Annotated in this window: 54 protein-coding genes (2 of these 54 running past the window's edge); 39 read left to right on the forward strand and 15 right to left on the reverse strand. The window is 46.4% G+C overall.

Features of this window, described 5'->3' with window-relative positions:
* Positions 1-831, forward strand: partial view of a thiamine-phosphate kinase gene (gene thiL, locus Q8K48_05575; protein MDP1851869.1) — the 3' portion only. The gene continues 90 nt to the left of window position 1, outside the view; 831 of the gene's 921 nt are visible here — the last part of the coding sequence; the start codon falls outside the window, past its left edge; it ends in the stop codon at positions 829-831.
* Positions 832-840: 9 nt separating this feature from the next.
* On the opposite strand, the gene rpmB is transcribed toward thiL, so the two are convergent.
* Complete coding sequence (rpmB, locus tag Q8K48_05580; protein MDP1851870.1) at positions 841-1,026, reverse strand: 50S ribosomal protein L28; 186 nt, start codon at positions 1,024-1,026, stop codon at positions 841-843.
* A 253-nt stretch (positions 1,027-1,279) separates the two neighbouring features.
* On the opposite strand from rpmB, the gene Q8K48_05585 reads away from it, so the two are divergent.
* The 24 genes from Q8K48_05585 to Q8K48_05700 all read left to right on the forward strand — a co-directional run bounded on the left by Q8K48_05585 (position 1,280) and on the right by Q8K48_05700 (position 26,932).
* A complete protein-coding gene (locus Q8K48_05585; GenBank protein ID MDP1851871.1) occupies positions 1,280-2,683 on the forward strand; it encodes a cytochrome ubiquinol oxidase subunit I in 1,404 nt (467 codons plus the stop codon).
* 15 nt (positions 2,684-2,698) lie between these two features.
* Positions 2,699-3,757: a cytochrome d ubiquinol oxidase subunit II gene (gene cydB, locus Q8K48_05590; protein ID MDP1851872.1), complete on the forward strand. Its 1,059-nt coding sequence runs from the start codon at positions 2,699-2,701 to the stop codon at positions 3,755-3,757.
* Positions 3,754-5,373: an ABC transporter transmembrane domain-containing protein gene (locus Q8K48_05595; protein MDP1851873.1), complete on the forward strand. Its 1,620-nt coding sequence runs from the start codon at positions 3,754-3,756 to the stop codon at positions 5,371-5,373. Before cydB ends, Q8K48_05595 begins: the two co-directional genes overlap by 4 nt.
* Positions 5,370-6,950, forward strand: a complete 1,581-nt coding sequence (gene cydC / locus Q8K48_05600) for a thiol reductant ABC exporter subunit CydC (protein ID MDP1851874.1) — start codon at positions 5,370-5,372, stop codon at positions 6,948-6,950. The genes Q8K48_05595 and cydC overlap by 4 nt, the downstream gene beginning before the upstream one ends.
* A gap of 18 nt (positions 6,951-6,968) precedes the next feature.
* Positions 6,969-9,140 (forward strand): ATP-dependent DNA helicase RecG, encoded by a 2,172-nt coding sequence (gene recG / locus Q8K48_05605; protein MDP1851875.1) that lies wholly within the window; start codon positions 6,969-6,971, stop codon positions 9,138-9,140.
* A 3-nt stretch (positions 9,141-9,143) separates the two neighbouring features.
* Positions 9,144-9,713, forward strand: a complete 570-nt coding sequence (rsmD, locus tag Q8K48_05610) for a 16S rRNA (guanine(966)-N(2))-methyltransferase RsmD (GenBank protein ID MDP1851876.1) — start codon at positions 9,144-9,146, stop codon at positions 9,711-9,713.
* Between the two features lie 39 nt (positions 9,714-9,752).
* The gene (gene coaD, locus Q8K48_05615) at positions 9,753-10,232 is read left to right on the forward strand and encodes a pantetheine-phosphate adenylyltransferase (GenBank protein MDP1851877.1); all 480 of its coding nucleotides are present in this window, start codon (positions 9,753-9,755) and stop codon (positions 10,230-10,232) included.
* A 3-nt stretch (positions 10,233-10,235) separates the two neighbouring features.
* Positions 10,236-10,718 carry a hypothetical protein gene (locus Q8K48_05620; protein MDP1851878.1) on the forward strand — a complete coding sequence of 161 codons (483 nt, stop codon included), beginning with the start codon at positions 10,236-10,238 and terminating at the stop codon, positions 10,716-10,718.
* 68 nt (positions 10,719-10,786) lie between these two features.
* Positions 10,787-11,299 (forward strand): YceD family protein, encoded by a 513-nt coding sequence (locus Q8K48_05625; GenBank protein MDP1851879.1) that lies wholly within the window; start codon positions 10,787-10,789, stop codon positions 11,297-11,299.
* Between the two features lie 61 nt (positions 11,300-11,360).
* Positions 11,361-11,534, forward strand: a complete 174-nt coding sequence (rpmF, locus tag Q8K48_05630; protein ID MDP1851880.1) for a 50S ribosomal protein L32 — start codon at positions 11,361-11,363, stop codon at positions 11,532-11,534.
* 10 nt (positions 11,535-11,544) lie between these two features.
* Positions 11,545-12,216, forward strand: a complete 672-nt coding sequence (gene rnc / locus Q8K48_05635) for a ribonuclease III (GenBank protein ID MDP1851881.1) — start codon at positions 11,545-11,547, stop codon at positions 12,214-12,216.
* 46 nt (positions 12,217-12,262) lie between these two features.
* On the forward strand, positions 12,263-15,799 hold the full coding sequence (smc, locus tag Q8K48_05640; protein ID MDP1851882.1) for a chromosome segregation protein SMC: 3,537 nt from the start codon (positions 12,263-12,265) through the stop codon (positions 15,797-15,799).
* Between the two features lie 11 nt (positions 15,800-15,810).
* Positions 15,811-16,650 carry a signal recognition particle-docking protein FtsY gene (gene ftsY / locus Q8K48_05645; GenBank protein ID MDP1851883.1) on the forward strand — a complete coding sequence of 280 codons (840 nt, stop codon included), beginning with the start codon at positions 15,811-15,813 and terminating at the stop codon, positions 16,648-16,650.
* A gap of 135 nt (positions 16,651-16,785) precedes the next feature.
* Complete coding sequence (locus tag Q8K48_05650; protein ID MDP1851884.1) at positions 16,786-18,087, forward strand: ammonium transporter; 1,302 nt, start codon at positions 16,786-16,788, stop codon at positions 18,085-18,087.
* Positions 18,087-18,425 carry a P-II family nitrogen regulator gene (locus Q8K48_05655; protein MDP1851885.1) on the forward strand — a complete coding sequence of 113 codons (339 nt, stop codon included), beginning with the start codon at positions 18,087-18,089 and terminating at the stop codon, positions 18,423-18,425. The genes Q8K48_05650 and Q8K48_05655 overlap by 1 nt, the downstream gene beginning before the upstream one ends.
* Positions 18,426-18,435: 10 nt before the next feature.
* A complete protein-coding gene (locus Q8K48_05660; GenBank protein MDP1851886.1) occupies positions 18,436-20,712 on the forward strand; it encodes a [protein-PII] uridylyltransferase in 2,277 nt (758 codons plus the stop codon).
* Between the two features lie 12 nt (positions 20,713-20,724).
* Positions 20,725-22,152, forward strand: coding sequence for a signal recognition particle protein (gene ffh / locus Q8K48_05665; protein ID MDP1851887.1), 1,428 nt, complete (start codon positions 20,725-20,727; stop codon positions 22,150-22,152).
* Positions 22,153-22,284: 132 nt separating this feature from the next.
* Positions 22,285-22,917, forward strand: a complete 633-nt coding sequence (rpsP, locus tag Q8K48_05670) for a 30S ribosomal protein S16 (GenBank protein ID MDP1851888.1) — start codon at positions 22,285-22,287, stop codon at positions 22,915-22,917.
* 2 nt (positions 22,918-22,919) lie between these two features.
* Positions 22,920-23,159: an RNA-binding protein gene (locus Q8K48_05675; protein MDP1851889.1), complete on the forward strand. Its 240-nt coding sequence runs from the start codon at positions 22,920-22,922 to the stop codon at positions 23,157-23,159.
* Between the two features lie 18 nt (positions 23,160-23,177).
* The gene (gene rimM, locus Q8K48_05680) at positions 23,178-23,681 is read left to right on the forward strand and encodes a ribosome maturation factor RimM (GenBank protein MDP1851890.1); all 504 of its coding nucleotides are present in this window, start codon (positions 23,178-23,180) and stop codon (positions 23,679-23,681) included.
* The gene (gene trmD, locus Q8K48_05685) at positions 23,678-24,361 is read left to right on the forward strand and encodes a tRNA (guanosine(37)-N1)-methyltransferase TrmD (protein MDP1851891.1); all 684 of its coding nucleotides are present in this window, start codon (positions 23,678-23,680) and stop codon (positions 24,359-24,361) included. The genes rimM and trmD overlap by 4 nt, the downstream gene beginning before the upstream one ends.
* A 37-nt stretch (positions 24,362-24,398) precedes the next feature.
* Complete coding sequence (locus Q8K48_05690) at positions 24,399-25,367, forward strand: acyl-ACP desaturase (protein ID MDP1851892.1); 969 nt, start codon at positions 24,399-24,401, stop codon at positions 25,365-25,367.
* Between the two features lie 39 nt (positions 25,368-25,406).
* A complete protein-coding gene (locus Q8K48_05695) occupies positions 25,407-26,198 on the forward strand; it encodes an SDR family NAD(P)-dependent oxidoreductase (protein ID MDP1851893.1) in 792 nt (263 codons plus the stop codon).
* Complete coding sequence (locus tag Q8K48_05700) at positions 26,195-26,932, forward strand: type 1 glutamine amidotransferase (protein MDP1851894.1); 738 nt, start codon at positions 26,195-26,197, stop codon at positions 26,930-26,932. Before Q8K48_05695 ends, Q8K48_05700 begins: the two co-directional genes overlap by 4 nt.
* On the opposite strand, the gene Q8K48_05705 is transcribed toward Q8K48_05700, so the two are convergent.
* The 3 genes from Q8K48_05705 to Q8K48_05715 form a co-directional block, all read right to left on the reverse strand.
* Positions 26,929-28,287: an aldehyde dehydrogenase family protein gene (locus Q8K48_05705; protein MDP1851895.1), complete on the reverse strand. Its 1,359-nt coding sequence runs from the start codon at positions 28,285-28,287 to the stop codon at positions 26,929-26,931. The two genes, Q8K48_05700 and Q8K48_05705, sit on opposite strands and share 4 nt — an antisense overlap.
* A gap of 7 nt (positions 28,288-28,294) precedes the next feature.
* Positions 28,295-29,653, reverse strand: a complete 1,359-nt coding sequence (locus tag Q8K48_05710) for a glutamine synthetase family protein (GenBank protein MDP1851896.1) — start codon at positions 29,651-29,653, stop codon at positions 28,295-28,297.
* A 91-nt stretch (positions 29,654-29,744) separates the two neighbouring features.
* Positions 29,745-31,292 (reverse strand): amino acid permease, encoded by a 1,548-nt coding sequence (locus Q8K48_05715; protein ID MDP1851897.1) that lies wholly within the window; start codon positions 31,290-31,292, stop codon positions 29,745-29,747.
* A gap of 58 nt (positions 31,293-31,350) precedes the next feature.
* Between Q8K48_05715 and Q8K48_05720 the strand changes: the two genes are divergently transcribed.
* The 6 genes from Q8K48_05720 (at position 31,351) to Q8K48_05745 (ending at position 37,113) form a co-directional block, all read left to right on the forward strand.
* Complete coding sequence (locus tag Q8K48_05720; protein ID MDP1851898.1) at positions 31,351-32,112, forward strand: class II glutamine amidotransferase; 762 nt, start codon at positions 31,351-31,353, stop codon at positions 32,110-32,112.
* A 21-nt stretch (positions 32,113-32,133) separates the two neighbouring features.
* Positions 32,134-33,555: a tRNA (N6-isopentenyl adenosine(37)-C2)-methylthiotransferase MiaB gene (miaB, locus tag Q8K48_05725; GenBank protein ID MDP1851899.1), complete on the forward strand. Its 1,422-nt coding sequence runs from the start codon at positions 32,134-32,136 to the stop codon at positions 33,553-33,555.
* The gene (gene miaA, locus Q8K48_05730) at positions 33,552-34,460 is read left to right on the forward strand and encodes a tRNA (adenosine(37)-N6)-dimethylallyltransferase MiaA (protein MDP1851900.1); all 909 of its coding nucleotides are present in this window, start codon (positions 33,552-33,554) and stop codon (positions 34,458-34,460) included. The genes miaB and miaA overlap by 4 nt, the downstream gene beginning before the upstream one ends.
* A 2-nt stretch (positions 34,461-34,462) precedes the next feature.
* Positions 34,463-35,260 carry a diaminopimelate epimerase gene (gene dapF / locus Q8K48_05735; protein MDP1851901.1) on the forward strand — a complete coding sequence of 266 codons (798 nt, stop codon included), beginning with the start codon at positions 34,463-34,465 and terminating at the stop codon, positions 35,258-35,260.
* Positions 35,253-36,719, forward strand: a complete 1,467-nt coding sequence (hflX, locus tag Q8K48_05740) for a GTPase HflX (GenBank protein ID MDP1851902.1) — start codon at positions 35,253-35,255, stop codon at positions 36,717-36,719. Before dapF ends, hflX begins: the two co-directional genes overlap by 8 nt.
* A 97-nt stretch (positions 36,720-36,816) precedes the next feature.
* On the forward strand, positions 36,817-37,113 hold the full coding sequence (locus Q8K48_05745) for a DUF4193 domain-containing protein (GenBank protein ID MDP1851903.1): 297 nt from the start codon (positions 36,817-36,819) through the stop codon (positions 37,111-37,113).
* Here the strand turns inward: Q8K48_05745 and Q8K48_05750 are convergent.
* Positions 37,110-37,550, reverse strand: a complete 441-nt coding sequence (locus tag Q8K48_05750) for a DUF3093 domain-containing protein (GenBank protein ID MDP1851904.1) — start codon at positions 37,548-37,550, stop codon at positions 37,110-37,112. The two genes, Q8K48_05745 and Q8K48_05750, sit on opposite strands and share 4 nt — an antisense overlap.
* 30 nt (positions 37,551-37,580) lie before the next feature.
* Here Q8K48_05750 and Q8K48_05755 point away from each other — a divergent pair, with 30 nt between their 5' ends.
* Genes Q8K48_05755 through Q8K48_05765 form a run of 3 tightly spaced genes read left to right on the forward strand, consistent with a single transcriptional unit; the run spans position 37,581 to position 39,238 of the window.
* Positions 37,581-38,165 (forward strand): PaaI family thioesterase, encoded by a 585-nt coding sequence (locus Q8K48_05755; protein ID MDP1851905.1) that lies wholly within the window; start codon positions 37,581-37,583, stop codon positions 38,163-38,165.
* A 3-nt stretch (positions 38,166-38,168) separates the two neighbouring features.
* Positions 38,169-38,612, forward strand: a complete 444-nt coding sequence (dut, locus tag Q8K48_05760) for a dUTP diphosphatase (protein MDP1851906.1) — start codon at positions 38,169-38,171, stop codon at positions 38,610-38,612.
* Positions 38,609-39,238, forward strand: a complete 630-nt coding sequence (locus Q8K48_05765; GenBank protein MDP1851907.1) for a DUF3159 domain-containing protein — start codon at positions 38,609-38,611, stop codon at positions 39,236-39,238. The genes dut and Q8K48_05765 overlap by 4 nt, the downstream gene beginning before the upstream one ends.
* 4 nt (positions 39,239-39,242) lie before the next feature.
* Here Q8K48_05765 and nrfD read toward each other — a convergent pair whose 3' ends face one another.
* The 3 genes from nrfD to Q8K48_05780 form a co-directional block, all read right to left on the reverse strand.
* The gene (nrfD, locus tag Q8K48_05770; GenBank protein ID MDP1851908.1) at positions 39,243-41,096 is read right to left on the reverse strand and encodes an NrfD/PsrC family molybdoenzyme membrane anchor subunit; all 1,854 of its coding nucleotides are present in this window, start codon (positions 41,094-41,096) and stop codon (positions 39,243-39,245) included.
* On the reverse strand, positions 41,093-41,956 hold the full coding sequence (locus tag Q8K48_05775; protein MDP1851909.1) for a 4Fe-4S dicluster domain-containing protein: 864 nt from the start codon (positions 41,954-41,956) through the stop codon (positions 41,093-41,095). Before Q8K48_05775 ends, nrfD begins: the two co-directional genes overlap by 4 nt.
* Positions 41,957-42,034: 78 nt before the next feature.
* The gene (locus tag Q8K48_05780) at positions 42,035-43,003 is read right to left on the reverse strand and encodes a hypothetical protein (GenBank protein ID MDP1851910.1); all 969 of its coding nucleotides are present in this window, start codon (positions 43,001-43,003) and stop codon (positions 42,035-42,037) included.
* A 193-nt stretch (positions 43,004-43,196) separates the two neighbouring features.
* Between Q8K48_05780 and Q8K48_05785 the strand changes: the two genes are divergently transcribed.
* Positions 43,197-43,862 (forward strand): response regulator transcription factor, encoded by a 666-nt coding sequence (locus tag Q8K48_05785; protein ID MDP1851911.1) that lies wholly within the window; start codon positions 43,197-43,199, stop codon positions 43,860-43,862.
* Positions 43,863-43,969: 107 nt separating this feature from the next.
* The gene (locus tag Q8K48_05790; protein ID MDP1851912.1) at positions 43,970-44,950 is read left to right on the forward strand and encodes a sensor histidine kinase; all 981 of its coding nucleotides are present in this window, start codon (positions 43,970-43,972) and stop codon (positions 44,948-44,950) included.
* Here the strand turns inward: Q8K48_05790 and Q8K48_05795 are convergent.
* Complete coding sequence (locus tag Q8K48_05795) at positions 44,947-45,603, reverse strand: NAD-binding protein (protein MDP1851913.1); 657 nt, start codon at positions 45,601-45,603, stop codon at positions 44,947-44,949. The genes Q8K48_05790 and Q8K48_05795 overlap by 4 nt on opposite strands.
* Complete coding sequence (locus Q8K48_05800) at positions 45,600-46,271, reverse strand: TrkA family potassium uptake protein (GenBank protein MDP1851914.1); 672 nt, start codon at positions 46,269-46,271, stop codon at positions 45,600-45,602. Before Q8K48_05800 ends, Q8K48_05795 begins: the two co-directional genes overlap by 4 nt.
* Before the next feature lie 26 nt (positions 46,272-46,297).
* On the opposite strand from Q8K48_05800, the gene Q8K48_05805 reads away from it, so the two are divergent.
* From Q8K48_05805 to dxs, 3 genes are read left to right on the forward strand one after another with little or no spacing between them, the layout of a single operon-like run.
* Positions 46,298-47,503 carry a TRAM domain-containing protein gene (locus Q8K48_05805; GenBank protein MDP1851915.1) on the forward strand — a complete coding sequence of 402 codons (1,206 nt, stop codon included), beginning with the start codon at positions 46,298-46,300 and terminating at the stop codon, positions 47,501-47,503.
* Between the two features lie 45 nt (positions 47,504-47,548).
* Positions 47,549-50,191 (forward strand): aconitate hydratase AcnA, encoded by a 2,643-nt coding sequence (gene acnA, locus Q8K48_05810; protein ID MDP1851916.1) that lies wholly within the window; start codon positions 47,549-47,551, stop codon positions 50,189-50,191.
* Positions 50,192-50,214: 23 nt separating this feature from the next.
* Positions 50,215-52,134, forward strand: coding sequence for a 1-deoxy-D-xylulose-5-phosphate synthase (dxs, locus tag Q8K48_05815; protein ID MDP1851917.1), 1,920 nt, complete (start codon positions 50,215-50,217; stop codon positions 52,132-52,134).
* On the opposite strand, the gene Q8K48_05820 is transcribed toward dxs, so the two are convergent.
* From Q8K48_05820 to Q8K48_05840, 5 genes are all read right to left on the reverse strand, one after another.
* Positions 52,076-54,184, reverse strand: coding sequence for a 3-hydroxyacyl-CoA dehydrogenase NAD-binding domain-containing protein (locus Q8K48_05820; protein MDP1851918.1), 2,109 nt, complete (start codon positions 54,182-54,184; stop codon positions 52,076-52,078). The two genes, dxs and Q8K48_05820, sit on opposite strands and share 59 nt — an antisense overlap.
* Positions 54,185-55,375, reverse strand: a complete 1,191-nt coding sequence (locus Q8K48_05825; protein ID MDP1851919.1) for a thiolase family protein — start codon at positions 55,373-55,375, stop codon at positions 54,185-54,187.
* A 67-nt stretch (positions 55,376-55,442) separates the two neighbouring features.
* The gene (gene efeU, locus Q8K48_05830; protein ID MDP1851920.1) at positions 55,443-56,261 is read right to left on the reverse strand and encodes an iron uptake transporter permease EfeU; all 819 of its coding nucleotides are present in this window, start codon (positions 56,259-56,261) and stop codon (positions 55,443-55,445) included.
* Between the two features lie 52 nt (positions 56,262-56,313).
* On the reverse strand, positions 56,314-57,603 hold the full coding sequence (locus Q8K48_05835; protein MDP1851921.1) for an HRDC domain-containing protein: 1,290 nt from the start codon (positions 57,601-57,603) through the stop codon (positions 56,314-56,316).
* An 8-nt stretch (positions 57,604-57,611) separates the two neighbouring features.
* On the reverse strand, positions 57,612-57,671 hold the end of the coding sequence (locus tag Q8K48_05840; protein ID MDP1851922.1) for a DUF3000 domain-containing protein. It continues 519 nt past the right edge of the window; 60 of the gene's 579 nt are visible here — the last part of the coding sequence; its start codon lies beyond the right edge, outside the window; it ends in the stop codon at positions 57,612-57,614.

A 57,671-nucleotide genomic window follows, 5' to 3' on the forward strand; every position in this document is an offset into this window, starting at 1 on the left:
GCAGCGGTCGTTAAAACTTCACCTCTCTCAGTTATAACTACCGATATGGCTGTGGAAGGTACACATTTTAATCTCGAATGGTCGGGTGCATTTGATATTGGACGAAAGGTAACGGCGGCAAACTTAGCTGATATTTATGCGATGGGGGCTACTCCGCAGTACTTGGTAGTAGCGCTGACTTTGACTGGCTCCGAAACGATGGAATGGATAAGTGATTTAGCCCATGGAATAGCCCATGAAGCTAAGAGTTGTGGAGTGGTAGTCGTCGGCGGAGATTTAACGCGAGGTGTGATTAAAGTTATTTCAATGACGGCAATTGGTGAAGTCGAAAAGCCTATTACTCGCGGTGGCGCTCAACTTGGAGATTCAATCTATGTAACATCACTTCCCGGTTGGTCTGCTGCCGGTCTTGCAGTAATTCAAAAAGATGGAATCGATGACCTTGAAGCCTATGCAATTGAAGAGTTCTGCGCACCGAACGTTGATTATTGGGCGGCAAGCGCGATGGCACACTCAGGTGCCAGCGCGATGTGTGATGTTAGTGACTCTCTCATTACCCAGGCTGAGCAAATGGCACTGGCCTCTGGGCTTGGATTTAACTTTTTCAAGGAGGCCTTCATTGCAAATTCCGAATTTACTGCGCTCAATGAGTTAGCTAAGAAAGAGGGAATTGATGTGTGGCAATGGATATTTGCTGGGGGAGAGGATCATGTTTTTCTTGTAACGGGCCTGAATTTGCCTGGCCTGCGCGTTGGAGAAGTTGTTGCAGGCAGCGGTGTTACAGGTTTGGAAATGAAAAAAGCGCCAGATACCTGGCGCCATTTCAATTGAGAAAATTTATTAACGCGTAACTTTTCCAGCTTTAAGGCATGAGGTACACACATTTTGGCGCTTAGGTGTTGAGCCGACCATTGTGCGCACACGCTGAATATTTGGATTCCAGCGACGACGTGTTTTTACCTCTGAGTGGGAAACGTTATTGCCAAAACTTGGTCCTTTGCTACAAATATCGCATGTTGCTGCCACAGTGGTACCCCTTTTTAGATCTAGTTTTGAGTGCAGAGTCCATTACAGACAGGGCGAAAGGGTATCGTGAGGGGGCGGGAGTACGCCAATCCGCAGATATTGAAGGGCTGGCTCTCAGTAAAAAGGCCTGTATTTACGCGTAAAAAAACCTTCGTGAGTGCTGCCACAGCAAAATTAAGTGAGAAATTCTTTGACATCACACAAGATTGGAACCGAGCCGGTTGAGCGGTTCAGACCTAGGGGAAAACGTTTCATGGAAGCTTTAGATCTAGCGCGGTGGCAGTTTGCCATCACTACCGTATACCACTTTCTATTCGTTCCAATCACAATTGGAATGTCATTTCTAGTCGCAGGATTGCATACAGCCTGGTATCGCACCGGCAAATTGCAGTACCTCCGAGCAACTAAGTTTTTTGGAAAACTGTTTTTGATTAACTTCGCAATTGGAGTAGTCACCGGTATCGTTCAAGAGTTTCAATTTGGAATGAACTGGTCTTCTTATAGCCGATTTGTAGGAGATATTTTCGGGGCTCCTCTTGCTATAGAAGGTCTTCTTGCCTTTTTCCTTGAGAGTACATTCCTGGGGCTTTGGATTTTTGGATGGGACCGACTTCCAAAGAAGTTGCATCTTGCCTCCATCTGGTTAGCAGCAACTGGAACATTGTTATCTGCCTACTTTATTCTGGCCGCTAATGCATGGATGCAGCATCCTGTTGGTTATGTTTTCAATCCAGAAAAGAATCGCGCTGAGTTAACGGATATCGTTGAAGTTCTTACTCAGAAAACTGCACTCGCAACTTTCTTCCATACTATTCCGGCGGCAGCCCTTACTGGTGGTGCATTTATCGTAGGAATTTCGGCGTATTTAATTATTAAGGGTAAAGATCTAACGATGTCGCGCTCAACATTTAAACTTGGCGCGATCACTATGCTCATTAGCTTTGTTTTCGTAAGCGTCTCAGGTGATTTGACTTCTCGTATCATGACTGAACAACAGCCAATGAAGATGGCCGCCGCTGAAGCGCTCTACACGACTCAAGCGTCAGCGCCTTTCTCTCTGCTTACAATCGGCACGCTCGATGGATCTAAATCTGTATTCCAGATTGGTGTTCCATCATTGCTTTCATTTCTATCTACAGGTGACTTCAGCGGGGTAGTAGAGGGAGTCAATGATTTAGAAGTGAAGTACGACAAGCAGTTTGGAGAGGGCAATTACACGCCCAATATTCCTCTGGCATATTGGTCATTTAGATTAATGATCGGTTTTGGCGCCATAGGTGCATTTTTCGCACTCCTAGCACTCTGGCAGATGCGAAGGGGTGGTACGCCTAGGGGTAAATGGTTTGCTCCAGCGATGTTCTCACTTCCATTTTTGCCATTACTTGCAAACTCATTTGGCTGGATCTTTACCGAAACTGCTCGTCAACCTTGGGCCGTTTTTGGTCTCATTAAAACTTCCGATGGCGTAAGTACGGTCGTATCTGCCGGGGCGGTTCTCTTCACAATGATTGCCTTCACACTTTTGTATGGTGTATTGGCATTTATCGAGGTCGGTCTTATTGTGCGCGTAATTAAAATAGGTCCAGTAGAAGAGCTTGATTACGCCAATCCACAGATAGGTGGCTCTGCCGACAAACCCCTAGTTATGTCTTACTAAGAAAGGAGCATGAACATGACATTTCAAACGGTGTGGTTCCTACTCATTGCAGTTCTATGGGTCGGGTATTTTATTCTTGAGGGCTTTGATTTCGGTGTTGGAATGCTTCATCGCTTTGTATCTCGTAACGAGGCAGATCGACGTGCAGTTCTGACAACGCTCGGACCGGTCTGGGATGGCAATGAGGTATGGCTACTAGTTGCAGGAGGCGCAACATTTGCAGCTTTTCCTGAATGGTATGCGACTCTCTTTAGTGGTTTCTACTTTCCGCTCTTCTTGATTCTCGTCTCACTCATTGTTCGTGGTGTTGCTTTTGAGTATCGCTCAAAGTACGGCAAAGCACAGTGGAGACAACGATGGGATATCGCAATCATGGTTAGTAGCGCAATTCCAGCCCTTCTCTGGGGTGTTGCATTCGCCAATATAGTTAAGGGAGTTCCAATAGAAAAAGCTTCCAATGGATCCCTTGAATATGTTGGCGGTTTCTTTAACTTACTCAACCCCTTCGCACTTCTTGGCGGAGTTGTCACTCTTACCGTTTTCTTAACTCATGGCGCAGTCTTCCTTTCATTGAAGACCACTGGTGAGATTCGAGAGCGCTCACGTGCCATTGCCAAAATCACTGGGTTACTTGCCGCAGTTTCGTGTGTTGGCTTCTTGACTTGGACCAATCTCTTGTTCCCTGAGATTAACTCACGAGTTCTGATTCTTTCAGTGCTTGTAGCTCTCCTTTGGGTCGCAGGAATGGCGGCAAACTTTGTTGGTCGCGAGGGCTGGGCATTTATATTCAACTCAGTTGCTATTGCAACCTTTGTTTCGACCCTCTTTTATGCACTATATCCACGCGTGATGCCCTCATCATTGGGAGCACAATTTGATCTCACCATCACGAATGCATCAAGCACGGATTACACCTTAAAGGTAATGACCTATGTCGCCGTTGTTATGACACCGATTGTCCTTATCTACCAGGGCTGGACTTACTGGGTATTTCGTAAGCGCGTGAGCGCCGCGCAAATCTCTAACCCAGAACATGGCGTTCTTGATGTAGTAAGCCATATCCTGCATAAGTGAAATCAGGTGATCTGCGGCTACTGCTTTCTCGGAGTGGTAGCCGCAGGCTTTTCTTTGTCTCAATCGCGGCTGCCATAATTTGGTCGACGGTTATTGTTTTAAGCGCCCTTGTTTTATCCTCGATTATCGTTGGTATCATTAAAAAATCCGAGGGCATTTCAACTCTTCTCATTTATTTGTCATGCATTTGGTTTTTTAGAGCGCTCTTTCAAGCCCGCTTTGAATTTTGGTGCAGTCTCCAAGCCGTACGTATTAAGCAAGAGATCCGAAGTGAGATCACATCGAGTCTTGGTGCATTTTCAAATCTTTCGAGCTCAACTTTAAGCACGCTTCTTATCAAGGGTCTTAACTCCCTGGATATGTATCTTGGTCGATTTCTACCTCAACTCTTTTTCGCCTCAATCACTCCTGCAGTTGTGATAGTTACGCTCTTAATTCTTGACCCCCTCTCAGGTCTGATAGCGATCCTGACTCTGCCTTTAATCCCTCTCTTTGGCGCTCTCATAGGCCGTTATACGGCAGATTCAGTTGCCAAAAAATGGCAGACCCTAGGCTCGTTGTCTCAATACTTCGAAGACTCACTACGTGGCTTTGTGACATTAAAGATTTTTTCTCGTCTTAAGAGCCAGCCGCAGAGAATTGAAGAGATGGGGGATGAATATACGGATGAAACCATGAAAGTTCTACGAATCTCATTTCTATCTGCCCTAGCCCTCGAACTCTGCGCAACAATCTCAGTAGCCCTTATTGCCGTTTCTATTGGATTGCGTTTAGTTGATGGCACGATTGGATTTACTTCATCTTTGGCAGTTCTAATTTTGGCACCGGAAGTCTATTTTCCACTTCGCAATGCGGCCTCACTTTTTCACGCTTCAGCCGATGGCAGTGAGGCATTTGCCCAACTCACACATATTCAATCGCAGCGCACTGTTTCGGTAATAGAAAAACCACATGATTTTTCTCGAGTTTCTACGCTTGAATGGAGCGACTGGTCACTCAACATTCCTGGACGAATCGATACCTCGATACGTGGTGAGGTTCTACATTCTGGGGATATATTTTTTATTGTTGGTGAATCTGGAATAGGTAAGAGCACCTTTGCCTTGAATCTCCTAGGTGTTAGTAACCAGGCGAATTTGATGGCCGATGGAGTCGAAGTTACAGCCGAGCGGCGAAAATCCTGGTTCAAAAGTATTGGCTGGATTCCACAGAATCCTCAGCTTGCACATGGGGACGTTGGCCATCAATTCACAATCGTTGATGAGGGGTTAAGTAGTGATGAAATCACCCAGATTCTTGGACGCTGTGGATTAGCGCTAAGCGATTTACCAGAAGGTTTAGCTACTGCAATTGGTGCTTCGGGTGAAGTTGGAAGTGCGGCATCGGGAGGACAAATACGAAAGATTGCTCTAGCGCGGGCAATCGCCGCCAAACCTCGTGTATTAATCGCCGATGAGCCAACGGCCGATTTAGATCAGGCAAGTGGCGAATCAGTAATGAAAGCGTTACGAGATTATGCAAGTGGTGGTGCAATCGTGATCTGCATTACACATGATCGAGGCGTGCTCAGAGACGGAGATTTAGTTGCTACTTTTTCCAAGGCGCTCATCCGATGATGTTTATCGCATACTTACTTGGCGCATTTGCATTCATTGGCGGAATCGGCCTTACCATATCGAGTGCATGGTTAATCACGATGGCATCCATGCAGCCACCGATATTGACATTAAGCGTGGCGATTGTCTTAGTCCGTTTCTTCGGAATCTTTCGATCGGCTGCACGATATAGCGAGCGATTAGTAAGTCATAAGGCGGTCTTTAGTCGATTAACTGCTTTGCGTGTCGGAATTTATAAGAAGCTGAGCCAGAGTTCGATTGTCGTGGCACACGTTTTTAATAGCGGCACTGCCGTTAAAAGTATTGTCGATGATGTAGAGCGCGCGCAGGAGTATCAACTTAGGATAAAACTGCCACAATCATCGGCCGTTATTTCACTGGCATTTGGAGCTCTGTTAGCTTTTTGGGTCCGCCCTGAAAGTATTGTATTTACACTGCCATCTTGCGCACTTCTATTGGCGCTTTTCCCAGAGTTGATTAAACGAGGAAGCGAACCACTCGCCCGAAGTATCGAGAAGGGTGAAAATGCATATACCCAACTTCTCGAAGGCTCGATCCAAGGTGTCACTGAGGCGGCAATTTATGGATACTTAGATGAAAATGTTAAACGCACAAACGAGGTAGAGATAGAGATTAAAGTGATGGAAGAGCAGCTGCTAGGGCAGAGTTGGAGATTCTCAGCGCTTACCAATTCGCTTATTGCATTGTGTGTTGTTGGCTTTCCGTGGCTGGCAATGACACTTACTCAATCGCAGGAAGTGCCAGATGTTCAGGTAACGATGCTTATCTTTATTCCACTAGTTATTTTTGAAGCGATCACAGCGTGGTACCCCAATCTCTTTAATGCCGGAAAACTTCTCATGTCACAACACTCCGTAGATACTTTGATGAGTTTTCCAAGTGATGAAAAGAGTGGAGCAGAATTAGACTCTGCTATCACACAAATCTCTGCAAAGAATATTACAGTTGCGTGGGATCAAGACTTTATGAATCCAACTTCGTTTGAAGTTAACAAAGGCGAACTATTAGTTATTCGTGGTCGAAGCGGGAGTGGAAAATCGACACTCGTAATGGGTTTACTCGGGCTCTTGCCTTACAAAGGCGAGTTAACTTTCGATGGGCAAGACGTGAAAAATTTTAGTGATTTGGGTGGCCGGGTAGTTGGGACGGTTCAGCGCTCACATATCTTTAATACATCGTTGCGAGAGAATTTAATGATTGCTAACCAAAGCGCAACTGACGAAGAGTTAATTAATGTGCTAACTCTTCTTGAGTTAGATCAACTCCTTAATGAACTCCCACAGGGACTTAATACGGTAATTGGAGATTTTGGACGCACTATCTCTGGAGGTGAGGCCAAGCGCTTATCAGTTGCGAGAGTCTTACTTGCTCAAGCCGACGTATATATCTTTGATGAACCCACCGAGCATCTCGATGAGGAGCTAGCACTACGCATTGAAAAAGGAATTACCGAGCACCTTGCAGGCAAGATAGCAATTGTTATCACCCACAGTGGGTGGCCAAGCAGCGATAAAACACTGGTAATGGCGCGTAAAGAGATGCAAAAGGCTTGCTAGACGCGAGAGAATGCACATGTGGGCAATCTCGATAACAATCTATCAAGCGTAGTAGGAGATCGCACTGCAAAAGTATTGGCTGATGCATTTGGAATAAAGAGCGTTGGCGATCTCATGCGCCATTATCCACGTCGATACATGGTTCGCGGAGAGCTCTCCGATATTGCCGAGCTGCATGAAGGTGATGAGGTAACAATTCTCGCGCAAGTGCATAGCTCAGTTAACCGTCCGATTCGCGGACGGAAGGGGAGTATTTTGGAGGTGATCGTCACTGATGGTCGCGAAAAACTAGCGCTCACATTCTTTAATCAAGCCTGGCGTGAGAGAGAGTTAAAGGTTGGCAGGCAAGGTCTATTTGCAGGAAAAGTTGGAGTTTTCAATAAGCGAAAGCAGTTGGCTCATCCTGATTATCAGATGATCGCCGATGGTGCCAATGTTGATAACGCTGTTGAAAGTTTTGCAGGAAAATATTTGCCGGTCTATCCAGCAACCGCAAAAATGCCGTCATGGAAGATTTCACAGTGTGTAGACATGGCAATTGCATCTTTGGATGAGGTGGAAGATTACTTGCCCGAAGAAATTAGAAAAGCGCACAATTATCCAACCCTGCAACAGGCCCTTGTTCAACTTCATACACCAGTGGATTTAGATCACGCCGATGCAGCGCGGGCGCGCTTGACATTTGATGAGGCTTTTGTGCTTCAACTTATGTTGGTAATGCGTCGCAATGAGTTAAAGAAGCTCAACACAATTTCGCGTAAAGCAACCAAGGGTGGGCTTCTGGAAGCCTTTGATGCCGAGCTGCCCTTTGGCCTTACTGCAGGTCAACGTGCCGTAATAAAAGAGATTGAAGATGATTTATCACAATCGCATCCCATGCACCGACTTTTACAGGGAGAAGTTGGTTCTGGTAAGACCGTAGTTGCACTCCGCGCAATGTTGGCTGTTGTTGATAGCGGGGGGCAGTCGGCATTACTTGCGCCAACTGAAGTTTTGGCGGCACAACACCTGCGCACCTTCGAAAAACTCTTAGGAGGACTAGCACTTGGTGGAACGTTAGGAAGTGCCGACAAAGCAACACGAATTACTCTCATCACTGGTTCGCAAAACACTCCAGCACGCAAGGAGGCGATTTCACTGGCTGCAACAGGTGCGGCAGGAATTATTATCGGAACCCACGCTCTTCTTGGAGAGAAAATTGAGTTTGCCGATTTAGGTCTAATCGTTGTCGATGAGCAACATAGATTCGGTGTTGAACAGCGTGATGCGTTAAAAGTAAAGGCGCAGAAGCCGCCGCATTTATTAGTTATGACTGCGACGCCGATTCCTCGCACCGTTGCAATGACCGTATTTGGTGACCTAGATATCTCAACTTTGCGCGAACTGCCTCTTGGACGTCAGCCCATTACAACGTATGTGATTCCGGCTGCGGAAAAACCGGCCTTTCTTGAGCGAGCGTGGGAGCGAATCTGCGAAGAAGTAGCAAATGGCCATCAAGCGTACGTAGTAGCACCACGCATTGAGGCTGGTAATGATGAGAGCGCAGATATTGATTTTCTCTTCGGGCAGGAATCCATTGATATCGCTTCAGTTACCGAGCTCGCACCGCGCCTTGCGAATGGGGCGTTAAAAGCTGTGAGAGTAGCCGAGCTACATGGTCGTCAGAGCAGCGAAGTTAAAGATGCAACGATGCGGGCATTTGCTGCAGGTGAGATAGATGTCCTAGTTTCAACGACCGTCATTGAAGTGGGAGTCGATGTTGCCAATGCCACGGTCATGGTAATTATGGATGCCGATCGCTTTGGCATTTCGCAGTTACATCAATTGCGTGGTCGTGTGGGACGCGGCACGTCACCTGGTTTATGCTTGTTAGTAACAAATACCTCCAGTGAATCTGCAGCACGAGTACGACTCGATGCCGTGGCTGCGACCCTTGATGGCTTTGAATTATCGCGCATAGATTTAGAGCAGCGTCGAGAAGGTGACGTGCTCGGTGCCAGTCAATCAGGTACTCAGTCGCACTTAAGATTACTTCGAGTACTTCGCGATGAGGAGTTAATTGAAAGCGCACGCGCCGACGCAGTTGGCATAATTGCTGCTTCTGCGGATTTATCTGGTTATCCTGGACTGAAGGCAGAAGTAGCGCTGGTGGCAAAGAATGCCGCTACAGATTATTTAGATAAGGGTTGAACATTGAGAATCATCGCTGGTGTTGCAAAGGGTCGAACATTGGGATCAGTTGCTGGATCAACTCGCCCAACATCTGACCGTGCACGCGAAGCGCTTTTTTCATCCTTGGCATCTGAGTTTGGAGATTTTCTTGGTCTTCACATATTGGATTTATTTGGCGGATCAGGTGCGATTGCTCTCGAAGCTCTTTCACGTGGTGCGTCAACTGTGCATGTTGTTGAGCGCGAGTTTGATGCGCAAAAAACTATTCAAAATAATTATGAACTAGTTCAGAGGAATAAACCAGCTGGAGATTTTCACCTCTATTCAATGTCGGCTCAGCGCTTTGTGAGTGAAGGTGCCAAAGTAAAATATCACTTCGTCTATATAGACCCACCATTTGATTTCGACGATAGTGAAGTAGCAGATATAGTTAGCAAATTGCACATTGAGGGTTTCCTCAAGAGCGATGCAATGGTTGCAGTAGAGCGCACCACGAGAGGATCAAAATTTAGCTGGCCTGTCGGTTTTACTCCGCTCAGGCAGAGGAAGTATGGCGCAGCGACGATTTACTACGGTAATTACGCGCCTTAAGAATGGATAACTGCGCCATCTCTTGCTAGCGTTTGAACCATGAAGCGTGCAGTGTGCCCTGGATCCTTTGACCCTATTACATATGGGCACCTAGATATTATCAAACGCGCGAGCATGCATTTTGACCAAGTTGTAGTTGCGGTTCTAGAAAATCGAACTAAGTCAAGTCTTTTTACGGTTGCTGAGCGCATTGACATGATCCGTGAAACGGTTTCAGATCTACCCAATGTGATCGTTGATTCATGGAGTGGTTTATTGGTGGACTACTGCAAAAGTAAATCGATAACTACTATCGTAAAAGGACTTCGAGCAGTTACTGACTTTGATTACGAACTTCAAATGGCGCAATTAAATCTCCAAGCCTCCGGCGTTGAGACGATGCTTATGGCCACAGCACCAGCGTATTCATTCCTATCATCTTCAATCGTAAAAGAGTTGGCACATTACGGAGGAGATGTATCAATGATGATCCCTCCAAATGTCAATGATGCGATTAAACTTCGAGTAGACAGGAAATAGTCGATGGATTCAATAGAGAAATTAGCTTCTGCAATCACTTTGGTAGAAGAGGCACGTGGAGTTCCGCTCTCTGCGAGTTGCGTTATTCACCGTGGAGAAATGCTTGAACTTCTCGATGAGGCTCGTGCTGCACTTCCCAAGGATTTTGAGTCGGCTCAGAGGGTAATTTCGATGCGTGATTCAATCATAGAAGAGGGTCGTTTGAGCGCAGAGGCGATGATCTCTATGGCACGTGAGGACGTTGCGCGTATGGTTGAACAGACGTCCATTGTTCAAATAGCACGCGATGAAGCACGCAAAATTCTTGTTGATGCACGAGAACAAGGGATACAGGAAAAAGCAGAAGTCGAGGAATTTATTGATGGCCGCCTTGCAACACTTGAAGTAATCTTAAATAAGACGCAAGATGCCGTATCTCGTGGGCGAGAGCGCTTAGCTGGCGCTGGCGATAAAGATGCACTCTCACAACTCTCAGACGCTGATTAATTTTGGTGAGAAAATTACCTGAGGTTTATAAGCTAAATACCTATGAGCTTCCTCGCAGAGCAGGCGAGATGAAAGAGTATGAACTCGATATCGAAATTCCAGAAAGAGTTGGAGTAGAACTTATTGCGGTTCCGGCCGGCGATGTGATTGAAGTGGATGCACGTCTTGAATCAGTTACAGAGGGTGTATTACTCAGCGCGCAAATTTTTGCTACGGCTAAAGGTGAGTGCGGGCGGTGTTTAGATCCGGTCGAGATTATTATTGAAAAACGAATCCAGGAGCTCTATCTCTATGAAAAAAAGCTTGAGCGTAAGAAATACCTAGCAACTGAAGATGAACTAGAGATTGAGGATGAACTGGTAATGGAGGGTGATGTCATTGATCTGGAGAGCCCTATCCGCGATCTCATTGTGCTTGCTTTGCCAAGTACGCCCTTGTGTAGTGACGATTGTGAGGGCCTGTGCCCAGAATGCGGGGGTAAATGGTCGGAACTGCCTGCAACCCACGCTCATGAGCAGCTGGACGCTAGATGGGCAGGGTTGGCAGCCCTGTCCTTAGATGAGCCCGATTTCAAGAATTAGAGTTTTTAAGGGATACTTACGCCTTGCAACCACCGTTGCGCAGGAAGAAGAGGTTTGAAAAGTGCCAGTACCAAAGCGGAAGACTTCGCGTTCTAAGACGCGCTCACGCCGAAGCCAGTGGAAGACAACTGCGGCATCACTAGCAGCCTGCCCACAATGCCAAGCCCCAAAGCTTCAGCACACGGCCTGCCCAACATGCGGCACATATAACCGTCGCCAGGTATTAGAGGTCTGATCTGAGCCAGTTGCTCAATGAGGTGTTGGGGGTTGTCATTGAACCCTCACTGCTCGAGTTAGCTTTTACTCATCGTTCATTTGCATATGAGTCGGCAAGTAAAGATACCAATGAGCGCTTAGAGTTTTTAGGTGATTCAGTTTTAGGTTTAATCGTAACTGAAGAACTCTACAAACGTTTTCCAGAGTTTGATGAAAGTCGACTCTCTCCACTGCGATCAGGAGTGGTAAATATGCGCGCTCTGGCAGATATCGCCCGTGAATTAGATTTAGGAAAATATATTCGTCTTGGCAAAGGCGAAGAGGTAACGGGTGGGCGGGATAAGAATTCACTTCTTGCCGATGCTCTCGAGGCGGTTATTGGTGCTATTTATCTCCAGTTTGGCTTTGAGATCTGCACACAGATTGTTCGTAGATTAATTTCTCCAACTTTAGATTTAGCTGTTTCTCGTGGAGCAGGGTTAGATGGCAAAACCGCACTGCAAGAGTTGGTGGCTGCACTTAACCGGGGCGTACCTGAGTATGTCGTGAGCGAAGATGGACCGGACCACGATAAGAATTTCACCGCGGTTGCCATGGTTGAAGGCGCTAGTGTTGGCGAAGGAGTTGGTAAGAGCAAACGTGAAGCCGAACAGATTGCTGCTCGCATTGCCTATGAAGCATTAAGAAACGAGCCTGTCTAGTCGAAATTGCGTTAAAAACGCTGCATTTACGCGATAGGTTTACCGCGTGTATTTGAAGAGCATCACCCTCAAGGGATTTAAGTCCTTTGCTTCGGCTACCACTTTGCGGTTAGAACCGGGAATCACATGCGTTGTAGGCCCTAATGGTTCAGGTAAAAGTAACGTTGTTGATGCACTTACGTGGGTAATGGGAGAGCAAGGTGCAAAATCTCTGCGTGGTGGAAAGATGGAGGATGTCATCTTTGCTGGCACAAGCGGAAGAGCACCCCTTGGTAGAGCAGAAGTATCTCTCACAATAGATAACACTGATGGTGCACTTCCAATCGAGTTCATTGAGGTAACTATCTCGCGCATACTTTTCCGGAATGGACATAGCGAGTATCAAATAAATGGTGAGGCTACACGATTGCTCGATATTCAAGAGTTATTGAGTGATTCAGGCATTGGCAGAGAGATGCACGTAGTCGTTGGCCAGGGTCAACTTGATGCAATTTTGATGGCAACACCTGATGAGCGACGCGGATTTATTGAAGAGGCGGCAGGTGTTCTAAAGCACCGCAAACGTAAAGAAAAAGCGCTACGCAAATTGGATTCTATGCAGGCAAACCTCGCCCGTGTTCAAGATTTGACCGTCGAACTTCGTCGTCAACTTAGACCACTCGGGAAACAGGCAGAGGTAGCAAAGAAAGCAGCAACGATCCAGGCCGACTTGCGCGATGCAAAGCTACGTCTTTTAGCTGATGATTTCATCTCTCTCTCTAAAACATTGGATGCTGAAGTTGCCGATGAGACAGCGTTGCGAGAGAAGCGCGCTGAAGTCGAAAGCGAAGTTGAAACCATTCGCTCTCGCGAAAACGCCCTTGATATTCAGTCCGCAATTGAGGGGCCACAACTTGTTCAAGCCCAAGAAACCTATTACCAATTAAACTCTCTACGCGAAAAATTTCGCGGAACGCAATCACTTGCGCAGGAACGTTCACGATTCCTCAATGAAGAGGCAGAGGAGGCGCGCGCATCTGGGCGCGATCCAGATGCGATTGACAAAGATGCTGCGATGTTACGAAACGAAGAACGCGAATTACGCGAAAGTGTGAGCGAATTCCAAAAAGCACTGGCTGAAGCAACTTTGGAATTAGGACGTAGTGAGCAAGCGTTGAAATTGGACGAGAATAAAATCGCAGCGGCAATGCGTGCAATCGCAGATGCGCGTGAAGGTACAGCCCGACAAGAGGGTCATATCAAATCCCTTCAGGCGCGATTAGAAGCTATTTCTGAAGAGATTGCACGTCTGACCCGCTCGCGAAATGAAGCGCAGGAGCGCGTTAATGCGGCGCAACGTGAATACTCAATATATGAACTTGAAATTGGTAATGCCGATTCTGGCGAAAAGGGCTTAGATTCACAGTTTGAAAACACCAATGCTGCTCTAAGTTCGGCTAAAGCAAAATTACATGAGCTGATAGAGGCAGAGCGTCTAGCAGATCGTGAACGAAATGCGATTGAATCTAAAATTGAAGCGATGAAGTTAACTTCTCAAAATCGTGATGGGGCATCAGCACTTCTTGGTGATTCACATGGTGTTCATATTCTAGGTTCGATTGCTAGCCTTATTGAAATTGACTCAGGCTGGGAGTCTGCTACTGCCGCCGCTCTTGGCACACTCGCCGATGCGCTCGTTGTTAAAGACTTAGCCTCAGCGGTAACCGCTTTAACGACTTTGCGCAGCGAAAATCTAGGCCAGGCCGATGTTTTGGTATATGAAGAAGGCTCACACAGTGATTCGCGGATTCCTCCAGGCTTAGTTTCTCTGGCATCACATGTGCGCTCTCAGTCGATTGGCACACTCATCGACTCTCTACTAGCAAATATTGTTGTTGCCGAGAGCGCCCGTTCAGCTGAAGTCATCCTTGGCGCTAATCCAGATGTCACCGTGGTTACGCGCGATGGCGATGTTATTACCCGATTGCGAGCAAGGGGGGGATCTAAATCTTCTTCCTCACTAATCGAAATTAATGCTCTGATTTCAGCGTTAGAAGTCACATGTATTGAGATCACTCATACCTGCGATCGTTTAAAGTTTGAAATTTCCGCTCAGAATTCTGAAATTGCCACGCGCCAAAGCGAATATGACCTTGCCTTGTCACGACTCAATGAATCTGATGCTCGGATTAACTCACTTACAGAGCAACTTGCAGTCTCTGGCCAAAACATGAAATCGGCACTGGCTGAAGTTGAGCGACTCAATGAATCTATCAACGAGGCCGGCCTAGCTAAATCGCGCGATGAAGGCGAGCTAGCCATTGCTCAGAATCAGCTTGCGCAGCAGGGCGTTGTCGCCGAACCTGACCACACTTTGACCGAGGATTTGCGCAATGCAGTATCCATAGCGCGAACTCGGGAAGTTGAGGCCCGACTTGCAGTACGTACAACTGAAGAACGCGTTTCATCACTCTCTGCTCGTGCGCTGGCGTTAGAAGAATCGGCACGTAGCGAGCGGGAGGCATCAGAGCGCGCGCTCATTCGCCGCAGTGCTCGCGCCAGAGCGGCTGTGATTTCTGCAGCTATTGCTGAGTCGGCTTACGAGGTACTCATTCATATTGAGCGATCACTATCTAAGGCGGCAGTTGAACGGGCTCGATTAGAGGAATCACGTGTTCTCCGAGAGGGAGAAACTCTCTCAGTACGAACTCGAGCACGTGAACTTGCTTCTGAACTTGAAGCTCTTACTTCCAGTGTTCATCGCGATGAGATTGCACGGGCCGAGCAACGAATGAGAATTGAGTCACTTGAAAATAGAACTGCTGAAGAGTTCGCTATCGATACTGAAGTTCTTGTTACCGAGTATGGTCCACACAATGATGTACCCACCTTCTTTGAAAACGAGGCGGGAGAGATCGTCACAACTGAGTTAATTCCCTATCGCCGCGAACAGCAGGAAAAACGCTTAGCATCGGCAGAGCGTTCTCTCAATTTGTTGGGGAAGATAAACCCTTTGGCTCTGGAAGAGTTTTCCTCTCTTGAGGAGCGCCTAAAGTTCTTAGCTGATCAATTGGAAGATTTGAAAAGCACTAAAAAGGATCTTCTTGACATCATTAAAGAGGTTGATGATCGCGTTCAGAGTATTTTCATAGAGGCTTTTGAAGACACAGCCCGTCACTTTGAAGATATCTTTGCACGGTTATTTCCTGGAGGAGATGGAAGGTTAATTTTAGTTGATCCGGATAATCCTCTGACAAGTGGAGTTGATGTCGAAGCGCGTCCACCAGGAAAGCGGATTAAACGACTTTCGCTTCTCTCCGGTGGAGAAAAATCACTGACAGCTGTAGCCATGCTTATTGCAATATTTAAAGCACGACCAAGCCCTTTTTATGTTCTCGATGAAGTTGAGGCGGCTTTGGATGACGTCAACCTTGGACGTTTACTGGGAGTTCTTGAAGAGTTACGTGCAAGCTCTCAGCTAATTATTATTACTCACCAAAAGCGCACTATGGAGATTGCTGACGCACTCTACGGTGTCACAATGCGTGGTGACGGTGTAACTGAAGTGATCTCGCAACGGTTGCGTGAATCTAACACTGTATAGAAACTTTTTAAATGGGTCTGTTTAGTAAGTTCATTGCCAAAGTCAAGGGAGAAAATTATTTTGCGCCTGCAGACTGGAAAGAGCTCGAGAGTGAGCTGTTAGCTTCAGATATTGGCCCCTCTCTCACACACAAACTTCTGGAAACTGCACGGAAAGTGAAGAGTGAGAATGCTCAAGAGGCGTTAATCGAAACTCTGACTGCACATTTGTGTACCAAATCTCGATTGCCCCTCATCAATCCAGAAGGTGCGACGGTAATCATGATAGTTGGAGTAAACGGAACAGGTAAAACCACTTCGGTGGCGAAATTGGCCGCGCATATTAAGAAATCCGGTTCCTCCGTGATTGTTGCAGCCGGAGATACTTTTCGCGCTGCTGCAGTTGAACAGTTGCAGACGTGGGGTGAACGCATAGGCGTAGAGGTTATTTCAGGTAAGACTAGCGGGGATCCAGCCTCCGTAGCCTTCGATGGAGTAAAAAAAGCTAAGCAGGAGGCGGTCGATTATTTAGTCATAGATACCGCAGGACGGTTGCACAACAAGAGTGATCTTATGGATGAGTTAGAGAAGGTAAAGAGGGTTGTTGAAAAAGTATCGCCGGTGAATGAAGTCTTATTAACAATCGATGCGACTACCGGCCAAAATGGATTGGCACAAGCAAGGGTTTTCTCGTCTGCGGTAGAGGTCACTGGAATAATTCTTACAAAGATAGATGGAAGCGCACGTGGCGGGATTGCTCTAGCCATTGAGAGTGAGCTTGATATACCTATTAAATGGATTGGAACCGGTGAGACTGAGAGCGATTTCGCTCCCTTTGACTCAGAGGCATACATACTGGGGCTACTTGCGTAACGTAGATGTAACACAAATGAGCTTTTTGCAACGCGCCTGAAACGTTTTCGAGCCTGTCTTGTAACTCATTGAAGGCATCTTTACTCCATCTCAAAGGCGAGAACTCTTGTATTTATTACTCGAAAGATGGCTCTTATGACCGAAACAGTTTTGAACTCTGGCGATACGGCTTGGATGTTAGCAAGCACGGCTCTCGTACTACTCATGACACCAGGACTCGCATTTTTTTATGGTGGAATGGTTCGAACGAAGAGTGTTCTAAATATGATGATGATGTCGTTTATAACAATCGGCATCGTAAGTATTTTGTGGGTTATCTACGGTTTTGAATTATCCTTTGGATATAAGGCGGATTCACCGTGGTATGGAAATATTTCTTTTTCTGGTCTGGGCGGAATGGTAAATGATTTCACCAATAACGGAGGAATCTATCCAATTCCAGTTCTAGTTTTTGCAGCTTTTCAATTAATGTTCGCAATTATTACGCCAGCGCTCATCTCTGGAGCGATTGCAGATCGGGCCAAGTTTGTTTCGTGGGCTGTTTTTGTCACAATCTGGACGACGATTGTTTACTTCCCAGTTGCTCACTGGGTCTTTGCATTTGGAAATAAGGTCGGCGATACGGTTACGGGAACCGGCTTTCTTGCAGGCAAAGGTCTTGAAGATTTTGCGGGTGGTACTGCGGTGCACGTCAATGCAGGAGCGGCCGCTCTAGCACTTGCGATAGTTTTAGGTAAGCGAGTTGGATGGCGCAAAGAGTCAATGCGGCCACATTCATTGCCACTTGTTCTATTGGGTTCGGGTCTCTTGTGGTTTGGGTGGTTTGGTTTCAATGCCGGTTCTGCCTTAGCTGCCAATGGAACTGCAGGACTTGCATTCATAAATACTCAGGTCGCAACTGCTGGTGCACTCATTGGCTGGTTGATAGTTGAAAAACTACGTAATGGACATGCGACATCGCTCGGAGCAGCCTCTGGTGCAATTGCAGGCTTGGTGGCAATTACCCCTGCCTGTGCATTTGTAGCTCCTTGGGCCGCAGTTGTAATCGGTTTATTTGCCGGTATTTTCTGTGCACTTGCAGTCGGACTTAAATATAAGTTCGGCTTTGATGATTCTCTAGATGTTGTCGGAGTTCACTTAGTTGGTGGGGTTTGGGGTTCTCTTGCTATAGGTCTGTTTGGCACAAGCGTTGTCAATAGCATTGGATTAGATGGACTCTTCTACGGAGGGGGTACTGCTCTTCTTGCAAAGCAGGCTCTCGGAGTTGGAATGGTTGCAGTATATTCATTTGTCGTAACTTTGATTCTTGGATTTGCAATTGAAAAGACAATTGGTTTCCGCATCAAGTCCGACAAAGAGGTAGAGGGCATAGATTTGAACGAACATGCAGAAACCGCCTATGAAATGTCTAGTTCATCACGAGGAGGATCGTTCTAATGAAACTTATAACTGCAATCTTAAAGCCATTTAAGTTAGAGGATGTCAAGAATGCACTTCAAGCACATGGTGTAACTGGAATGACCGTGTCAGAGGCCAGTGGTTTCGGACGTCAAAAAGGTCATACTGAGGTTTATCGAGGTGCTGAATACACCGTTGACCTAGTGCCCAAAGTTCGCCTTGAAGTTCTAACTGATGATGCCGATGCAGACTCAGTTGTTGATGTGATTGTCAAAGCTGCTTCAACAGGTTCAATTGGTGATGGAAAGGTTTGGACCACACCAGTAGATCAAGTTGTTCGTGTTCGCACGGGTGAACGCGGGTCGGAGGCAATCTAAGATAGAGCACATGGGTACGCGTGAGAGAAGAGAGCGGTCGAACGAGAGCGATCGCGCTCTTCACTCACTTTTTTACAGCTCTGCAAACGAATACTTAAAAGTTAATGGCGAGAAAGGAGTAGCGCTAGCGGCAGTTGGTGGTTATGGTCGTGGAGAGCTTGCACCTGGCTCGGATCTGGACATTCTGATACTTCATCAAGGGCAATTTTCACATGAAAAACTCGCTGCATTTGTTAATGCTCTCCTTTACCCACTGTGGGATAAGTTCTCTGTCGATCACTCGGTACGGACACAAAGCGAGACTGGCAAAGCATCTACAAGTGATCTAAGAGTGGCACTTGGCTTACTCGATATCCGATTGATTGCCGGCGATGCCAGCATGGTTGCCAGTGTCTTATATGAAAACCTAAAGACATGGCAGAGAAATTCGCGCGCACGGCTTCCAGAGTTAAAAACTTCTATGGCCATTCGTCACGAGCGCTCAGGGGAGTTGGCCTATCTTCTTGAACCAGATTTAAAAGAGGCACGCGGGGGATTACGCGATATCAGTGCTCTGCGTGCTATTGCATTATCTGGCAGCGTTCCTGTGCCGCTTGAACGCATCAGTTGGGCTGAATCAACACTCAATAACGTGCGCGAAACGTTGCACACAACTACTGGGCGCAACAAAGATCGACTGCTTTTTCAAGAGCAGGACAAAGTTGCCTCTGCACTTGGTTATATCGATGCCGATGCCATGATGAGCGAAGTCGCAAAAGCGGCACGGTTAGTTGATTATCTTCTTGAGTACACGTGGCATTTACTCGATCACAAAGGGCGAGATGGTCTAGGTCGTTATTTACGAAAACCTCGGACCGTTTCTGTGGCGAAAAACATTAGCGTCAGCAGTAATGAGATTGTCATCGACCCACTAATCTCATTTTCTAAAGATCGCGTTATCGGGCTACGTGCGGCGGCAACGGCTGCTCAGCTAGGTTTACCCATTGCACTGGAAACCTGTGCCCTGATTACCGAATCTCTGATAAATGGGAGCGGCACATTGCCGACTCCCTGGCCACGTGAGGCGAGAGAGAACCTTATTGCACTTATTGGCGCTGGCGAATCGATGGTTCGAATTTTTGAAAGCCTTGATCAAGAGGAGATAATTTTCTGGTGGATCCCTGAATGGCGCCCACTTCGATCTTTGGCTCAGCGAAATGCGCTGCATCATCACACTGTTGATCGACATATGGTTGAAACCGCTGTACAGGCCGCAAAGTTAACGAGAAAAGTACATAGACCGGATTTATTGCTTTTCGCAGCGCTCTTTCATGACATTGGTAAAGGAGAGATCGAAGATCACTCTGTTCGCGGAGAACGATTAATCGCTCCACTTGCTGCTCGAATAGGTTTCACATCAGCCGATGTCACTACACTTCAAATTTTAGTGAGGCACCACCTTTTACTCTCTGCAACTGCAACGCGTCGTGATTTAGATGATCCAGCAACAATCGCTTCAATTATTGAAGTTATTCCCGATTTGAACACCCTTGAACTCTTGCACGCTTTGAGCATCGCCGATGGGGAAGCGACAGGGAGTACAGGCTGGAGTGACTGGAAGGCATCTCTGGTGGGCGATCTAGTAAATCGAGTCAGACGCACAATGTCGGGATCTATGATTGCCGAGCAGCCGGCACTTACTCAAGAACAATTAGTGATGGCACAAACTGGCGTTTTAACGGTAAATCTTGCACCTCACGCAAGTGGATACTCCATTGAAATTGTTTCACCCGATAAACCCGGCCTTCTTTCTCTAGTTGCAGGAGTGCTCAATACTGCGCGCTTAGATGTTAAATCAGCGCGTACAAAGAGCCATGGACCATCGGCCGTAATGTACTGGATCGTTACGCCAGAGCCGCACGCTCCAGAGATGACGCAGGTAAAACTGCGAAATGAGATTGTGAAGGCATTTGAAGATTCAACTCTTGTGGAGGAAAAATTGATTGCTCGCGCCAAGGCCTACGCAACAATTCCGAGTATTCCTGTACCGCCTCCTGAAATTGTTTATTTCAACAACGCGGCAACCGATGCCACGGTTATTGAGGTAAGAAGCCATGACCGACCCGGACTCCTATTTAGAATTGGTTCGGCGATTACCCAATCTAGAGTCGATATTAATTCGGCAATAGTTACCACTTTAGGTGCTGAGGCGATCGATACCCTCTACGTCACTGAGCTAGGTGGGGGGGCTTTGAGCAGTGCGCGAGCTGAAGAGGTAACGGCGAAACTGCGCTTAGCCCTGAAGTAGGCTTAGTGAACCATGTTTGACACACTTACTACGCGCCTTAGTGCCACGTTTACATCACTACGCACTCGCGGGAAAATATCTAAGGGCGATATTGAATCAACGTGTGCAGAGATTCGAGAGGCTCTACTTGAATCTGATGTGGCGCTAGAAGTTGTTGAGGTTTTTATAGCTCAAATATCGGTTAAAGCAACGGCTGCACTTGAAACAATTCAATCTGGTACTAGCCAAGCCAATGCAGTCTTCGAGATTGTGAATGCTTCACTCATTGAAATACTTGGCGGTCAAACCCGCAGAGTACGTTTTTCAAAAAATCCACCAACGGTCATCATGTTGGCAGGTCTCCAAGGTGCGGGCAAAACTACTTTGGCTGGTAAATTGGCAAAATTCTATTCTGACCAGGGCAACACTCCCTTACTTGTCGCCTCTGATTTACAACGTCCAAATGCAGTGACCCAACTTCAAGTCGTAGGTGAGAGCGTTGGAATACCGGTTTTTGCGCCTGAAGTTGGTAATGGTGTGGGCGATCCTGTAGAAGTTGCGCGTGCAGGGGTGGCCTTTGCTAAAGCAAAGTTGTACAACATGGTTATCGTCGATACCGCTGGACGTTTAGGTGTTGATGCAGATTTAATGAAACAGGCAAGTGAAATTCGCGATGCGATTAAACCAGATGAAATTTTATTTGTTGTTGATGCAATGATTGGCCAAGATGCCGTCCGCACTTCGCAGGCATTTCTAAATGGAGTTGGATTTGATGGCGTTGTTTTAACTAAACTCGATGGAGATGCGCGCGGTGGTGCAGCACTTTCGATTGCATCATTGACAAAACGTCCAATTATGTTTGCTTCGACCGGTGAAAAACTAACTGACTTTGATATTTTCTATCCAGAGCGAATGGCATCTCGAATTTTAGGCATGGGTGATGTTGCAACTCTGGCTGAATCTGCAAAGAAGGCATTTGATACTCAAACCTCTGCCAAACTAGAAGCAAAGTTTGCAAGTGGCGAGGATTTCACTCTGGAGGATTTCCTGGAGCAACTCAGTGCTATGTCAAAGATGGGATCTATCTCTAAATTAATGGGGATGTTGCCAGGTTCTGGGGCGTTTAAAAAGCAGATAGAGGGCTTTGATGAGGGCGAAATTTCCCGCACCACGGCAATTGTTCAATCGATGACTCCGAACGAGCGTCGGGAGCCAAAAATTCTCAATGGCTCTCGCAGAGCGCGTATCGCTTTGGGGGCTGGGCGCAAGGTTTCAGATGTCAATAATCTCGTAGATCGCTTTAGTGCGGCACAGAAGATGATGAAGCAGCTTCGAAACGGGGCGATGCCTGCTGGAATGAGCGGGATGGGAATGCCACCAGTAAAAGCCCCAGTGAGCGCTCCTAAAAAGAAGTCTAAATCTGGTAATCCAGCTAAGCGTGCCCTTGAAGAGTCACAATAAGGGATTTCGCGTATTTAGGCTCTAGATGGCAGAATGAGCACCCTGTTGAAGAGGCCCTCTACCCTCTCTCAACATCCATAAGACCGATAGTTGCATCGATTTCTCCACGCACCCCGCTGTGGTCGAAGAGATATGACATACATACAACAGGAGATACCTTTCTTGGCTACAAAAATTCGTTTAATGCGCATGGGCAAAATCCGCACACCGTTTTTCCGCGTCGTGGTCTCTGACTCACGCAAAGCACGCAACGGTCTTTCGATTGAAGAGATCGGTCGTTATGTTCCAGGACAAGAGCCATCTCTTATTGAGATTAACTCAGAGCGCGCTCTGTACTGGCTCGGTGTTGGAGCTCAACCATCCGAGGCAGTAGAGGCGCTTCTGAAAATTACTGGAGATTGGCAAAAGCATAAAGGACTTCCAGGAACTGAGGGCACTCTTCGCGTTGCAGCACCACGAGTAGGAAAGCATGTTGCCTACGAGGCTGCAGTTAAGAATGCAATGGATGAGCCTAAAGAGGGCGCAACAACATTAAAGAAGAAGGCGCAGGAGAAGTTAGCTGCAAAGGCGAACCCGGTGGAAGCTGTGTCCGAACCAGAAAAAATTCTAGAGTCGTCCGAGGTTCCAGCTGAAGTTGTGACTACCGAAGCAGTGCTTGAGACACCAGCTCCAGAGGTGACTGCAGAAGTTGTGGTTGTGTCCGAGGTTCCAGCCCCAGAAGTGACTACAGATGTTGTAGTTGAAACAGAAGCGGTTGCCGAATAATTATGATGGATGAGGCCCTCGAGCATTTAGTAAAAGGGATCGTCGATAATCCCGATGATGTCGTCGTTACTGAAAAGACGCATCGTCGTGGAACAACTCTTGAGGTTCGTGTAAATCCTGAAGATATCGGCAAAGTAATTGGACGCAATGGTCGCACCGCTAAAGCGCTGCGCACTGTTGTTAGCGCGCTCGCAGGTCGCACAGTACGTGTGGATCTTGTCGAGAGCGACGAACCTAATTAAGTAACGTCTTAAATAGCCATGCGATTACTCGTAGGGCGAATTGGTCGAGCCCATGGAATCCTGGGTGAAGCGACTATTGAAGTTCGAAGTGATGATCCAGATACTCGCTTTGCCGTCGGTGAAAAACTGCAAAGTGACGAGCATGGGGTTTTAACAATCACTTCAGGGCGAGTGCATAATGGAATTTTGCTCTTGGGTTTTGCCGGCTACAACGATCGAAATCAGATTGAAAAACTTCGCAATACGCTTTTGTACGCCGAAGTTAATATTAATGAAGTTCGCGAGGATGCCGATGAATACCACGTCCTCCAGTTAATTGGTTGCCAAGCTTTTCTTGAAAATGGTCTTCTATTTGGTGAGGTTACCGATGTCATTAATCTGCCAAGCCAAGATTTATTAGCCATTAAAACTCAACACAACGAAGTGTTAATTCCATTTGTTCATCAACTTGTGCCAATAGTAGATATCACGGCAAAACGTTTAGTTGTAATACCTCCTATTATGAGCGAGGTTACGACATGAAAATAGAGGCTGTAACAATCTTCCCCGATTATTTTGCGCCACTAAAATTGTCGTTGTTAGGCAAAGCAAGTGAGGCTGGAATAGTTGAGTTTCATATTCATGATTTGCGTAGTTATGCAGATAATAATCACCATGCAGTGGATGACACACCTTACGGCGGCGGTGCTGGAATGGTGATGCTGCCTGAAGTTTGGGGATTGGCTCTTGATCCACTGATGGTTGAAGACACTGATTTAATTATTCTAACTCCAGCCGGAAAGCGATTTAATCAACCCATGGCGGAAGCTTTATCTTCAGCTTCACACATTGTATTTGCCTGTGGTCGTTATGAAGGTATCGATGATCGAGTTCGCCAACACTATTCAACGCAACTCTATTCATCGAGAAATATCCGTGTGCATGAAGTTTCGATTGGCGATTATGTTTTAGGCGGGGGCGAAGTTGCATCCTTAGTCATGATTGAAGCAATTACACGTCTTTTACCTGGTGTGCTTGGAAACCCACTATCTTTGAATGAGGAGTCACATAACGAAGATGGCTACCTCGAGTACCCAAACTTTACTAAACCATCAAACTGGCGAGATATCCCTGTTCCTGAGATTTTATTAGGTGGAAATCATGGAGAAATCGCTAAGTGGCGTGCTGAACAAGCCAGAAAACGCGCCGAAAAAAATATCTAACTCGCTAGTAATGCCGGTTTTACCATAACGTTAGCTCATGGGTAATGAAGCCGATGAGATTCAAGCACGGTTAATTCGCGATCTCGAACCAGTAGTCACAGTTGAACTCGAACGGCATTTAAGCGTTCAAAAGAACTGGTATCCACACGAGTATGTCCCATGGTCGGAGGGCAGGAATTTTGCTGGTCCACTCAATGGTGATGCGTGGGAGGCAAAAGATTCACGATTAACTCCCGTTGCTCAAGACTCTTTAGTTTTAAATCTTTTAACCGAAGACAATTTGCCGAGTTATCACACAGAGATTGCTATCTCTATGGGCCGCGATGGGGCATGGGGAACATGGATTGAACGCTGGACTGCCGAAGAGGCGCGCCACAGCATTGTTATTCGTGATTACTTAATGGCGACTCGTGGAGTTGATCCGTATGAACTCGAAGATCTGCGCTTGGCCCATATGTCATTGGGTTATCAAACGCCGTATGAAAACGATATGGTGCACACAATCGCTTATGTCTCTTTCCAAGAGCTAGCCACACGTATTTCGCATCGAAATACCGGCAAGATTTCAAATGATCCGATCGCTGAAAACATGATGCAACGTATCGCTTTAGATGAAAATCTTCACATGCTTTTCTATCGTAATACTCTCAGCGCAGCGTTAGATCTGGAGCCTAATGCGACGATGCGAGCAATTACCGACGTAGTAACTAACTTTGGAATGCCTGGTGCGAACATGCCAGGCTTTGGTCGCAAGGCGGTGCAGATTGCACTGGCTGGAATTTATGACATGCAGCAGCATTTGGATGAGGTCATTGCACCGGTTTTGCGTGCATGGAAGATTTTTGAACGTACTGATCTGACTGGAGATGGCCTTAAAGCTCGTGATGATTTAGCTTTCTTCCTTGATAAAACTGCACAGGAGGCCAGTCGCTTTAATGAAAAACGTGAAGTTTATTTTGAACGTTTGGTTGCACGGGGGCAGGAGCCGCACCGGCTCTTGAAATAATTGGGCTAAGTAAGTAACCTTGTAGGGATTAGGATGAGAATGAAAGAGTTAAAGAATAAAGTTGCGCTTGTAACGGGTGCGGGCCGAGGCATTGGTCGAGCAATCAGTATCGCATTAGCGCAGGAAGGCGCTCAACTCATTCTTACTGGAAGAGATATGTCGGCCCTGAATGAAACGTCTCGAATAATCACTGAATTGAAGTGCGGACCTGCTCCTTATGTCTCACACATGGATGTTTTGAACTCAACAGAAATACAGCAGTGTGTTAATTCATCGCTAGAGATTTACGGTCAGATTGATATCTTAGTTAACAACAGTGGAATAACTGGAAAATCCGCTCGTTTGTGGGAGCTCAGTGAGGCTGAATGGGATGAGGGAATTGATACGAATCTGAAAGCACCATTCTTAGTTTCTAAAGCCGTTATACCTTCAATGCTTGAGCGCAAAACTGGATCGATTATCTTCATCGGCTCTATTACTGGAAAACGACCGCTCATTGACCGCAGTGTCTATGCCGCGTCAAAACTTGGCATGGTAGGAATGATGCGAACTTTAGCTTTAGAGCTTGCTAGGCATAACATTCGGGTAAATCTCATTTCACCTGGCTTTGTTGAAGGGCCACGCCTTGATGGTGTAATCGCCCAAGTTGCCAGTCGAGAAAGCGTTTCGCCGCAAGAGATGAATACGAAGTGGCAGGAAATGGTTCCTACAGGAAAATTTATTTCACCAGAAAACATTGCACAGGGAGTTTTATTTTTTGCAAGTGAAAGATCTGGCGGTACGACCGGTGAGGATCTCAATATTTCAGGTGGATTAGTGATGTATTCATGAGTCAGGTAACAAAGCGTGTAATTTTTATAGAGCATGACCATGTCAGTGCGGGTGGTCCGATCTGGGCGCAGTTCGAGAGACGGGGTTATGAAATTTCGCGATTCATTATCGTCGATGAGGAAAATGCTAAAACTCCCAATGTGAGTCCAGAGTGGCCGGATTTACTTACCTTTGACGTAGTGGTCTTAATGGGTGCTCCATATGCAGCTTACGATGATGCGCGAATTGGAAACTGGCTTTTACCTCAAGTTCAAAAGATGCGAGAGGTTCATAACGCTGGCATTCCTATCATGGGAATTTGTTTTGGCGGCCAACTTATGTCACGGGTATTAGGCGGTACGGTTTCACGCTCTCCTCGCGGTGAACTTGGATGGTTTGAAATTGAGAGCGTTGATGAGACCCTTGTACCGCGTGGACCGTGGTTTCAATATCACTGGGATCGATTTACATTTCCGCCGGGTTCTACTGAAATCGCTCGCAATGAACTATGTCCACAGGCTTATGTATTTGGACGCACCTTTGGAGTGCAGTTTCACCCTGAGATTGACCTACATGTTTTAGATATGTGGCTTGCAATGGAGGGCGGAGTTGCCGAAGTTGAGGCTGAAGGTGTGGATGTTGAAGAGTTACGAAAGCAGACGAAATCATTGGAGTTAGAAAGCAATCAGCGCGGCTACGACTTAGTTGATCAATTTCTTGATCGAGTCGCGACCGCGCCGATAGTACGTATCTAATCGTTTGAAATAAAGACATTCTTCACTTCGGTAAATGAATCAAGTGCATCTGGCCCAAGTTCGCGCCCAAGACCTGACTGCTTAAAACCTCCAAATGGTGTCCAAAAACGCACCGATGAGTTGGAGTTAACTGACAGAGCCCCTGTCTCAATTCCACGCGAGACGCGAAGTGCTCGGCCGATATCACGAGTCCAGATAGAACCCGATAAGCCATATTCGCTGTCATTGGCCATTGAAATTGCTTCGGCCTCGTCTTCAAATACCATCACCGATACAACTGGCCCAAAGATTTCTTCGCGCCACGAACGTGCCTGTGTATTTTTAGGCAACAAAACCGTCGGTGCCATCCAATAGCCCGGACCGGTTGGTGAACTGCCTTTAAATGCGATCGGCTCATCTAGAAAAGACTCAACAACATCAAACTGCTTTTTTGAAATAAGCGGTCCCATTTCAGCTGTTGAAAGATTTGGATCTTCAACTCGGAATTTTTTAACTGCAACTTCGAAGTGTTCCATGAAACTATCAAATGCCGATTTCTGCACCAAAATTCGCGAGCGAGAGCAGCAGTCCTGTCCTGCATTATCAAATACTGCACCCGGTGCACCTGCTGCGGCCTTCTCAATATCGGCATCGGCGAAAATAATATTTGAGCTTTTACCACCAAGTTCGAGGGTTACACGTTTAACTTGCTCCGCGCAGCCGACCATAATCTGTTTTCCAACGGTGGTTGAGCCAGTAAATACAACTTTGCGTACAAGTGGATGCGTAACAAAGCGATTGCCAACAACGCTTCCCTTTCCTGGCAAAACGTTAAATACACCCTCTGGGATTCCAGCTATCAGAGCAAGTTCTCCTAAGCGGATTGCAGAAAGAGGAGTGTATTCGGCAGGTTTTAAAACAACGGTGTTACCTGCAGCTAAGGCTGGCGCAAAACCCCATCCGGCGATCGGCATTGGAAAGTTCCAAGGAACGATAATGCCAACTACGCCGAGAGGTTCTTTAAAGGTTACATCGATGCCACCGGCAACTGGGATCTGACGGCCAAAGAGACGCTCTGGCGCAGCGGCGTAGTACATCAAAGTATTAGCAACGTTGTCTGCCTCCCACAGCGCATTGCCGCGAGTATGGCCAGAGTTAGTAATCTCAATCTGGGCTAACTCTTCTCGGTGATCGCTTACCACTTGTGAAAAACGTCGGAGTAACCGTGCACGCTCACCGGGTGCGATGTGGCGCCATGTCTCAAAGGCCTTGGCAGCCTGTGCAATTACATGATCAGTTGCCTCTAAATCTAAATGGGGAACATTCTTAACAATCTCTTCGGTGGCAGGATTGATTACATCGTATGAAGTAGACACGTTAGATTTAAAACCTTTCGAAGTTGCGGAATAGTTCCCAATCGGTAATTGCTTTACCGTAAGCGGAGATTTCAATTTTGGCCATATTTGCATAATGTGCTTGAACTTCAGCGCCAAATACTTCCTTAACCCACGCACTATTTTCCCAGAGCCCTAGCGCCTCAGGCATAGATGATGGAAGGCGGGCTGAATCAGATGCATAGGCATTTCCCTGAAATGCCGGCTCGAGAACTAATTTATTTTTAATCCCATCTAAACCGGCGGCAATAATTCCAGAAACAGCTAGATAAGGATTCACATCTCCGCCAGCGGTTCTGTTTTCTAGCCGCAGAGATGGTCCGTGTCCAACAAGTCGAAGTGCACAAGTGCGGTTATCGCGACCCCAGCGGATTGCCGTGGGTGCAAATGAGCCGGGAACAAAACGCTTGTACGAGTTGATATTTGGTGCAAATAAAAGCGTCATTTCTCGTAGATGGGCGATCTGGCCCGCTATAAATTGGCGCCCCACATCACTCATTCCCTGTTCTTTATCATTCTCATCGGCCATTACCAACGAGCCATCAAGGCCTCGGAATGAGAGATGGATGTGAGAAGAGTTGCCTTCCTTCTCATTTGGTTTCGCCATAAAAGTCAGTGCATAACCATCTTGAGCGGCAATCTCTTTAGCACCGTTTTTATAAACAACGTGGTTATCACAGTTTGAAAGGGCATCTGAGTATTTAAATGCGATCTCATGTTGGCCAAAGTTACATTCACCTTTTACTGACTCAACGGTCATTCCTGCATTTGCCATCGAGAGGCGGATACGACGCAAGAGTGGCTCAATCCGTGAACCGCCCAAAATTGAGTAGTCCACGTTGTATTGATTTACTGGAATTAGATTACGGTAGGACTTATTCCATGCCTCTTCATATGTATCTTTGAAAACTACGAACTCCAATTCGGTACCGCACATCGCCTCCATGCCTGCATCTGCAAGCGCTTTTACTTGTCTGCGCAAAATCTGGCGAGGAGATGCGACGACATCGGTGTGATCTAGCCACTGAACATCAGCTAAAACCATGACCGCCCCTGGCTGCCAATCAATTAAACGTAGAGTGCTCATATCCGGCACTAAAGCAAAGTCGCTGTAACCGCGCTCCCATGAGGACATCTCATAGCCCTGGACCGTATTCATATCTACATCCACGGCCAGTAAATAGTTACAACCTTCGGTCCCGTGTTTTAGGACTTCATCTAAGAAGAATTGACCATGTATGCGCTTGCCAGTTAAACGGCCCTGCATATCGGTCATTGCAACCACGACAGTATCAATCGATCCGTCGGCTACTCCTGATTTTAACGCTTCAATCGACATTGATTTCATGAGGTGATGCTATCTACTTGCGTTAAAGAAATCTACAAAAGAAAACCCTTGCCACCTACGTGACAAGGGTTTTCCTAGTGTTAGTACTCTTTTATGAGTTGATATTGCTACGTGGGCCAGTAAACCATTTCTTAGCCGACATGTTCCACCAGATTAGTAGGATTAATAAAGCGCCTCCAGTAATAATCGGTGCATAGTTAACTGCAGTCCACGTGAAATCTGCATTTCCTGGAGTACCTGCAGGTGAGAATGGCAGAATAAAGTAGATAGAGATAATTGCAATTTCAGCAACGGCAATGGTACACATCCACTTATATCTTGATCCAAGTGTCCACGGTCCAGGCTTGAAGGAGTCTCCAGCCTTAAGACGTAAGAAGATTGGAATAATAAATGCGAGATAAAGAGAGATTACGGTAACCGAGACAACTGCATAAAATGCAGTTGGCGCACCGCTTGGACTCTTCCAAAGGGCAGGAAGAGTAAGAACCACTCCGCCGAAGGCTGATGCAAGAACTGCATTCAACGGCACATGGTGTTTATTGACTTTCTTCCACAAGTTGGCTCCCGGTACCGCACCATCTCGAGAGAATGCAAACATCATGCGTGAACAAGATGTTAAGCAAGCGGTGACACAGAAAATCTGACCGGCAACGGTAATAATCATAACTGTCTTAAATGCGATTCCACCGCCGAGTGCGGTATACAGGATGGCAATGACAGATCCTCCACCAAAGGGGTTAACCGCAGGATCAAACGAGCTAATCGTATCAACGTCAGTTGCAGCAAATAAAAATGCCATCAACAAGATATACCCACCGATTGCCGAGTAGAAAATCGACTTCCAAATTCCCTTGGCGGCATTGGTATCAGCGCCGTGAGTCTCTTCAGACAAGTGTGCAGATGCATCAAAGCCAGTGATTGTGTATTGAGTTAACAGGAACCCAAGCGGCAGCACATAGATCCAGTACCAATTATCGCCAAAGCCAGAGCTGTTAATTCTTGTGGTATACATCCAGGAGAGTGTCTGATGATCACTTGGAACAATCAGAAGGATTCCAACGACGATCGCGGCGCCGAAGACGTGCCACCAGACTGAGATGTTGTTAACGAGCGCGAGTAGATGTCCGCTATAGATATTTATTAATGTGACAACGAGAATAATCGCTACAAAGAGGAAGAACTGCTGTTTGATGTAGTCGCCGCCGAGGAAGTCAGTGGCATAACTTGGCCACTGAGATCCAAGTAGAACATTTAAGAAACTGGCGGCGCCATAGCCAACTGATGCGGTAACTGCAACAAGGCCAATTAAGTTCAACCAACCGGTGAAAAATCCCGCCTTAGGTCCACCGAGTGCAGATGCCCACCAATAGATTCCACCGGATGTTGGATATGCCGAAGCAAGCTCTGACATACAAAACCCGATAATAAGAATAAATAGAGAGATAAGTGGCCAGCCAATTGAGATTGCAACTGGGCCGCCGTTGTTCCATGCCTGACCAAAGGTCGTAAAACACCCTGCGAGGATTGAAATAATCGAAAATGAAATCGCAAAGTTTGAAAAGCCAGACCAGCTGCGATTTAACTCCTGTTTATAACCAAGTTCATTTAGCCTTTTTTCATCATTATTTATAGGTGCCAAGTTATGCTCCTCCTTGAGCTTTTGGGGTATAGCATTTCTACCCCATAGTGTGACTTAAATGACAGGGGTTTGCGCAAAAATGTGCCGATTAATGGGTTACGTGTCGCAGAGTAAGACCTCATTTCCTGTCATTGTCGGCTCTGGTTTTTCGGAGTTTGTAGCCCTTTCATCCAGACATTGCGATGGCTGGGGTCTTTCAACGGTGGATCAAGGTGGGGCGCATACGGTTGTGGAAAAGAAGGTGGAGGCGGCGGCCACAAGTGACTCCTTTGACGCGACAGTTGCTGAAAATACGGCCGATGGCGCACTTTTGCATTTACGTTGGGCGACAAAGGGCTTATCTATTAGCGAAAATAATACCCACCCATTTATGTATGGTGACTACTCCTTTATCCATAATGGCTCAATTTTTCCGCCTGATGCGATTGCTCCTTTCATTGATTCAAAATTTCTTCCACTCATTGTTGGAGATACAGATAGCGAGAGATATTTCTATTTAGTGATGACCGAAGTTGAAAAGCTAGGTCTGGTTGATGGGGTTAAAAGCGCACTGTCAATAATTAAAGAGCACGGCGATACGACTAGTTTGAACTGCATGCTCATGAATCGAGAGTATTTTGTCGTTGTAAGTGAGCACAATGCAGATCGAAAGCCTGAATGGGCCGTCGATGATTATTATGAGCTTAAATACTTGGCAAGTCCTGAAGGTCTGTTATTTGCATCAACTGGCTGGGATCAGCCTGGTTGGAAAGAGCTAAAAAATCACCACATGGCAGTAGTAAATCGCTCAACCTTTGAGATTGACGTTATAGCCCTCTAATTCAGGCTCTACGATAGGCACATGAACCGTACTTATAGTGTTGAAACGTACGGCTGCCAGATGAATGTTCATGACTCCGAACGGATCGCCGGGATTTTAGATGAGGCGGGTTACATCCCGGTTTTAGAGGGTAAGACTGCCGATCTCGTCGTTTTCAATACTTGTGCAGTTCGAGAGAATGCCGACAATAAATTGTATGGAAATCTCTCTTTTCTAGCCCCGATTAAGAAATTAAATCCTGCGATGCAGATCGCAGTTGGTGGATGCTTGGCACAAAAAGATCAGGCCACAATTTTAAAGAGAGCTCCTTACGTTGATGTTGTATTTGGTACACATAACGTCGGATCTCTGCCGATTTTACTTGAGCGTGCGCGGATCGAAGAAGAGTCTCAAATTGAAATTTTAGAGGCCTTGGAACACTTTCCATCGACGTTGCCTGCTCGTCGACTATCGGCTTTTTCTTCATGGGTGTCGGTCTCCGTTGGATGCAATAACACCTGCACTTTTTGCATTGTGCCTGCGCTGCGAGGAATAGAAAAGGATCGAAACGCTAAAGATATTCTCGACGAAGTCCGGGCGCTCGTTGATCAAGGGGTTATTGAAATAACTCTGCTCGGGCAAAATGTAAATGCCTACGGGGTTGATTTTGGTGATCGTTATGCCTTCGCGAACTTACTTCGCGAGTGCGGAACCATCGAGGGCCTAGAACGTGTTCGGTTTATGTCTCCGCACCCACGCGATTTTACTGACGATGTCATCGAAGCCATGGCTGAGACCGAAAATGTAATGCCACATTTGCATATGCCTTTGCAATCAGGATCGAACTCAATTTTAGCGTCAATGCGACGCTCGTACCGAACCGATAGATATCTAGGTATCTTGGAGCGCGTCCGAAATGCGATGCCCCATGCATCGATCACAACGGACATCATTGTTGGATTTCCGGGTGAAACCGAGAGCGATTTTCAAGCGACTTTAGATGTATGTACGCAGGCGCGTTTTGCGGCGGCGTATACATATCAGTATTCAATTCGTCCCGGTACACCCGCTGCCACAATGCCGAATCAAATTTCTAGTGAAGTTGTTGGGGAGCGTTATACCCGATTACATAATCATCAGCAGTTAATTTCCTTATCGGTGAATCAAGAAGCCATTGGTAAAAATTACAAAGTTTTAGTCGGAAGTCATGAAGGGCGACGAGATATTGTTCAGGAGCGTCTTACTGGTCGTAGCGAAGATTTCCGTCTGGTGCACTTTGATAACACGTCCAGCGCACGCCCCGGAGATGAAGTAGAAGTAAGAATTACTGATGCATCTGCACACTATTTGATCGGAACCCCAAGCACGGTACGCCGAACACGTGGAGGAGATGCGCATGAGGCGCGCAATAAGGAAACCTCCAAAGCCTCAACGATGCTTGGAATGCCATCGATCTCCAGATGAAGTTACTTGTGGTTTGTGGGGCAACTGCGACTGGTAAAAGCCAATTAGCGATTTCACTTGCCCATCACTTCGATGGAGAAATCGTAAATGCCGATTCAATGCAAATCTATCGCGGAATGGATATTGGGACTGCAAAATTGAACGTTGAAGAGCGGGAAGGAATTGTTCATCACCTTTTAGATGTTTTAGATGTCAATCAAGACTCAACGGTTGCTTGGTATCAAAGCGCTGCGCGCGCAGCAATTACTGATATTCATGTTCGAGGTAAGAGTGCAATCGTTGTCGGCGGGACCGGACTCTACATTAAGTCGATTTTGGATGAACTCAATTTTCCAGATACTGATCCCGCTGTTCGCGAAAGACTTGAAAAAGAGGTGGAGAGTATTGGACTTAACGCGCTCTTTGAAAGATTGGAAAAGTTAGATCCAGCCGCGGCGATTGCTATTGATAGGGCGAATTCTCGTCGTGTCATCCGAGCCTTGGAAGTTATTGAAATCACTGAAAAGCCATTTACTGCAAACCTTCCACGTGAGGCAAGTACGAGATATCCAGATGCTGTGCAGTTTGGTTTAGTTATGGATCGCGAAAAGTTAAATGAGCGAATAAGTTCGCGCGTAGATCGTATGTGGGATGAAGGCTTCGTATCCGAAGTCGAAACCCTCATAGGACGTGGTATTAAAGATGGACGAACGGCCCAACTTGCTCTTGGATATTCGCAAATAATCGCCCACTTAGAAGGAAGATTGAGTCAAGACGAGGCGCGCGAAGATACTAAGCGTGCAACTCGCCAATATGCGCGTCGGCAGGAGACCTGGTTTTCGCGCGATGCACGAATCACATGGATTTCACCAGTTCAGCCACACTTACAGACCGTTCTTGCGCACTTAAAGAAGTTAGACTCGTAGCAATGATTGCAACATATGGCCACGGCACTGAAAATGATTTTCTTTTGGTATTCGATCCTGAGGATGAACACTCCATCACTACTGCCCAAACGGCAGCGATTTGCAATCGTGAGTCCGGAGTCGGCGCCGACGGTCTTATTCGCATAGTTAAGCGCGATGAGAAATGGTTTATGGATTATCGCAACGCTGATGGCTCGGTGGCAGAGATGTGCGGTAATGGAATTCGCGTGATGGCCCGATACTTAGTTGAACGTGGACATATGCCTGAAGGTATTTTTCCAATTAATACTCGCGACGGAGTTAAACATTTACGCGTACCAATGGTGGGGGATATTTCAGTCAATATGGGTCAAGTTACTGACAAGGCTGAAACAATCACCGCGGCCGCGAACTCTCATGTATGGAACGGTTACAACATTAGTATCGGAAATCCACATGCCGTTGTCTTTGTAGATGAACTAAGTGAGGTTGGTCCACTTCTTGAACCACCTGTCGTACGCCCACGGGATTCATATCCAGAAGGCGTAAATGTCGAGTTTGTTCAGATTACTGGGGAGCGACAGCTCTCCATGCGTGTATATGAGCGTGGCAGTGGTGAAACTCGCTCCTGCGGAACTGGGACATGTGCCGTTGCATTGGCAGCTAGCATTCACACAAAATCGCGCCTTCCATCCACGTGGATTATTAATCCACCAGGTGGTCGACTAGAAGTCACCATTGATGGACATTCAAATGCCACTCTGATTGGTCCAGCAGTGTTGGTCAAAGATGTGGATATTTCGGAGTATTTAAGTGCCTAACAATCAAGCAGGTGATGAGTTTGATGCGTTAATGCGTGAAAGCGCACGCATCGCCGCCGAATATGATGCAAGTGAAAGCGATGAATTAATAGATCCGACACTTGAATTATCCGAGCGCCATGCATTGCGACGGGTTAAAGGATTTTCAACGCAGCTTCAAGATATCTCTGAGGCCGAATACCGCGAGCTTCAACTCGAGCGCGTAGTGCTAGTAGGAGTATGGACCGAAGGTAACTCTGCAATGGCCGAGAACTCTTTAGCAGAACTTAAAGCTTTAGCCGAAACTGCGGGCTCGGAAGTTCTTGATGGTTTAATTCAGCGCCGCGATAAGCCCGATCCTGCGACTTACATTGGGTCGGGAAAAGTAGAAGAGCTTCGGCAAGTTGTTATAGCAACAGGTGCCGATACGGTTATTTGTGATGGCGAACTTTCGCCTTCGCAACTTCGACAACTAGAAGAAAAGGTTAAAATAAAAGTTGTCGATCGCACCGCATTGATCTTGGATATTTTTGCGCAACATGCGAAAAGTAAAGAGGGTAAGGCGCAAGTAGAGTTAGCACAAATTGCATATTTGCTTCCACGACTTCGCGGTTGGGGAGATTCGCTCTCACGCCAAGTTGGTGGTCGTGCCGCAGGTGGCGCTGGAATTGGTGGTCGCGGACCAGGTGAGACAAAGATTGAAACAGATCGTCGTCGAATCCGCGACAAGATGGCGAAACTGCGTGGTGAGATTGCGCAGATGAAAACTTCGCGAGATACAAAGCGTCAAGAGCGTAAGCGATTTAATATTCCATCGGTTGCAATTGCTGGGTATACAAATGCTGGTAAATCTTCTCTACTGAATCGATTGACAGATGCTGGTGTGCTAGTTGAAAATGCGTTATTTGCTACTTTGGATCCGACTGTACGAAAATCACAAACTAGTGAAGGGCGCGTTTACACATTGACTGACACTGTTGGTTTCGTACGTCACTTGCCTCATCAACTCATTGATGCTTTCAAATCAACTTTAGAAGAAGTTGCAGATGCCGATGTAATTGTGCATGTTGTCGATGGTTCTCACTCAGATCCTTTTGAACAAATTCGTGCAGTACGTCAAGTCATTCAAGAAGTTGGTGGCGAGCAAATACCAGAGATAATTGCAATCAATAAAGTAGATATCGCAGATCCTCATGTAGTGATGGAGATATTGCGCAAAGAGCCAAATAGTTTTGCCTTCTCAGTACGCACGGGTTTTGGAGTAGCGGCATTAGTGCAAGCGATTGAGAGCTCGCTGCCTCGCCCTACAATTGAGATTAAAGCGGTAATTCCATACAGCCGTGGTGATTTAGTTCACGCTATCCATGAACAAGGTGAGATTTTTTCAGAGGAGTACGGTGAGGCTGGAACGGCCATTCACGCTCGAGTTGACGCGGGGCTAGCTCAGGCGATAGACATCGCCCTGGTGAGTGGGGAATAACTCCGACACGCCGAAGGTTATATCAACCAACGCCGACGTAATAAGCCATGATGCGCCCGAAGGCAGTTATTGAGAACAAGGAATCGAGGTGAGAGCAGTGGCAACAGATTACGACACACCCAGAAAAACTGATGAAGAACTCCACGAAGAGTCGTTAGAAGAGTTAAAAGCAAAACGTGTCGATGCTCAATCCGGCCAAATTGATGTTGATGAAGCAGAAGCCGCTGAAAATCTAGAGCTTCCAGGTGCCGATCTCTCAGGTGAACAACTTGCCGTCCGCGTGGTTCCAAAACAGGAGGATGAATTTACTTGCTCACGTTGCTTCTTAGTTCACCATATAACCCAGCTTGCAAAGGGTGAAGGTGCAAAGGCAGTATGTAAAGAGTGTTTCTAATTAGTAAAAGAGTTTAAAACCTTTGCTAATTCATCACCTTTTTTACTACTGACAACCCAATATGGTGTTGAATCTCGTACATCATTAACCAAAACTTTTACACCAGTTGGCGTCCAAAATCGGATACCAAGATAAGCAGCCGGGTCAGCATCTCTCGTACGAAGTTTTCGCATATCTGCAATCGATAAGTCGACTGCGCTTCCTAAAAATTCAAAAGGTATGTGGGCATTACCGACTCGAAGTTCTTCTGAATCAATCTCTATCACCATTGCACTTTTTAATGCGATAAGAAGTAAAAGCGCGCTTGTAAAGATGAGTGAGATGAGCCCAGCTCTATCACCGAGCGCTGCCCAAATCGAGAGAACAAGTGAGAGCAGAAAAAAGTAAATTAACGCCAGTAACCACACTGGCATACGAACAACTTCTCTATAGTGCATAGGAGTTACGGTATCGGATACTCTAGGCACATGAGTCGGATTGCAAGTACAGGGGCCCCAGAGGGTGCCCAGATTCCAGAGCGCCACCCCAAAGCCCCGCCTATTGGCTCAAAAATTCCCTCGCACTTCGGTCACTGTTTTGGTTGTGGAGAACTACACCCAACAGGTCTTCACTTAGTTGCCTATGCAGGCGATGGTTTAGATATAACGGCGAAGTTTACAATTACAGAAAATCATCAAGGCGCACCGGGCTTAGCACATGGTGGCATGTTGTCGCTGGCACTTGATGAAGCACTTGGAAAACTCATGTGGCTACTGCGCGCCCCAGCAGTTACTGCACGTCTTGAGACTGACTTCTTAAAACCGGTACCGATGGGATCTACGCTGCACATCAGCGCCCAGATAACGGGTCAAGTAAATAGAAAGGTATACACAAAGGCTGAAGGCCGACTTAATTCGCCAGATGGTCCTTTGGTAGTTCGCGCCGCTGCACTCTATGTAATTGTTCCGATGGATCACTTTCTCAATAACGCTCCAAAAGAGTATTTAGAACATATCTCCAAGAGGCCAGAGTTATTGGCATTTGTTGACCCTGATTTCGAGATAAATCCTTAAGAAATGAGTGAGGTCAAAGTTCTCATCTCTCGACTTGATCCGACGCTTCCTTTCCCACGCTATGCCAAATCGGGAGATGCCGGTGCAGATTTAGTGTCGGCAATTGATTTCACTCTTGCCCCCGGCCAACGTCAACTAGTTCCGACTGGAATTGCAATCGCACTTCCACATGGATTTGTCGCTCTTGTTCACCCACGTTCAGGTTTGGCGATTAAACATGGGGTCACGTTAGTCAACGCCCCTGGCACCATCGATGCGGGTTATCGTGGAGAGATCTCATGTATTGTGATAAATCTCGATCCAAAAGTGGAGATCTCCTTTAAAAAAGGTGATCGCATCGCTCAGTTAGTTATTCAAAGAGTTGAGCGAGCTGAGTTTATAGAAGTAACCGAACTTCCGGAATCGGAGCGCGGTAGTGCTGGATTTGGATCGACGGGGAGTGTATGAGCGGACATAATCAAGATCGTGACAAGGTAATGAGCGCCCTTGGCGGCAAGAAAGGTCTTATTGATTCCGGCCTTCCCGCAATAGTTTTTCTTATAGTTTTTAATATTAACAATGAACTCAAAGTGGCGCTTACATATGCAGTCATTCTTTCAATGCTTTTAGCAATTCTGCGTTTAGCAAAGAGAGATACGGTTCAACATGCCATCTCTGGATTACTGGGCGTACTAATATGTGCTTACTTTGCTAACAAAAGCGGTGATGCATCAGATTTCTATATTCCAAAACTTCTGACTAATTTGGCTTATGGCAGCGCATATTTATTAGGTAATCTTGCTGGTTGGCCGATTCTTGGCGTTGTATTAGGTCCATTGCTCGGAGAGAATTTTCTTTGGAGAAACGACTCGGCGCGAAAAAAAGCATACATACGTGCGAGTTGGATTTGGGTTGCGATGTTCTTCCTGCGCGTTGCTATTCAGTATCCGATTTATCGCAGTGGAAACGTTAATTTATTAGGAACTGTTAATCTAGCAATGGGCTATCCGCTCTTTTTTGCAGCAGCCTATTTATCCTGGCTCGTAATCAAAACCGCCCCACCGGTTCACACTGATGGGGCGGCTAAGAGTTAAGGTTTTATTGAAGTCGCATTACGCGGCGAAGTCTTACAATCTGCGCGATAACAGTCACGAAAACTATGAAGACAAGTGTGAATAAAACCTTGACTAGCACTTGACCAGCTCCAGCAAGAACTTTAGGCGCTCTTTCTTCGTAGGGGGAAATTGCCCCGTTTATATCAATATCAGTGGAAGCGATGGCCGGCTCACCTTCTACATCTGCATAGTAGGTAACCGATACATTCTTTGGACCGTTAACAACAGAAGTGTAAGTCAGACTGGCGATGCCATTTATATCAGTTAGCTCACGCCCAAGTGGAATCGGATTTGTTCCTGGCTTAAACATTTTAGTACTCTCGTAAAAATCAACCGGTGCGTCATACACAGGAACCATTCCATTGAGAACGGTGGCGGTGAGAGTGACTTTAGCCCCACTTGTTACGGCAGTGAGAGATAGGTTGTCTTGTGCTGCAACAGAGGGGGTTGCGCCAACGATGCTAATTGCGCTAACAGCGGCAACAAGAATGAAAGCGCCAACTGAGGCTTTCATTGCCATGGATGTGGATTTTGAAGCGTGAAGAGCTTCCTCTTCGCTCTCGGCTTCTTGGATCTCATTGATTGCAAGAATGGGAAAAACTCGGAAGAGGAGCATAAGCAACAGCGGGATTGCTGCAGTTGCCGCGAGCGTGATTGCTATAGGAATCCATGTGAAATGGTAGTAATCACCGAAAGACTGGGTTAAACGATCGTAATGCGCGGTTTCAATTACCATAACTAGTCGCTTAAGCCACAACGCAATTACGACTAGGACCGAGGCAATGACTATGCCCCAGATATTTCGAGTCTGTGGGAGCGCTACAAGGATAATTGGAGCTACACCTCCAGCGATTATAAAGAGCCAAAAGGAAATGGCAAATTTACCGGCAATTGTGTCGAAGACCACCTGACTTACGCCCCTCTCACCAAGATAAGCACCTGGCAAAATGTCGGCAAAAGTTAAATATAGATATGTTGCTCCGAGTGCGGCCATTAGGAATCCGAGACGAATGAAATGGCGTTCATGAATAAATTCTTCCAAATGATATCCACGTCGGAAAGCCGCAGTGACAATGATGACTAAAGCCACTCCCGAATATAGTGCGGCGATAACAAAATAGGGGGCCCAGATACTCTCATGCCAACCTGGACGACTTACTAAGGAAAATGCCCAGGAGAGGACGGAGTGCACAGAAACGGCTAAAGGAATGATTAAAATTGCGAGAATCGTAATTGCCCCATGTAAGGTTTTATGTTGTTTGTTTGAGCCAATCCAGCCTTTCGAAAAGAATTTATAAAGAGTTGTTCGACGCTTACCGAGCTCATTCGGATGTTCTTCAAGTAAAATTGCCATGTCTGGAATGAGTGGAACGAGGAAGAATACGAAGGATGCAAGCATGTATGTCGTAATCGCGACAAAATCCCAAAAAACTGGCGATTTAAAGTTAGGTTGCAAAAACATATTCATTAGACGATCTGGGCGGCCAAGGTGAGGAACAATCAGTGCCGCGCCAATCAAAACTGTAACCACGGCCATTCCCTCCGATAATCGAGCTAACGGGGCACGCCAGGAGACTCCAGTAATTAAGAGGATTGCCGAAACAACGGCCCCACCATAACTAACGCCGATAAAGGCGACAACATCGGCAATATAAATCGCCCAAAAAGAACGATCTGTGTAACCAGCTGCTCCCATACCTAGACGTAATTGAATTACCCAAGCGAAAATTCCAACAAGTACAATTGCACTAAGTACACCAATCGCAATCCAAAACTTAACACTTGCTTTTTTAAATGGTCGAATCGCTACTTGAATCGGGTCGGCAGTTGTAATCATTTGACGGCTCCTTCTGGACCACCAAGAGGTTGTCCGTTACCTAAGATGTAGTAGGTGCGTGGATTCGTACCAAGTTCTTCCTTAAATCGAACTGCGTTGTTCTCACTTAGGAACGTTGAAAGTTTTACAGTTTTACGGCCATTGACCGCTACATCGGTTACGAAGTCACCGATGTAATGAACTCCATTGGGGCAGGCGTCAACACAGGAAGGCAGTTCATTTGTATAGGGCATCCGATCAGCACAAAGCACACATTTACCTACAGTGCCCAATTGATTCTTTGGAAATTCGGGTGTGTTAGGTGATGGAGCGGGCATTCGATTTGTCTCAGCTGGCTTGCTCCAATTGAAATATCGAGCTTCATAAGGACATGCCGCCATGCAGGCTCGAGAGCCGATGCAGGTTTCCTGATCGACAAGGACAATGCCTTCAGGTGTGCGAAATGTAGAGCTGACAGGACATACATCCAAGCAGGGGGGATTTTCGCACATCTGACAAGGCACTGGCATGAAGAATTCTTTCCCGACCTCATCTTGCCAGGAGAGAACGCGCATCCATGTCTGCTCAGGTGGAAGTCCATGTCGCGTTTGACAGCTTGAGACACACTTCCTCTCACCCGTACAAGCCCGAAGATCGATGACTCGACACCATTGATGTTCTAGAGAATTCGAAGTCACCGCTTGCGCTTCTTCGGAATAATTTATTAAACCTAGCGCACCGCTCATAGATGCAACTCCGAGAGCGCCAAGTCCATAGAGCATATTTCGCCGTGATAGATCCGCTTCCTCCACACAGGGGTCGCCTGCGGGAGTTAGTCCTAAATCTTTTCTAATTCCACGTTTTACGCCTTTATTTAACATTGCCTGGCCTCTAATTCTCTCAGTGGTTCAATTATTAAAATAGAAACTCCCTGGGGGATCGCCCCAGGGGATTCCTAACTACTTGACTACGATTGTTGCTTTCATGTCAGTACCCTCATCGAGGAGAGTGTATGTTCCTGCTTTAGTTGGAATAATGTAGAGATTTGCAGCTCCACCAACTTCAAGGTCTGATGGACGAATGATGCCGCCTGTCACACTTCCCTCTGTGCTAGTAATCTTAAAAGCAGCGCAAGTCATCAAGAACTCCTCTGCCTCGAAGACATGGAGAGTATTTCCATTGTTTGCAAAAGTGAGGATTACTGGCTCATTTAATTTGAGATTAATAATCTTGGTCTTGTAAAAGTGAGCGTCACCGTTATCTCCCATTTCTTCTGTAATAGTTGCTGCCGAATCCCAATCAGCTGCGGCAATAAGTGCATCTGCACCTGCAATTTCACCGACAGTGCTAACGCTCTCAATAACTGGTGCTGGTGTAGTTGGAGCAGTACCTTCAACTGAAATTGTTCCGCTAGCTGTTAAAGCACCATCAATGAGGTTTTCCATCTTTAATACGCCGGGGATAACTGGCACAACGAAAAGATTCATGGTCATTCCCGCGAATATTGTTATATCTTTGAAGAGACGCATCTTTACCTCTGCTCCAGGGGATTCAACTTTGCGAACAGCTGAAGCGCGCATGAAATCTAACGCCGAGAATGTATGGTCGACAGTGTCGCTGTTCATAATTTGGATCTCATAGGGCAAACCTGCCTGGAGAACTAGATTTGAAGGCGATATTGTTCCTGCGCCTAAATCTAACGCTAGTACTTCGGCGGCATCCCAATTGACTGCCTCCTTATAGTCACTAAAGTTAGAGATCCACTGTCCCGCTGGAAGGGCCTCAACTAGGGCAATAGCTGTATCAACTGGATCTGCTGCCTCGTCGGCCTTTGAACCACCACAGGCAGTTAAAGTCAGTAACGCGGCTGCCGTTAGCGCAATTGCACTAACAACTCCACGCCTTGATTTAATCTTTGAACTAATCATTATTTCCTCCATTTAAGTGTAAAAAGACTCTATTTGTTCTTGGGTTACCATCTCAAATACTTCACTGAGTCGGGTAGGCAACACATTGATGCTTAACGCACTCTTCGTAGGTGAAAATACTTAGAGGTCGGTAGGTAACCATCTCGATGGACTTCAATGTAGGTGAGCCAATAAGACATATACTCTTCAGATTATGAATGAAATCACCTCGAGCGATAAGACAATTCGCGTTCTTGTAGTTGATGATCACTCCATATTCCGAGCTGGCATCATTGACCGCCTTTCGGCAATAGTCAGTCAAATCGAGGTAATTGGTGAGGGTTCGAATGGCATTGAGGCGTACGAATTGGCAAAAAAACACCGCCCAAACGTTATTCTCATGGATATTTCTATGCCGGGAGTGAATGGCATTGAGACGACTAAAAAAATTACATCTGAATTTCCAGAGATTGAAGTAATTATCCTCTCGGTTTACGATGATGATCAGTACATAAACGCCTCACTTGAAGCTGGAGCTAGTGGATACTTACTGAAATCAGTGGAGGCTCAAGAATTGAGTGAATCAATCATCAAAGTAGCAAGTGGTGGGTCAGCTCTCTCGTCAACTATTGCGCGAAAGGTTCTTTCAAGAATATCTCGAGGTGGTACCGAAATCCATGGTTTGAGCGAGCGCGAAATTCATGTATTGAAATTAGTAGCAAAAGGATCCTCAAATAAGTCAATTGCGCGAGAGTTATTTCTGAGTGTGAGAACAGTTGAAGCACACTTGCACAATATATTTGAAGCGCTGAATGTGTCATCGAGAACTGAGGCGGTGACCAAAGCGGTCAGAAATAAGTGGATTGAACTTGAACAATGATGCAAGTGGCTAAAACTACAAGAGAACCCTTTGGTCAGAGAGCCAACACCTGGTTGCGCAATACTGTGCCTCCATTTCGAGATCTCCGATTTTGGACAATTCAATTCATGGTACTTACGATTGAGGTTACCCATGTATATTTTGATGATAAACTACTACTCAGTGACAAGTCAGAACTCTATTTGCTGTCAATTTCGATTTTCTTGATTCCAGTTGTTTATGCTGCATTAAACTTTGGTCGAAAAGGTGCAATCCCTACTGCGCTTTGGGCCTTTGTGCTTTCAATTCCAGAGATAGTTGGTCATAGCCTCATTGCCAGAATAGGAACTATGACACAATTTGCAATCATTAGTGTTATTGCAATAATTGTTGCAAATCGTGTCGACAGTGAAAATGAGGCAGCGTTAGCGGCGAGCGAGTCCAACCTTCGTCTCTTGAAAGCTAAAGAAAATCTTGAAATCTATATCGAGCTCGCTACTGAAGCACAAGAAGAGGAACGACTGCGTCTATCGCGTGAACTTCATGATGAAACCCTTCAATCTTTACTTGACGCATTAGTTGAAATTGCTGCCGTGAGTAAGTCAGAAAATTTGGAAAGTCAAAAGCCCCGCTTGTCAAGGATTCACAAAACCCTTGAAGATATAATTGTAAATGTTCGGCGCTATTGCAAAGATTTAAGGCCATCACTTCTAGATGATCTCGGTCTAATAGATGCAATTGATTGGCTGGCCGGCGACCTTCAAGATAGATCAGAGATTCAGATAGCTATGAATATTATTGGCGGACCACATAGATTGCCACCTAGAGATGAACTGCTTATTTTTAGGATTGTTCAAGAGGCGCTGCATAATGTTGAGCGCCACTCTGGCGCAACTTACGCAGAACTCCTGTTACTTTTCAATGATAGAAGTTTCACAGTTTCAATAGGAGACAATGGTTGTGGATTATCACCAATAGGACCACCTGCCGAGACAGGGCTAGGGTTGCGCGGAATTGATGAAAGGACGAAATTGTTAAAGGGGACTGTGACGATTGAAAGCCAGCCAAATAGGGGAACTAAAATTACTCTTGAAGTTCCATATCGCTAAGCTATAAAACAGGCTTTAATTTTTATTTCAGCTTCAGCGGTGGCGAGAAAGAGAAGTTCATCTCCAGCTGCAAATACATCATGAACCTTAGGTGTGATAACGCGACCATCGCGAACAATCGCGGCAAGGACCGTATCATCTGGTAGTTGAATCTCTTCAACTGTTTTACCGATACAGGCCGAACCATCGGGCAGAGTGAGCTCTACAAGATTTGCTTGGCCGCTTTTAATCGAGAATAATCGAACAACATCACCAACGCTCACTGCCTCTTCAACCAGGGCTGCAATAATTCGCGGAGTTGATACTGCGACATCTACGCCCCATGATGCATCAAAGAGCCACTCATTTTTTGGATGATTGATCCGCGCGACTACCCGCGGAACGCCATATTCAGTCTTGCCTAACATGGAGGTAACTAGATTTGCTTTGTCATCACCAGTTGCCGCCACCAAAACATGGCAGTTATTCAAATGCGCCTTGTCGAGTGAGGTTATCTCGCATGCATCTGCCATCAACCATTCGGCATCTGGAACACTCTCGAGTTTGAGCGCTTTTGGGTCTTTGTCAATGAGAAGGACTTGATGTCCATTATCTAATAATTCACGGGCAATTGCGCGACCTACATTTCCTGCACCGGCTATAGCAATTCTCATTCGTGTTTTCTTTCTGGCGAGTTAGCGAGAATAGCTTCAACTCGAGCCGTATCCTCTTCGGCAACCATGACATGAACTAAGTCGCCTTGCTGCAAAACTGTATGTTCATCGGGGATCATTCCAACTTCTCGTGTAATAAATGCGACTCTTGCGGAGGTGAGTTTGTCAATGAGGAGAATTTGTCGTCCATACCAATCGTCGTGAAGATGCATTTCACACAGCTGAATCTTCCCACTTGCATCACGCCACTCTGAACGCGAACCATCAGGAAGCAAGCGGCGAAGAATTTGATCGGTTGCCCACAAAACAGTTGCAACGGTGGGAATACCAACGCGCTGATAAATCTCTGCACGTCCTGGGTCGTAAATTCTGGCAACTACATTTTTTACACCAAAATTTTCGCGGGCTACTCGTGCGGCCAAAATATTGGAGTTATCACCATTGCTAACGGCTGCAAATGCTTCAGCCTTTTCAATTCCCGCTTCTCGCAATACATCTCGGTCGAATCCGATTCCAGTGACAGTAGTCCCTTTAAAATCTGGACCAAGTCGTCTAAATGCCTCACGCAATTGATCGATGATGGCCACGGTATGGCCAGCTGCCTCGAGTTCAATAGCAAGAGAAGAACCGACTCGGCCGCAACCCATGATGACAACGTGCATATACATTAACTTACACCCATAGGCTTACTTCCATGTCATCAACTAATGCAACTCGCTTGGCTGCAGGAGATGTCCTTGAGGTTCTGATAGAAAAGGTGGCCCATGGTGGTCATTTCATCGCAAGGCATGGTGGGGTAGTAATTTTTGTTCGCCATGCAATTCCAGGTGAGAGAGTGCGGATAACCATAACGTCTGCAGGTACATCATTTAATCGAGGCGATGTTATAGAGGTTTTAGAGGCTTCTTCTGACCGGGTTATAGCCCCGTGCTCCTTTGCTCATCGCAATGGCTGTGGTGGTTGCGATTTTCAACACATAAGCCTGACCCGTCAACGACAACTCAAGGCCGATGTAATAACTGAACAGTTTTCACGTATCGCCTCAATGGATGTAGCTGTCAACGTTGAAGAAGTCGCAGAGCCATTGCACTGGCGCACACGTTTAATTGCGACTACGAATCAAGAGGGTAAGCTCGGATTTTTTGCCGCCAGAAGCCACACCGTTATTCCAGTAGATGACTGCCTCATTGCCGTTAAAAGTATGAATATTCATGAGCTTGCCGCGCGTAGATGGAAGCCCGACGTTCGGGTTGAGGTCAGTGCATCATCAAATCAAGAACGCACGATTGCGCTATCACTAAAAAACGGTGAAGGGAAGGCAAGATTGACTGAAGGTAGTCAGATCGTGCATGAAGAAGTCATGGGTAAAACATTAGAGGTGAGTCAGAATTCTTTTTGGCAAAGCCACATTAACGCCCCTACGCTTCTGACCGATGTAGTTCTTGAATTTGCGCAATTAGTTGAAGGCGATCATGTCCTAGACCTTTATGGTGGCGTTGGTCTCTTTACATCTTCAATTGTAGAGCGCGTTGGATCCAGCGGAAGCATCGATTTACTTGAGGGAAGTAAAAGCGCAACGGCCGATGCTATGCGAAATTTTGCAGGAAACCAGAATGTAAAAATACTCTTAGGTGATGTAGCGAAACTTTTGCCTCGTGTGTCACATGCCGATGTGATTGTCCTGGATCCACCACGTGAAGGTGCCGGTAAGATTGTGGTTGCAGAAATGTCGCGATTGCGGCCTAGAGCTATCGTTTATGTTTCGTGCGATCCAGCCTCACTTGCACGCGATTCTGCTTACTTGGAAGCACGTGGCTATTCACTAAGCACATTGAGGGCTTTTGATCTCTATCCAATGACGCATCATGTTGAGTGTGTTGCGCTGTACCGACCAGTTTGAGTATTATTGCCTTTAATTAGCTATATTTTAGCGAAAGGTGAGAATATGAGTAGAAACTCTTTTAACGCAAAGAAGAAATTAGAGGTTGCGGGCAAGAGTTTCGAGATATTTGATATCTCTGCTATTGAAGGGGCTTCAAACCTTCCATACTCACTTAAAATTCTTCTAGAAAACCTTCTGCGCACCGAAGATGGCGCTAATATCACTGAAACTCACATCAAAGCGCTAGCTAACTGGGATCCAGCGATTGAGCCAGATACAGAGATTCAATTCACGCCAGCGCGTGTGATTATGCAGGATTTCACAGGCGTGCCTTGCGTTGTAGATCTTGCGACAATGCGAGAGGCGATCGTTGAATTAGGGGGAGATGCCTCAAAAGTAAATCCCTTGGCACCTGCTGAGCTCGTAATTGACCACTCGGTTATTGCCGATGTATTTGGCTCGAAAGACTCCTTTGAGCGCAACACTGACATTGAGTATGAACGCAATCAAGAGCGATATCGCTTTTTGCGATGGGGTCAAAGCGCATTCGATGAGTTCAAAGTTGTGCCTCCTGGAACGGGAATAGTTCATCAAGTTAATATTGAGTACTTAGCTCGAGTGGTAATGATTCGAGAAGTTAACGGAGTAGTTCGGGCATACCCAGATACCGTAGTTGGTACAGATTCTCATACAACCATGGTTAATGGACTTGGAGTTTTAGGATGGGGAGTCGGAGGAATTGAAGCAGAGGCCGCTCTACTTGGCCAACCCGTTTCAATGTTAATTCCACGAGTAGTTGGTTTCAAGCTCACCGGTGAGCTATCTCTCGGTACGACGGCAACTGATATGGCATTGACCATTACAGAAATTTTGCGCAAAACCGGAGTTGTTGGAAAGTTCGTAGAGTTTTTTGGTCCCGGTGTTGTCTCTGTACCAATGGCTAATCGTACAACGATAGGAAATATGAGTCCTGAATATGGATCAACTTGCGCGATTTTTCCTATCGATGATGAAACGTTGCGATATTTAAGATTGACTGGCCGAAGCGATGAACAGGTTGCATTAGTTGAAAGTTATGCCAAAGTTCAAGGATTGTGGCACGATCCTTTAATCGCGCCCCGTTATTCGCAAGTTGTTGAGCTGGATTTATCAACGGTAGTGCCATCAATTTCCGGGCCTAAACGCCCTCAGGATCGTATTTCGCTGCGTGATTCAAAGGAGGCATTTGTAAAAATTCTTCCAACATACTTCTCGAAAGAAAGCGCGCAAGGAGAAGTTGCTGCAGGTAACACACGTGTAAAAAATGGTGATGTAGTTATTGCATCCATTACTTCATGTACAAATACTTCGAATCCATCAGTAATGATTGGCGCGGCCTTGCTTGCAAAGAAAGCGGTGGAAAAAGGCTTGAAATCCAAGCCTTGGGTTAAAACAACACTTGCTCCTGGTTCTAAAGTAGTCACTGACTATTACGACCGCGCTGATTTAACGAAATACATGGAGGCGTTAGGTTTCTACTTAGTTGGTTATGGGTGTGTAACGTGCATAGGAAATTCAGGTCCACTTCCTGTGGCAATTAGCAGCGCCATACATGAAAACGACCTAGCCGTTGTTGCCGTTCTCTCAGGAAATCGCAATTTTGAAGGTCGGATCAGCCCTGATGTAAAGATGAATTACCTAGCCTCTCCACCGTTAGTTGTTGCCTATGCAATCGCTGGAACGATGGACCATGATTTTGAAAGAGACTCGCTTGGCAATGATCTCGATGGAAATCCCGTCTACCTTAGAGATATTTGGCCAACACCTCAAGAGATTCAATCGGTGATAGAGAGTTCGATTTCATCGGCGATGTTTACTAAAGATTATGCATCAGTATTTGATGGAGACCACCGATGGAAATCACTTTCTACTCCTAGCGGTAAAACATTTGAATGGGATGCCAACTCCACTTATGTTCGCAAACCTCCGTACTTTGAAGCAATGTCGAAAACTCCTACGCCAGTTACTGATATTTCGGGATCACGTGTTTTGGTTATGTTAGGAGATTCAGTGACTACAGATCACATCTCACCTGCCGGAAACATTAAGGTTGATTCACCAGCAGGGGTTTATTTAGCCGATCACGGAATCCAACGTAGCGATTTCAACTCGTATGGTTCGCGTCGAGGAAATCACGAAGTAATGATACGAGGAACTTTTGCAAATATTCGTTTGAAGAATCTATTACTTGATGGGGTTGAAGGTGGCTTTACTCGCAACTTCTTGAGCAATGGTGATCAAGCAACAATTTTTGATGCATCTGTGGCATATCAAAGCGCCGGTGTTTCGTTGGTGATTCTGGCAGGTAAAGAGTATGGATCGGGTTCTTCACGTGACTGGGCAGCAAAAGGAACTGCACTTCTAGGAGTGCGGGCTGTAATTGCCGAAAGTTTCGAGCGTATTCACCGCTCTAATCTAATTGGTATGGGAGTTCTACCTTTGCAGTTTAAGGATGGCGAGAGCGCCGAGAGTTTAGGAATAGATGGCACTGAAGTATTTTCGATCACTGGAATCACTGCGCTAAATACAGGTGGGGTACCAAAAGAACTCATCGTCACGGCGGGAGATAAGAGCTTTAGTGCGAAAGTACGTATAGATACACCGGGAGAGGCCGATTACTATCGTCACGGCGGCATTATGCAGTATGTCCTGCGTTCGCTCTTATGAGACTAAGCATCTAAAATATCTCCATGTTAGAAGCGATTAAATCTCCTGCAGATTTAGCGGGGCTCAATTCCGAACAGTTAAAGCAGCTCAGCGATGAAATTCGTAGCTTCCTGATTGAGAAAGTCTCTAAGACCGGTGGTCACCTAGGACCCAATTTGGGTGTAGTCGAGCTGACGATCGCTATCCATCGAGCATTTGAATCTCCTAAAGATGTAATTCTCTTTGATACCGGCCATCAATCCTATATTCATAAAATTCTAACGGGCCGAGCAGATAGCTTTGGTCAGCTACGCCAACGGGGTGGCATTTCTGGCTATCCAAATCGCGGTGAGAGCGTTCATGATGTTATTGAGAACTCACATGCCTCGACCGCGCTTTCTTGGGGCGATGGAATCTCTCGTGGTTTTTCAGTACAAGGCGTTGAAGATCGTCATGTTGTAGTAGTTGTAGGCGATGGAGCACTCACTGGCGGAATGTCGTGGGAGGCTCTTAATAACATTGCAACGGCAAAAAAGCGAAATCTAATTATCGTTATCAATGATAATGAACGTTCATACTCACCAACTATTGGAGGTGTCGCAACGTATCTGTCGACACTTCGCGTTACCAGTGGATATGAAAAGTTTTTGGATTGGGGCAAGGACGTTCTTCATAAGACACCCGTAGTGGGTGGTCCAATTTATGACACATTGCACGGTATGAAAAAGGGAATTAAAGATATTATTGCACCTCAAGGCATGTTTGAAGATTTAGGTATTAAATATATGGGCCCAATTGATGGCCATGACATCCTTGCAATGGAGCGCGCATTGCTTCAAGCCAAGGAGTATGGTGCGCCGATTTTAGTTCATGCAATTACCGAAAAAGGAAGAGGCCATAAGCCGGCAGTTGCCGACGAGGCTGAAAAGTTCCACGCGGTAGGAATTGTGGATCCTGAAACGGGGGAGCCACTTTCTAAGGGCGCTCTGACGTGGACAAATATTTTTGCCTCCGAGATAGTTGAGATAGGCAAAGAGCGAAAAGATATTGTGGCGATTACAGCTGCGATGCTGGGACCAACAGGTCTTGATCAATTTTCCCAGTTGTTCCCAGAGCGCACCGTTGATGTTGGAATTGCCGAACAGCATGCTGTCACTAGCGCCGCGGGAATGGCCTTTACGGGAATTCATCCTGTTATTGCCGTGTATTCAACTTTTCTCAATCGAGCCTTTGATCAGTTACTACTCGATGTAGCACTCCACAAGGCAGGAGTAACTTTTGTCTTAGATCGCGCCGGCATAACTGGCGATGATGGGCCTTCACACCATGGAATCTGGGATTTGGCGTTGACGGGAATCGTGCCAACTTTGCACGTTGCCGCTCCGCGAGATGGAGCACGGCTACGTGAACTACTTCGCGAGGCGATAGATATCAGTGATGCCCCATCCATGCTGCGCTTTCCCAAAGGCGCGGTTCAGATTGATATTCCAGCCTTTGAGCGACGAGATGGCATAGATGTTTTATATCGTGGTGAGAGCGCCGATGTCCTCATGATTAGCGTTGGAGCGATGGCAGGATTAGCGGTGGAGGCCGCCTCCCAGGCATATCGGGAGGGCGTTGGCGTAACCGTTATTGATCCCCGATGGGTTAAACCATTACCGCAATCTTTGGTTGCGATGGCTCAACGGTACACAAGCGTTGTTGTGCTTGAAGATGGAATCCGACATGGCGGAATAGCAAGTTCTATATCTGAACTTTTACGCGATGCTGGAGTCCACGTTCCACTTCACTCAATTGGAGTTCCACTTGAGTTCTTGGAGCATTCAAAGCGCAGCGAAATTTTAGGCGATATTGGAATTACCGCTCAAAACATTTCACGAAGTGTTGTTGAGTGGAGCAGCAGTTTTAAGGAAGAGATGCAACCCCGCGTGGATGAAAACGCGAACCGCACACAGAATCACTAATACCTTCGCGATCTAAGTACGGCAAAATTCCACCTAAATGCATTGGCCAACCAGCGCCCATGAGCATGCATAAATCGATTTCAGCAGCTGTTGCGACAACACCTTCATCGAGCATCATTCGAGCTTCAACTGCAAGGGCGGTTAATGCCCGCATGCGAACCGCTTCTGCCGTAGATGGTGATTCACCCTTCGGTATTAAAGCAAGCGCAATCGGATTCGTGGAGGTTGAACCGTCTTCGCTCTTGATATAGAAGTTTCGTACCCCTTGATCGACCATCGCCTGCATAGTGGGAGAAATTCGATAGCGATCGCCTAAATTTTCATGCAAAGTTTTGGAGACATGTAATGCCACGCCAGGGCCAACAAGATCTAAGAGTTGGAAAGGTGACATTGGAAAACCTGTAGAACTCATTGCACTATCGGCAATTTCTGGAGGTGTTCCCTCATCAACGGCATCGGTAATTTCGCCCATAAAGCGAGTTAATAACCGGTTGACGACAAATCCTGGGGCATCTTTACAGATGATCATTGTCTTTTTGAGCTCTTTACCAACGGCAACTGCCGTGGCAGTTGTTGCATCATCGGTACTGCTAGTGCGAGCAATTTCTAGTAAAGGCATCACGGCGACTGGATTGAAGAAATGGAAACCAACTACACGTTCGGGATTTTTCAGACCTAGGCCCATCTTTTCAACCGAGAGCGATGATGTGTTAGTTGCCAAAACGCATTCGGGCGAGACAATCTGCTCCAACTTTTTAAAGAGTTCCTGTTTAAGTTCAAGCTCTTCAAAAATCGCCTCGATAACAAAGTCGCACCCAGCAAATATATTTTGATCGGCAGAGCCAGTAATTAAGGGAACAAGGCGAGCAGCCGACTCTGGGCTCATTCGCTTCTTTTCCACCGCTTTAGCTAACTCGTTGTGGACCCAAGCGACACCTTTGTCAGCGCGCGCTTGATCTATATCGCTCATAACAAGGGGGCACTTTAGATTGCGAAGAAGTAAAAGCGCTAACTGTGAAGCCATAAGCCCGGCACCAACAACACCGACTTTATTAATTTTACGGGCCAATACAGGCTTAGGTGCGCCCTCAACTTTCTTACGCTTTTTTTGAATGAGGTTAAAGGCATACAGAGATGCACGAAGCGGATCGCTCATCGTCAAATCAGCGAGAGCTTGGTCTTCTGCGTCAAATCCTTCGCCACGAGTATTACCTCTTGCAGCAGCGATAAGTTCGAGCGCTTTCATTGGAGCGGCTATTTCAGCGCCTCCGTACTTCTTGAGGGCTGCAATTCGTCCGCTTTCAAGTGCGGATTCCCATGCAGGATCATTACTGTAATCCTTGCGTTCAATAATAGTTTGTCTGTTTAGGATTGAGACGGCAAATTCAATAGAGCGTTCAATAAAATCAGCTGGTTCAAAAACTGCATCTACAACACCTAGTTTTAAGGCATCTTTGGCTTTCATCATGGTGTTGTTGTTAAGTGAGTTAAGAATAATTACTTGTACGGCGCGTTCTGGCCCGATGAGTTTTGGCAAAATTGTTGCACCGCCCCATCCAGGAACTAGACCAAGAAAAACTTCAGGAAGGGCCGTGAATGCGGTACTTGCAAGCGTGCGGTAATTGCAGTGAAGTCCAACTTCTAGACCCCCGCCTAAGGCCAAACCATTAATAAATGCAAAGGTAGGGATTGCACACTCATCGAGGGTTCGAAAAACATCGTGGCCTAATTTGCCTATGGCAAGAGACTGATCTCGGTTTTCAATAAAAGATAGCGCCGATAAGTCAGCGCCAGCGGCGAATATAAATGGTTTTCCTGTAATCGCTATCGCTGCGGGTGTACGTGAAATTGCATCGGCAATTGCTTCCTTCAGTGATACTAAAGAGGCAGGTCCAAAAGTATTTGGACGGTTATGGTCTTGCCCATTATCAAGGGTAATAAGAGCCATCATCCCATCACCACCGAATGCAGTTAGATCAACATCACGTACAAGGGCATGTGTAACTACTTCTTCCGGTGCACCCTCTGGCATTTTTAATTCGGTAGTCATTTACTTGACATCTCCTTTGAAGTGAGGGTTTTCCCAAATAACAGTGCCACCCATTCCGAGACCGATGCACATTGTGGTTATTCCATATCGGATCTCTGGATGGTCTTCGAAACTTCGAGCTAAATTGAGCATCAAACGCACACCTGAGGATGCAAGGGGATGGCCAACTGCAATTGCACCACCAAATGGATTAACTCGAACATCATCATCTGCGATTCCAAAATATTCTAAAAAGGCTAAGACTTGCACGGCAAAAGCCTCGTTAATCTCAATGAGTCCAATATCTTCAATATTTAATCCAGCTTGCTTAAGAGCTTTAATAGTTGACGGTACTGGCCCATAACCCATAACTTCAGGTTCGACACCAGCGAAAGCGAATGTAACTAATCGAGCTTTAATCGTTAAACCGAGTTCAACTGCTTTATCTTCACTTGCAAGTAACGCGGCAGTTGCACCATCGTTTAATCCCGATGAGTTTCCGGCAGTGACTCTGCCGGCAGGTCGAAATGGAGTTTTCAATCCAGATAGTGCTTCCATAGTAGTTGCTGGACGTGGAGGTTCATCTACCGTTGCAATCGCCCATCCAAGTTCGGCGTTACGCGCAGCAGTAGGAATTAAATCGCGCTGTATGAAACCAGCCGCATATGCTTTAGCGGTTTTAATTTGGGAGTTAAGTGCATATGTATCTGCGCGAAGTTTTGTAATGCTAGGGAAGCGATCATGTAATCGTTCGGCAGTTGCACCCATCGCCAAGGCATCTTGCTCAACGATTCGTTCAGCTAAAAAGCGTGGATTTGGATCTAGGCCTTCACCTATTGGATGGTTTCCCATATGTTCAACGCCACCAGCAATTGCAATTTCATTTGCACCCATTGCAATCGCACCGGCAATTGTTGTCACTGCAGTAAGCGCGCCAGCACACCATCGATCGATGGAGTAACCCGGAACGGTATTTGGTAGACCCGATAATAAAGCTGCGCTTCGCCCAATGTTCATTCCTTGATCACCACTTTGGGTAGCAGCGGCGATTGCAACATCATCAATCGATGCACGATCGACGAGTGGATTGCGATCTAATAATCCACGGATTGCGCGGACCATAAGATCATCTGCGCGTGTACCGGCATATAAACTGCCGGCCTTTCCAAATGGGGTGCGAACGGCATCGACTAAGACAACTGAACGTGACATAAGAAATCCCTTACTAATGGTTAGGGCATATGTTACCCATCAGTAAGGGATTTGTGAGCCAGATTGATTATGCTTTTACAACCGCCTTTTTACGCTCATTAGATAGAAAGGGTGTGAGAACGGCGATGAGATAGAGAATATAGATTCCAAGTTGTAGCCAGGAGGTCGTGGTATCAAAGCCGACCATTCCTGCTAAAAGACCACCGAGAAGTGATTCTTTGGCGATGACGGAGGTTACATCCCACGCAAATGCATCGGCGCCAGGTAAGAATCCAAGTTCTTGGAACTCGTGGATTCCATATGAGAGGACACCGGCTGCAACGATGACGAGTGCGACTCCTGTGTACGTGAAAAATTTCGAGAGATCTAAGTGAATTGAGCTGCGATAGAGCAGATATCCCAAGGCAATCGCTAAGAGAAAACCTGCAATTAATCCAATAGCCGAGTTCAGTGGACTGTCCACGCTTTTAAAGTTTGAATAGACAAACAGGGAGGTCTCAAGACCTTCGCGGACTACGGCAAGGAATGCCGCCGTTGCCAGTGCTATAGGGCCAACAGAGACGGCTTTGTCTACTTTTTTAGCTAAATCGCTGCGCAGAGAACGCGCTGTTCGTTTCATCCAAAAGACCATCCACGTGACCACTGCAACGGCCAATAACGATGTGATGCCGGCAAAGGCCTCTTCACCACGATCAGAGAGTTCGGCAGAGGTGAAGTTTAAAATTGTTCCAAAGCCAGCGCTGGAGAGAACAGCTACGACGACGCCACCCCAGATGTATTTTAGGAGAGTTCGTTGACCGACCTTAATCGTGTAAGAAATCAGTATTCCAACGATTAATGCCGCCTCAAGGCCCTCTCGCAGCGCAATTATGAATGAATTAAGCATAAGAAGAATCTAATTCACAGAAGGGAATTCCGCAACTCTTTTGTTGCGTAATTCAATCACTCTTAGTCGTGATATCACTCACTGTCTCAACTATTACGTGTGGCTCATGCTCCAATAGGGCATTGGCCAAGTGCGGGGCTACTACATCAATCTGCCAGGCACGAGCTCCCAGTTCGGCTAGGGCGATACGAACAGCTGCTTCATCCCGGATTGTGGTTGATTGAGCAGGAGGGGACCAGCAGATTCTGCGCACGATCTCAGGAGAGATTAGATTTTCAATGGGAATCGAGTTATCTATGGCCAGCCCTTCAATGAGCGCACGCGCATGCGAGAGCGGTGCGAATTTTTCAGGAAACCTATCTCGCCACAGTTTAATGGGCGGCAAAGTATCGACATTACTTCGCATCGCAGGCCATGTATCTTCCGGCAGGGCCACTGCACGAGATATGGCCTCGATCCATGAGGAAGAGTTTTCTAACCACCGTGCGCGAAGACCGAGTGGGCGCAGCGCCTTCTCTAACTCTTTCTTTGTTGTTGGTGCTCTCAAGGCGAGCTCAATAATCGCTGAATCACTGAGAAGTTTTCCGCTGGCAATATCGTGGTCTGAGGCGATTGCATCGCGCGCTATCCACAGTTCACGGATGATCGCTAAGTGATCGCGGCGCTTAATTTTATGCATTCCAGAAGTACGTCGCCATGGATCTACACGTGGCGGTGGTGGTGGAGCTTTGAGAATCGAGGCAAACTCTTGCATTGCCCACTCTAACTTTCCCGCCGTTTGAAGAATCTTATACAACGCATCACGAAGCTCAACGAGTAGTTCAACATCTAACGCTGCATATGTCAGCCACTCTTGTGGCAGAGGCCGAGTAGACCAATCTGCAGCACTGTGCTCTTTAGCAAGCACAACTCCCAATAATGATTCCAACAGTGGGCCAAGTCCGACGCGAGGAAGACCAGCAATTCTCCCGGCTAACTCTGTATCAAAAAGTTGGGTTGGGTTGATTCCAAGTTCACGAAGACACGGCAAATCTTGCGTACTTGCATGCAAAATCACCTCGTCACTATTGAGAAGCTCGTTGAGCTGATTAAATGAAGGATGGGCTGGACCAAAGGGAATTGGATCAATTAAATGCAGTCCACCACCTTTTCGTTTAATTTGAATTAAATATGCTCTAGCGCTATATCTAAAACCTGAAGCGCGTTCAGCATCGACTGCAAATGCTCCAGTTCCGGCAGCGAGGTGGGCGATTGCCTCTGTCAGTAGCGGCAGTGTGTTGATTACTGGCGGAGTGCCTTGCGATGGCACAAGCAAAGGGACAGCTTCTTGGAGTTCTGGCATGTACGTAACTAACGAGTTTGAGCAGGAGATATTGTCGAAACTCCCGGCGCAATCTCTTCTAGTCCGGC

The sequence above is a fragment of the Candidatus Planktophila sp. genome (assembly GCA_030681675.1).
Lineage (GTDB): Bacteria > Actinomycetota > Actinomycetes > Nanopelagicales > Nanopelagicaceae > Planktophila.

Coding starts and splice junctions, on each gene's coding strand:
- Q8K48_05585 (MDP1851871.1), top strand. CDS start 1,280: ATGGAAGCTTTAGATCTAGCGCGGTGGCAGTTTGCCATCACTACCGTA.
- cydB (MDP1851872.1), top strand. CDS start 2,699: ATGACATTTCAAACGGTGTGGTTCCTACTCATTGCAGTTCTATGGGTC.
- cydC (MDP1851874.1), top strand. CDS start 5,370: ATGATGTTTATCGCATACTTACTTGGCGCATTTGCATTCATTGGCGGA.
- coaD (MDP1851877.1), top strand. CDS start 9,753: ATGAAGCGTGCAGTGTGCCCTGGATCCTTTGACCCTATTACATATGGG.
- Q8K48_05620 (MDP1851878.1), top strand. CDS start 10,236: ATGGATTCAATAGAGAAATTAGCTTCTGCAATCACTTTGGTAGAAGAG.
- Q8K48_05625 (MDP1851879.1), top strand. CDS start 10,787: ATGAAAGAGTATGAACTCGATATCGAAATTCCAGAAAGAGTTGGAGTA.
- ftsY (MDP1851883.1), top strand. CDS start 15,811: ATGGGTCTGTTTAGTAAGTTCATTGCCAAAGTCAAGGGAGAAAATTAT.
- Q8K48_05650 (MDP1851884.1), top strand. CDS start 16,786: ATGACCGAAACAGTTTTGAACTCTGGCGATACGGCTTGGATGTTAGCA.
- Q8K48_05655 (MDP1851885.1), top strand. CDS start 18,087: ATGAAACTTATAACTGCAATCTTAAAGCCATTTAAGTTAGAGGATGTC.
- Q8K48_05660 (MDP1851886.1), top strand. CDS start 18,436: ATGGGTACGCGTGAGAGAAGAGAGCGGTCGAACGAGAGCGATCGCGCT.
- ffh (MDP1851887.1), top strand. CDS start 20,725: ATGTTTGACACACTTACTACGCGCCTTAGTGCCACGTTTACATCACTA.
- rpsP (MDP1851888.1), top strand. CDS start 22,285: ATGACATACATACAACAGGAGATACCTTTCTTGGCTACAAAAATTCGT.
- Q8K48_05675 (MDP1851889.1), top strand. CDS start 22,920: ATGATGGATGAGGCCCTCGAGCATTTAGTAAAAGGGATCGTCGATAAT.
- rimM (MDP1851890.1), top strand. CDS start 23,178: ATGCGATTACTCGTAGGGCGAATTGGTCGAGCCCATGGAATCCTGGGT.
- trmD (MDP1851891.1), top strand. CDS start 23,678: ATGAAAATAGAGGCTGTAACAATCTTCCCCGATTATTTTGCGCCACTA.
- Q8K48_05690 (MDP1851892.1), top strand. CDS start 24,399: ATGGGTAATGAAGCCGATGAGATTCAAGCACGGTTAATTCGCGATCTC.
- Q8K48_05695 (MDP1851893.1), top strand. CDS start 25,407: ATGAAAGAGTTAAAGAATAAAGTTGCGCTTGTAACGGGTGCGGGCCGA.
- Q8K48_05700 (MDP1851894.1), top strand. CDS start 26,195: ATGAGTCAGGTAACAAAGCGTGTAATTTTTATAGAGCATGACCATGTC.
- Q8K48_05710 (MDP1851896.1), bottom strand. CDS start 29,653: ATGAAATCAATGTCGATTGAAGCGTTAAAATCAGGAGTAGCCGACGGA.
- Q8K48_05720 (MDP1851898.1), top strand. CDS start 31,351: ATGACAGGGGTTTGCGCAAAAATGTGCCGATTAATGGGTTACGTGTCG.
- miaB (MDP1851899.1), top strand. CDS start 32,134: ATGAACCGTACTTATAGTGTTGAAACGTACGGCTGCCAGATGAATGTT.
- miaA (MDP1851900.1), top strand. CDS start 33,552: ATGAAGTTACTTGTGGTTTGTGGGGCAACTGCGACTGGTAAAAGCCAA.
- dapF (MDP1851901.1), top strand. CDS start 34,463: ATGATTGCAACATATGGCCACGGCACTGAAAATGATTTTCTTTTGGTA.
- Q8K48_05750 (MDP1851904.1), bottom strand. CDS start 37,550: ATGCACTATAGAGAAGTTGTTCGTATGCCAGTGTGGTTACTGGCGTTA.
- Q8K48_05755 (MDP1851905.1), top strand. CDS start 37,581: ATGAGTCGGATTGCAAGTACAGGGGCCCCAGAGGGTGCCCAGATTCCA.
- dut (MDP1851906.1), top strand. CDS start 38,169: ATGAGTGAGGTCAAAGTTCTCATCTCTCGACTTGATCCGACGCTTCCT.
- Q8K48_05765 (MDP1851907.1), top strand. CDS start 38,609: ATGAGCGGACATAATCAAGATCGTGACAAGGTAATGAGCGCCCTTGGC.
- nrfD (MDP1851908.1), bottom strand. CDS start 41,096: ATGATTACAACTGCCGACCCGATTCAAGTAGCGATTCGACCATTTAAA.
- Q8K48_05775 (MDP1851909.1), bottom strand. CDS start 41,956: ATGTTAAATAAAGGCGTAAAACGTGGAATTAGAAAAGATTTAGGACTA.
- Q8K48_05780 (MDP1851910.1), bottom strand. CDS start 43,003: ATGATTAGTTCAAAGATTAAATCAAGGCGTGGAGTTGTTAGTGCAATT.
- Q8K48_05785 (MDP1851911.1), top strand. CDS start 43,197: ATGAATGAAATCACCTCGAGCGATAAGACAATTCGCGTTCTTGTAGTT.
- Q8K48_05790 (MDP1851912.1), top strand. CDS start 43,970: ATGGTACTTACGATTGAGGTTACCCATGTATATTTTGATGATAAACTA.
- Q8K48_05795 (MDP1851913.1), bottom strand. CDS start 45,603: ATGAGAATTGCTATAGCCGGTGCAGGAAATGTAGGTCGCGCAATTGCC.
- Q8K48_05800 (MDP1851914.1), bottom strand. CDS start 46,271: ATGTATATGCACGTTGTCATCATGGGTTGCGGCCGAGTCGGTTCTTCT.
- Q8K48_05805 (MDP1851915.1), top strand. CDS start 46,298: ATGTCATCAACTAATGCAACTCGCTTGGCTGCAGGAGATGTCCTTGAG.
- acnA (MDP1851916.1), top strand. CDS start 47,549: ATGAGTAGAAACTCTTTTAACGCAAAGAAGAAATTAGAGGTTGCGGGC.
- dxs (MDP1851917.1), top strand. CDS start 50,215: ATGTTAGAAGCGATTAAATCTCCTGCAGATTTAGCGGGGCTCAATTCC.
- Q8K48_05820 (MDP1851918.1), bottom strand. CDS start 54,184: ATGACTACCGAATTAAAAATGCCAGAGGGTGCACCGGAAGAAGTAGTT.
- Q8K48_05825 (MDP1851919.1), bottom strand. CDS start 55,375: ATGTCACGTTCAGTTGTCTTAGTCGATGCCGTTCGCACCCCATTTGGA.
- efeU (MDP1851920.1), bottom strand. CDS start 56,261: ATGCTTAATTCATTCATAATTGCGCTGCGAGAGGGCCTTGAGGCGGCA.
- Q8K48_05835 (MDP1851921.1), bottom strand. CDS start 57,603: ATGCCAGAACTCCAAGAAGCTGTCCCTTTGCTTGTGCCATCGCAAGGC.